Origin of the sequence: Streptomyces sp. NPDC001270, assembly GCF_042896695.1 — a bacterium.
Classification (GTDB): Bacteria; Actinomycetota; Actinomycetes; order Streptomycetales; family Streptomycetaceae; genus Streptomyces.
Window position 1 is genome coordinate 55,685 of the sequence record NZ_JBIAXM010000006.1, and the last position, 56,092, is coordinate 111,776.

The following is a 56,092-nucleotide window of genomic DNA, read 5'->3' on the forward strand; positions in this document are numbered from 1 at the left end:
GTTCCAGCGCATGGTGCGCAGCTCGGCCCACTGCCGGACGATGAGGTCGCGGACGACCGGGTCGGCCGCCGCGCCGTTCTCCACCGCCGCGCGCACGACCTGCTCCAGTTCCTTCGCGAAGCCGATCTGCTGGGCGAGCGTCGACACCCCGCGCTCGAAGCCGAGCAGGCTCATCGCGACCCGCCAGCCCGCGCCCTCGCCGCCGACGACGTGCTCCACGCGCGCGTGCGCCCCGTCGAAGAAGACCTCGTTGAACTCGCTCGTGCCGGTCAGCTGCCGGATCGGGCGGACCTCGATCCGGCCCGGCTGGTCCATGGGGACCAGCAGGAAGCTGAGCCCGTGGTGCCGGCGGGAGTCGGGGTCGGTACGGGCCAGTACGAAGCACCAGTCGGCCTCGTGGGCCAGGGAGGTCCAGATCTTCTGGCCGGTGACGCGGTAGCCGTCCGGGCCGCGTACGGCGGTGGTGCGCAGGCCGGCCAGGTCGGAACCGGCGCCGGGTTCGCTGTAGCCCTGGCACCACAGTTCCTCGCCGGCCGCGACGGGCGGCAGGAAACGGGTCTTCTGCTCGTCACTGCCGTGGGCGATGAGGGTGGGGGCGAACAGGTTCTCGCCGATGTGCCCGGAACGCGGGGGCGCGCCCGAGCGGGCGTACTCCTCGGCCCAGGCGACCTGCTGGGTGAGACCGGCGGTGCGGTTGCCGTAGCCCGGCTCCGGCCAGCCCAGTCCTATCCAGCCCGCCTTGCCGAGCGTGCGTTCCCAGGAGCGGCGGTCCTGGGCGGTGTTGACATGCGCCGTGAGCCAGTCGCGGGCCTCGGCGCGGAATGTCTCGTCTTCGGCCTTGAACCCGAACTCCACGGGGTCCTCCGGAGGTTTGCAGGGGTTTTGGTGGGTGGGGGTTGGGTTACGTGGTCGGGTGCGGCGGAGTTGTGGTTGCTCGCGCCCGCGCGGCGGAGCCGCATGTCGATACCGCCCCGCGCCCCCCAACGGGGGCGCTCGCCCCGCCGTCCGGAAGCTGCGGCGGCGTTGTGGTTGCTCGCGCCCGCGCGGCGGAGCCGCATGTCGATACCGCCCCGCGCCCCCCAACGGGGGCGCTCGCCCCGCCGTCCGGAAGCTGCTGCACCGTCGTGGTTGCTCGCGCCCGCGCGGCGCAGCCGCATGTCGATACCGCCCCGCGCCCCCAAACAGGGGCGCTGTCCCCGTCCTTGAGTCGCTGTGGTCGTGCGGGTCATGTGTTCGGGCGGGTTCCTGCGCGGGCCGCTTGTTCCATTGCTGTGAGTCGTTCCAGCATCGGCATGGGGTCGATGCCCACCGTGCCGGGGAGGAAGTCCGCTATCCGTTCCGGGGTCCAGGAGCCCTCGGCGTAACCGGCGCGCAGTTCGCGCGGCTGGGCCCAGACGGCGATCTTGGGTCCGGCGATCGTGTACACCTGGCCGGTGATGGAGTGCTCGTGGGCCCGGTCGGACAGCAGGTAGACGACGAGCGCGGCGACGTCCTCGGGGTCGCCGATCTCCGTCAGTTCCGTCGGGACGCCGGCCGACATCCGGGTCCGGGCCACCGGGGCCACCGCGTTGGCGGTCACCCCGTACTTGTGCAGGCCGAGCGCCGCGCTGCGCACCAGGGAGATGATCCCGCCCTTCGCGGCGCTGTAGTTGGCCTGGGACACCGAGCCCTGGTGGTTGCCACTGGTGAAGCCGATCAGCGTGCCCGACCGCTGCCCCCGCATGACCGCGGAGGCCGCGCGGAACACCGTGAAGGTGCCCTTGAGGTGGGTCGCGAGGACCGGGTCCCATTCCTCCTCGGACATGTTGAACAGCATCCGCTCGCGCAGGATCCCGGCGACGCAGACCACCCCGTCGAGCCGCCCGAACTCCGACAGGGCCGTCTCGACGACCCGCCGGCCGCCGGCCATCGTGGAGATGTCGTCGGCCACCGCCACCGCCGTGCCGCCCGCCGCCTCGATCTCCTTGACCACGGCGTCGGCGACCGCGCTGGTCGGCTCGGTGCCGTCGGTCGCCACGCCGTAGTCGTTGACGACGACCCGCGCTCCCTGCGCCGCCGCCGCGAGCGCGACCGCGCGGCCGATGCCCCGCCCGGCGCCCGTCACCGCGACGGCCTTGCCTGCCAAGAAGTTCCCCACGCCCGGCCCCTTCCCGTGGTTTCTGACGGACCGTTAGATTTTATGGCGCGGCAGACAGCCTGAGACAACCCCCGGGAGGCCACGATGTCCCTGCCCGACGAGTTCCACGCCCTCGCGAAGCGGGTGAACAACTGGGGCCGCTGGGGGCAGCACGACGAGATCGGCACCCTGAACCTGATCACCGACGAGGTGGTCCGGGACGCCGCGGCCACCGTCCGCTCCGGGCGCCGCGTCCCGCTCGCGCTGCCGCTGCGGGCCGACGGGGTGCAGACCGGGATGATCCCCGGGCGGGTCAACCCACTGCACGCGATGGTGCAGATCAACCAGGAGATCTTCGGGCCCGGGACGGTCGCGTGCAGCGACGACGCCGTGACGATGGGCCTCCAGGCCGGCACGCACTGGGACGCGCTGACCCACGTCTCGCACTCCGGGAAGCTCTACAACGGACGGCCCGCCGGCACGGTGACCGCGCACGGCGGCGCGGAGTTCGGCGGGATCGACAAGATCCCGCACCTCGTCTCCCGCGGAGTACTGCTGGACGTGGCCCGCGCGCGTGGCGTGGACCGGCTGGCGGGCGATCACGCGGTGACCCCTGAGGATCTGGACGCGGCCGAGGAGCTGGCCGGCACCCGGGCGCGGGCCGGCGACGTCGTACTGGTGCGGACGGGGCAGATGCAGGCGTACCTCGCGGGCGACAAGCACGGTTACGCCCATCCGTCGCCGGGGCTGTCGGTGCGCACCCCGGAGTGGTTCCACGCGCGCGATGTCGCGGCCGTGGCGAACGACACCCTCACGTTCGAGATCTTCCCGCCCGAGATCGACGGCCTGTGGCTGCCCGTGCACGCCCTGGACCTGGTGGAGATGGGGATGCTCCAGGGCCAGAACTGGAATCTCGAAGAGTTGTCCACAGCCTGTGGAGAAGCGGGCCGGTACGCGTTCCTGCTGTCGGCGATGCCCGAACCGTTCACCGGAGCCACGGGTACGCCGGTCGCCCCGGTGGCCGTCCTCTGAGGCGTCTCCCGGGGCTCCGGCCCGACCCACACTCGACGAGGGCTTCCGTCACCGAGCCCTTGCCGTCCCCTCGCGGCGAATCGCAGACCACAAGCGTGATCAAGCCGTGACGATGCGTCAACACCCGTTCAGGAATTTATTACTTATGCCCTCTTCTCACCGGGTGCGCACGGATGCACGGCCCGGCGCACAGCCGTACGGCCGGACTACACCGCCTCGAAGGCCAGCCCCTCGCAGGCGGACATCCCGCCCCCGTACGCCACCGCCGCGCTCCCCCGGGGCCGGTCGCACCGGTCGAGTTCGCACCAGATGCGCTTGCCCGCGCCCTCCGGGCTCCAGCCCCAGCGGTCGGCGAGGCCGTCGACGAGCGCGAGGCCCCGGCCGCCGGTCGCGTCGCCGTCCGCGCACCGCGGCACCGGGGCGCGGGCGCTGGTGTCGGCCACCTCCAGGCGCACCGGCGCCCATTCCGCCGCCGCACCGGGCAGCGAGAGCCTGACGACGGCCGGGCAGCCGGTGTGCACCACGGCGTTGGTCACCAGCTCGGAGACGAGCAGGATCAGCGTCTCGGCCAGCGGCTCGTCGGCCGCTATCCCGGACCCGGCGAGCCGCGAACGGGCCCACCGCCGGGCCCGCCCCACCTCCGCGGGGTCGGGCCGGATCTCCAGCTGCACTTGAAGCACCTGCACCTGCACCGCTCACACCATCCGAACCGGCGGACACATGACCCGACGCCGGGCGAGCGCCACGGCGAGGGCCGTGACGAGCATCACGACGAAGGCCACGATCGTAGCCATTTTCTGCATGGCCAGGACAACGACCACAGCAAGGGTCACGGAATGTGACTCCCCTGCGAGACAGCATGGTTGACGTACAGTCACCCCTACAAGCGCTTCGGGCATATTCCAGCGCGAAGGAGTACGCGTGCGGCATACTGTGCGACGCTCGCCGCGGGGGGTCGCACCGGCAGGGGAAAAAGCCCTGGTCGCCCCGCGGGCAGCGGCACATACCGCCGCATACGGAGCCGCCCCCTGGGCATCACCGGCATGGCTCGTACTCGGAACCATTCGCATCCCACACAAGGTACCGGAGCGGACGACTGACTCCAGGCCGTGACGAGTCACGCATAGGGAACAACCCGATATCAACGCTCCGTGACACGACATTGCCACGCTCTGCAACATCCGCAGCACGCGTCACGGCAATCCCGCGGTCCAGCGGGGTTCCGGACGGCTCAGGCGGTCAGATCGGCGGCGAGCAGTTCCTCACCCTCCGTGCCGCCGCCGCGACGCCGTGCGCGCAGCCACGCCCGTTTCAGGTGCAGATGTACCTCGGACTCCCAGGTGAAGCCCATGCCGCCGTGCACCTGGAGGCAGTCGCGGGCACCGCGCACGGCCGCCTCGTCGGCGAGCAGCCGGGCCGCCGCGACGTCCACCGGGTCGCCGGTGACGGCCGCCGCGTACACCGCCGCGCGTGCCGTCTCGGCCCGCACCAGCATGTCCGCGCACAGGTGTTTGACCGCCTGGAAGGCCCCGATGGGCTGTCCGAACTGCTCCCGCGTCCGGGCGTGTTGCACGGCGAGTTCGCCCACACGGGACGCCGTACCGAGTTGTTCGGCCGCGGTGAGCAGCACCGCCGTGGGGTCCGGCGGGGCCGGGACCGGCGGGGGCGGGGCCGGCGGGGCCGCCGGTGGCGAGCCCGGCACCCGGTGCAGCGGCGTCAGCGGGTCCACCGACCGGACCGGTACCGCGCCGGACGGGTCCCCGCGTACCACGTCGGCCGCTGCCAGCCACTCCACCAGCGGGCCGTCCACGGCCGTCACCACGGTCTCCCCGGTGGCGGCACCGGGCACGGTGCCGGCCGCGAGGTGCGTGGCGACCAGCGGGCCGGGCAGCAGCGCCCGGCCGGCCTCCTCGAAGGCGAGGACCGCCTCCGCGAGCCCGGCGCCCGCCCCGCCGTCCGCCTCGGGCAGCCGCAGCGCGAAGAAGCCGGCCGCGCCCAGCTCCCGCCACAGCGCCCGGTCCAGCGCGGGCGGGTCGACGGGTGCATCGGAAGCGGCGGGCGGATCGGGGGTGGCCGGCGGATCGAGGGCGGCGGGCGCCCGTCGCGCGTCCCAGCGCCGGGCCAGCAACTGCCGTACCCCGTCCCGCAACGCCCGCTGCTCCTGGGTGAGTTGGAAACGCATCCGGCCGCTCACCGCCCCTTCGGCAGGCCGAGGATCCGCTCGGCCACGATGTTCCGCTGGATCTGCGAGGTGCCCGCGGCGATGGTGTACGACAGCGAGGACAGCCGGTCGAGCACCCACGGCCGGTCGAGGTCGAGGCAGTCCGCGCCGAGCACGTCGGCCGCCGTGTCGTACAGCTCCTGACGGGCGTGCGAGTACCTCAGTTTGAAGACCGAACCACCGGTCCCGGGCACCCCGCCGCCCTGTTCGGCCTCGCTCACGTTCCACTGCGTCAGCCGCCACAGCGCCCGGAACTCCGCGTTGAGCGCGCCGAGCCTGCGGCGCACCCCCGCGTCGTCCCAGCGACCGCTCGCGCGCGCCGCGCGCGCGAGTTCGCCCAGCACCCGGCGGCAGGCGACGACCTCGCCGACGAAGGCGGTGCCGCGCTCGAAGGACAGCGTCACCATGGTCACCCGCCAGCCGTCGTTCTCCGCGCCGACCCGGTTGGCCACCGGCACCCGCACCTCGTCCAGGAAGACCTGCGCGAACTCCGCCGACCCGGCGAGCGTGCGCAACGGCCGTACGGTGATGCCCGGGGCGTCCATGGGCATCGCCAGCCAGGTGATGCCCCGGTGCCGGGGCGCGTCGGGGTCGGTGCGGACCAGCAGTTCGCACCAGTCGGCGACCTCGGCGTGCGAGGTCCAGATCTTGGCTCCGCTCACCACGTAGTCGTCGCCGTCCCGCCACGCGCGCGTGCGCAGCGCGGCGAGGTCGGATCCGGCGTCCGGTTCGCTGAAGCCCTGGCACCACACCTCGTCACCGCGCAGGATCGGCGGCAGCCAGCGCTCCCGCTGCGCCGCGGTGCCCTCGGCGGCGATCGTCGGGCCCGCGTGCAGCAGCCCGACGAAGTTCGCGCCCACGTAGGGTGCGCCCGCCCGCTCCGTTTCCTCCAGGAAGATCATCCGCAGTGTCGGCGGGGCGTCCCAGTGCACGTCCGCGTAGCCGGCGTCGTGGAGCATCCGCTGCCAGCCGAGGTCGTAGGCGCGGCGGGCGGGCCAGTCCGCCGGGGACGGCTTGGCCGGCAGCGTGGGCAGCGCCTCGGCCAGCCACTCCCGCAGCCGCGCCCGGAAGTCCTCCTCCTGCGGTGTGTACGACAGGTCCACTAGCGGTCCCGGCCCTGGTCCCGGCCCTGGCCCTGGTCCCGGCGCCGGTCCCGGTCGAGATCGAGGCCGAGCATGCGGATCGCGTTGCCCCGCATCAGCTTGTAGACGGTCTCGTCGTCGAGGCCCTTGACGTGGTCGAGGGCGACCTCCTTGGTGTGCGGGAAGGTCGAGTCGACGTGCGGGTAGTCGGTCTCGAAGGTGGCGTTGTCGCGGCCCACGGAGTCGATGGACGCGACGCCGTGCTTGTCGCGGAAGAAGCAGCAGAAGATCTGCCGGTAGTAGTACGTCGACGGCGGCTCCGGGACCAGGTCGCGGACTCCGCCCCAGGCGCGGTGCTCCGCCCAGACGTCGTCGGCGCGTTCCAGGGCGTACGGGACCCAGCCCATCTGGCCCTCGGAGTAGGCGAGTTTGAGCCGCGGGAACTTGACCAGGACGCCGCTGAACAGGAAGTCCATCATCGAGGCCATCGCGTTGTTGAAGCTGAGCGACGCCTGGACGGCGGGGGGCGCGTCCGGGGAGGCGGCCGGCATCTGCGAGGACGAGCCGATGTGCATGTTGACGACCGTGCCGGTGTCCTGGCAGGCCGCGAAGAACGGGTCCCAGTGGCCGGAGTGGATGGAGGGCAGTCCGAGGTGGGTGGGGATCTCGGAGAAGGTCACCGCCCGCACCCCGCGCTCGGCGTTGCGCCGGATCTCCGCGACCGCGAGGTCCACGTCCCACAGCGGGATCAGGCAGAGCGGGATGAGCCGGCCGCCGCTGCCGGCGCACCACTCCTCGACCATCCAGTCGTTGTAGGCGCGCACGCAGGCGAGCGCGACCTCCTTGTCGTGGGCCTCGGCGAAGGTCTGTCCGCAGAAGCGCGGGAAGGTCGGGAAGCAGAGGCTGGCCTCGACGTGGTTGAGGTCCATGTCCCGCAGCCGTTCGGCGGGGTCCCAGCAGCCGGGCCGCATCTGCTCCCGGGTGATGCCCTCCAGGGTCATCTCGTCGCGGTCGAAGCCGACGGCGGCGATGTTGCGTTTGTAGGGGAACTTCAGGTCCTCGTAGATCCACCAGTCGGTGGGCGGCCCGTCCGGGTCCATGGTGATCCGGTACTTGCCGCCGATGTAGGCCAGCTCGCCGATCCCGGCGGTCAGCGGCTTGGGACCGCGGTCCCGGTACTTCGCCGGCAGCCAGGTCTCGAAGAGGTGGGCGGGCTCGATCACGTGGTCGTCGACGCTGATGATGCGGGGCAGTTCGGGCATGGTCCCCTCCGCCTGACGTGATGATGACGGCAGTCCCATCCGATGACGCATCTGATGGCCCGTCAGATCTTCTCCGCCCAGCAGGCTAGTCCCGCACCCCTGGACCGACAAGGCGCACGGCTCTACGCTCTCCGCACTATCTGACGCTTCGTCAGCTCAGAGGGGGCCGGGATGCACACCGGAACGGACGCCAAAACCGACACCACCGCACACCGACTGGGCACGTCGCGCACGCTCTGGGACCTGGTCGCGAGCCGTGCCACGCTCACCCCCGACCGCCCGGTGTTCCTCCAGGACGACCGGACGCTGACCTTCGGCGAGCTGCGCGCGGGCGCCGAGCGGGTGGCGGCGGGCCTGTACGCGAGGGGCGTACGGCCCGGCACGGTGGTCGCCTGGCAGTTGCCCACCCGCGTCGAGACCGTCCTGCTCTCCTTCGCGCTGGCCCGGCTCGGCGCGGTGCAGTCGCCGGTCATCCCCTTCTACCGGGACCGGGAGGTCGGCTTCGCACTCCGGGCGGCCGAGGCGGAGTTCTTCGCCGTACCGGGCACCTGGCGCGGGTTCGACCACACGGGGATGGCGCGGCGACTGGGCGCGAAAGGGGTCTTCGAGGCGTACGACGCCCTGCCCGAGGGCGATCCCGCGCGGCTGCCGCCGCCGCCCGCCGAGGGCACCTCGGTGCGCTGGATCTACTGGACCTCGGGCACCACCTCCGCCCCGAAGGGCGTCCTGCACACGGACCGCTCGCTGATCGCGGGCGGCGCCTGTCTCGCCCACGCGCTGCGCCTCGCCCCCGGCGACGTGGGCTCGGTGGCCTTCCCGTACGCGCACATCGGCGGCCCCGACTACACGGTGATGCTGCTCCTGTACGGCATCCCGGCGGTGCTGTTCGAGCACTTCGCGCTGCCGGCGGCGCTGCCGGACTACCGCAGGCACGGGGTGACGGTGGCGGGCGGCTCGACGGCCTTCTACTCGATGTTCCTCGCCGAGCAGCGCAAACAGCCGGGCGAGAAGATCATCCCGACGCTGCGGCTGCTGGCCGGCGGCGGGGCGCCGAAGCCGCCCGAGGTGTACCACGCCGTGGTCCGCGAGATGGGCGTGCAACTCGCCCACGGCTACGGGATGACCGAGGTGCCGATGATCACCATGGGCGACCCGGAGGACACCGCTGAGAACCTGGCGACGACGGAGGGACGGCCGCCCGAGGGGATGGAGGTACGCATCGTCGACGGCGAGGTGCGGCTGCGCGGAGAGGCCGTCTGCCGCGGCTATCTGGATCCGGCGCAGACCGCGGAGACCTTCGACGAGGACGGGTTCCTGCGCACCGGCGACCTCGGGCACCTGACCGGCGGCGGGCATCTGGTGCTCACCGGCCGGCGCAAGGACGTGATCATCCGCAAGGGCGAGAACATCTCCGCGAAGGAGATCGAGGACCTGCTGCACCGGTACCCGGGCGTCGGGGACGTGGCGGTGATCGGGCTGCCGGACGCGGAGCGCGGGGAGCGGGTGTGCGCGGTGGTCGAACCCGCCGTACCGCCTGCGGGGGACGGGGAGTTGACCCTGGAGGCGGTGACGGCGTACCTGCGCGCGGCGGGGCTGTCGGTGCACAAGCTGCCGGAACAACTGGAGGTGGTGGACGCCCTGCCGCGGGGGGCGACGCTGCGGAAGGTGCTCAAGTACCAGTTGCGGGAGCGCTTCTTGGACGGCGGGCGGTGAGCGGCGCTGCCCCTGCCGCTGCGTCGGGGGGCGGCCCTGTTCCGTGACACTCCTCGTGACAGACGTGACATACCCGGGACGGCCCCGTGACAGCGGTCCACGAACTTCGCCGCACCGGGCCCCCTCACATGGAGTGTCCGACAGAGAGCCGGACGCAGGAGACCGGAACACAACCCCTGGGGGAACCCCATGTCGAACCGCCGCGCGAACCGCCGCCCCCGCAAGAGCGTCGTCGCCCTGACGGGTGCCGCCGCCCTGATGGCCCTGCTCACCGCCTGCAACGGCACCGCCAACGGCGCCGCGAGCGTCTCCGGCAACGGCACGGCCAGCGGCTCCGCGGCCGTCTCCGGCACCGCCGACGGCAAGGCCGGCGGCTCCGCATCGGTCTCCGGCACCGCCGCCGGTGACACCTCGGACGGCAACTCCTCCTCGGACAACACCTCGGGCGGCGGCACCGGTACCGAGGCGCCGTCGACCTCCACCGGTGCGGACGGCGACGGGGCTCCCTCCGCCTGCCGTCCGGCGAACTACACCACCACGATCGCCCCGGGACCCGCCTCCGCGGGGCACAGCCACTTCCAGGTCACCCTGACCGCGGCGCCCGGGTACGCCCCCTGCCGGCTGGCCGGGTCGCCGACCGATGTGAAGTTCTCCAGCCAGGGTGCCCAGAACGGGATCACCGCCGGCACGTACGGCCCGCAGGACGCCGTGGTGACGTTCGGCCCGGGGAACCCGGTTCACTTCGACATCCAGGTCCCCAACGACGCCGACGGCACTCCGGCCGACGAGGTGGCCTTCACGCTCCGGACTCCGGACGGCGTGATCCCGGGCGAAGGCAGCGTCGACGGCTCACTCACCGTCGCGGACGGCACCGTCATCGGTCCGGTCCAGGCGGGCGCCTGACCCTCCCTCCGGACACCCCGCACGCCCGCGGCCGATTCCCCGGCCTTCCCCGGCCTCCCCGACTGGTGCCGACGCGACCGGCGGGCCGCACCGCCGGGGTCCGGGCTCCGGCCCGCCGCGTCGCGCAGGGGCCTTGCCGCTCCGGCGTTCCACCGCCGCGGACGTCACTCCGGCACGGTGAAGTACCGGGCGAACGCCGGGACGATCTCCGTCTCTCCCACCTTGCCGTCGCCGTCGGTGTCGAGCGCCGCCGCCACCTGTCCGGCGATGTCCTCCCGGACGCCGAGGGCCAGCAGGACGCGCACGATGTCGGCGACCGCGGCCGATCCGTCGCCGTCGGGGGCCGCGAGGGCGAGGGCGGCGTGCAGGAAGGGGCGGGCGATCTCGGCGAACCGGTCCGGGTTGTCGCGCAGGCGCTTGACCGCGCCGGAGACGAACTCCTGGCGGGTGATGCGCTGGTCGCCGTCCCGGTCCGCTATCCCGGCCATGCCCTGCCAGAACGCCTCGGCGCCCGCGTACAGCGCCTGGCCCTTGGCGGAGCGGGCCGGCGTGGCGAACTCCGCCAGCAGCGCCTTGGCCGCGACGTTGAAGTCCGCCCGGTCGATCCAGCCGTTGCCGTCCTGGTCGAAGGTGGCGAACCGGGCGGCGATCCTGCGCTCGTACTCGGTACTGACCATGTCTGTTCGGGCCGCCTCACATCACGTCGGGTAGCTCTCGCACGGAGCGTACGACGCCAGGGCCGGTCACGGAGCGGGAAAGCGACTTTTGTGCCAAGACCGGGGGAATTCCGCAACAACAGTGTCACGCCGAGAGGGGACCGGCCTCGTCCTCGGTCGCCGAGGCGACGTCGGGATGGATGTCGAAGAGCCGGCGCACGCCGAGCGCGCCGAGGACCCGGTTGACGTGCGAGCCGTCGTCGGCCCCGCGGGCGGGCAGGATCAGCCGGAGCCGGCCGCGGCAGGAACGCAGCAGGCGCCGGGTGCCTATCAGCACGCCGACACCGCTGGAGTCGCAGAAGAAGACCTCGGAGAGGTCCACCACGAGTTGCCGCCGGCCTTCGGCCACCGCGTCGTGCACCCGCTGGCGCAGCACCGGCGAGGTCACCAGATCCAGTTCGCCCGACACCTGGAGCACGGCCCAGCCGCCGCGCTCGTCCGCGGTCACTTTGAACGCCACCACCACGCCTTTCGCTCGCCGGATCGTCCCGGAACCGTCGAGAAACGGAGGGTTTTACGCCGCTTCCTTGCAGCGCGGCTGCCCAGCGGCCGTTCCCTGAAACACCGCACCAGAAACAGAAAACGGACAGAACAGGCTTGTTTTAGTCGCCTTCGATCCTGTTCGATCGATTGTGGACCGGGTACGCGACGGTCCATTACCACCTGCGGTCCGCCTGGGGCGAGCAATACACAAAGGAGCGTGCCCGGTCGGAGCCGCCGACTACATTCGAGGAGACGGTGGACGCACTCGGGGCAGGGGGAGGGGGCCGCATGGCGACGAAGGGCGTACCGCCCCGCTGGGACCGCAAGATGCAGCAGCGGCTCGCGCGCGGCGAAGCGGCGGCCCTCGGCGAGCTGTACGACCGGTTCGCCTCCCTCGTGCACGCCCTCGCCCACCGCGTGCTCGCCGACGACGCGGCGGCCGACGGCGTCACCCGCGAGGTCTTCGTCCACGTCTGGGAACACCCCGACGCCTACGATCCCCGGCAGGGCCCGCTGCGTTCCTGGATGGCCGCGCTGACCCACCGGCTCGCCGTGCAGCGGCTGCGCGCCACCGAGACCGCCGCGCTCGCCGGCGACGGGGCCGGCGGGGCCGAGAAGGAGAAGGCCGGGGAAGCCTCGGAATCCAGGGAAACCAGGGAAACCAGGGAAACCAGGGAAACCGGAGAAACCGAAGAAGCCGCGGAACTGGAACGCAAGGTGCGGCACGCGTCGGTCGCCGCCCGTGCCGACTACATCGTCCAGTCGATGCCCGCGCCGCTGCGCGCCGCCCTGGACCTGGCCTACTTCCAGCGCCGCGACTACCGGCAGACCGCCGCCGACCTGGGCGTCACCGAGGACGAGGCCCGCCGCCGGCTCCGCCTGGGCCTGCAACTGCTGTCCACCGCGCACGACGCCGGGACGCCCTCGGGATACGGGGGTTCGGTGTGAGCGGAGCGGAGCGGTTCGATGCACAGGGCGGGTACGAGAGACCGGGCCGCACGGGCACCGGCGACGGGGCCGGTGACCTGCCGCCGGGGCCGAGCGGCCGGGACGACCCGCCGCGCGGCGCGGGAACCGGACCGGAACCACCGGACGGCCCGCCGCCGCGCATCCCGCTGCCCCGTGCCTCCGTCGAGGACACCGGACGGCCGCTGCCCGACCTGGACGACGTGGCACCCGTCCCGCCGGAGCTGCCGCACGGCGTGCTGAGGTCACTGCTCGGGGCCTGGGCGCTGGCCGCTTGTTCGGCCGCAGAGACGGCCGCGGTGGAACTGCACCTCGGCGAGTGCGGCTCCTGCGCGGACGAGGCGCGGCGGCTGCGCGAGGCGGTCGGCCTGCTGCACCAGCCCGAGAACCTCGACCTGGACCCGGCGCTGCGCACCCGTGTCCTCGCGCACTGCCTCGACCGGCGCCCGCCACGCGTCCCGCTGCCCGAGTGGGCGACGCCGTACGACGCGGAGACGGCCCGGCTCGACGCGCTGCTCCAGGACATCGGGGACGCCGAGTGGCACGCACCGGTGCGGCTGCGCTGGTTCGAGGGCGACGCGGCGGCGAGCCGCCGTACCACCGTCGCCGGGGCGATCGCGCATCTGCTGTCGGTGGACGGCCTGGTCGCGGTGGCGCTCGGCCTGGCGGACCCGCTCGCCGAGGAGGGCGTGACGGGCCCGGCCCCGCGCACCGAGGCGTACTGGCGGGCCTCGCACGTCCCGCTGGCCCGGTCGGTGCGGGCACCGTGGCGTGAGCAGAGTCACAACCTGGTGCGGACGGTGTCCTTCACCGGCGGCAGCGCCGGCCGGCTGCCCGTCCCGTACGGCGACTTCACCCTGCCGCTGCACGACGCGATGCTGGACCGGGCGTTCGAGTGCTGGGTGCACGCGGAGGACATCGCGGAAGCGGTGGACTATCCGTACGACCCGCCCGCGCCGCGCCATCTGCACCGCATGATCGACCTGGCCGCCCGGATGCTGCCGGAGGCGCTGGCTGCCCGCCGCCAGGCGGGACTGGCCGCGAAGGGCGACACCCCGCACCTGGTCGCGGCCGGCGAGCCCGGCCGCACCCTCCGGCTGGAGATCGAGGGCGACGGCGGCGGCGAGTGGCTGATCCCTCTCGACTCCCCCGGCGCGGTGGGCTCCGCCGAACTGGAGGTGGCCCGGCTCGCCCTGGACGGCGTGGAGTTCTGCCGCCTGGCCGCGGGCCACGTCCCGCCGCAGGAGGCCGCGGCGGGACAACTCGGGGACCGGGAGGCGATCAGGGACGTCCTGTTCGCCGCGGCGGGGTTGAGCCGGATGTAGCCCACGGTGGGGGCGGGTTGGGGCCATGGTGGGGCCCCGTCGAGTTCATTGCGGGAGCCGGGACGGGTTCACGGTGGGAGCCGGGTGGGGCTCACGGCGGGGCGGGCCGGGGTCACAGTGGGAGCCGGGACGGGTTCACGGTGGGAGCCGGGTGGGGCTCACGGCGAGGCGGGCCGGGGTCACAGTGGGAGCCGGGTGGGGCTCACGGCGAGGCGGGCCGGGAGTTCACGATGGGCGCTCGCCGGGGTCCGAGGTCGACCGCGGGTCCGTAGGGGTTGCCCGCGTGGTTCCCCGCGCTCCCGCCCCCTGCGCACGGGGCCCGCCCGACCGGTTCGTGGACAGCAGTCCCAGCAGGGCCGCGAGGGCGAGGACGAGGACGAAGAACTCGTAGTCGCGGGCCGTGCCGATGAGTCCGCCGCCGTGCACGACCAGGAACCCGGCGGCGACGGAGGGCGCGCCCATGCCCAGGTAGCAGACGACGTAGACGACCGACAGCACGCCGGCCCGTTCGTGCGGGGCGGCGAGCGGAACCACGGTGCGCATACCGCCCTGGAACCCGGCCCCGAAGCCGATGCCCGCGACGACGGTGCAGCCGAAGAAGCCGACGGCCGAGGACTGGCCGACCGCGACCACCGTGCCTCCCGCGGCCAGCACGAGCATGACGATGCCGACCAGCATCACGGTGCGGGGTGCCACCCGGCCGAGCGCGCCGGTCGTCAGCGATCCGACCACGGCGAGCAGGAAGAATCCGAAGCCTCCCAGCACCACCGAGGAGGAGCCGGACAGCTGCTTCACCAGCGCCGGGCCGAGCGACCCGTAGAAACCCGCGAGCGCCCACACGGCGAACAGGATCGGTGCCGCCGCGACCACCGGGCCGCGCAGCCCGGCGGGCACCGTGAACTCGGGTACGAGCGCGGCGCGCGCACCGGGCTTGCGGGTCACCGTCTCCGGCATCAGGAACACGCCGAACGCCTGCACGACGAAGACGCCGACGAGCACGAGATAGACCAGGCGGGTGGGCGCCGGCGCGTACTGGACCAGCAGCCCGGACAGCAGCGCTCCGGTGCCGGTGCCGAATCCCGGCGCGGCCGCGTTGGCCGTCGTGCCGCGTCTGCGGTCGATGTCGACCATCACCGCGCCGAGCGCGCCGAGCGCCCCACCGGTGGAGACACCCTGCAACACCCGGCCGGCCACCAGGGCGCCGACCCCGTCCGCGGTGATGAGCACGGCCAGCGCGACCATCTGCACCGCGAGCGCGGCCAGCAGCACCGGCCGGCGGCCGACGTGGTCGGACAGCCGCCCGAGCACGAGCAGGGCGAGCAGTACGGCGATCGCGTACACGCCGAAGACGACGGTGGTGGTGATCGGCGAGAAGCCCCACCGGCCGGCGTAGGTCGCGTAGAGGGGGGTCGGCGCGCTGGAGGCGGCCAGGAACGAGACGACGATCGAGGCCGGCAGCATCAGGCTCGCGGTTCTCGGGCTGTTGCCGGTCCCGGCCGTGCCGCGCTTCCGCAGCGCCGGAGGGCCGGGGTTCGGGGGTGCGGGGTTCGCGGGGGCGGTCGCCGCGCCGGGCGCGCCGGGCACCGGATCGGCCGCCGCATCGGGCAGGGGCCGCTGCACGGATCGAGTCATGCCTTGAGCCTCGCGCCGTCACGCCGCACCGACGAGTGGCAAAAATGCTGCGTTTCGTTAGGATGCTGCCATGGCTGTTCATCGTGTGGCCGTGGTGGTGCTCGACGGGGTGACCCCGCTCGACCTGGCCATCCCGACCCAGGTTTTCTCCCCGCGTCCGGAGACCCCCTACGAGCTGACCATGTGCGCCCTGTCCGGTCAGGTCGCGACCACCGGCGGTTTCAAGCTGCTCGTCGATGCCGGGCTGGACCAGGTGCGCGCCGCCGACACCGTGATCGTGCCCGGCTTCGACCCGCCCCTGCGCCCGCCGCCCCCGGCGCTGCTCGACACCCTGCAAGAGGCCCGCGGCCGGGGGCGGCGCGTGGTGTCGATCTGCACCGGCGCGTTCGCGCTGGCCGCCGCCGGCATACTGGACGGCCTGCACGCCACCACCCACTGGCAGCACATCGACGACCTGGAGCAGCGTTTCCCGGCCGTGGCGGTGGACCGCGACGTGCTCTACGTCGACGAGGGCGAGGTGCTCACCTCGGCCGGGGTCTGCTGCGGCATCGACCTGTGCCTGCACATCGTGCGCCGCGACCTGGGCGCCGTCGCCGCCAACCGGATCGCCCGCGGCCTGGTCGCCGCCCCCCACCGGGACGGCGGGCAGGCCCAGTACGTACCGGCGCCCGTGGCGGTCGCCGGTGACACCTCGCTGGCCGGGACGCGGGCCTGGGCCCTGGAGCGCCTCGCGGACCCGCTCTCCATCGGCGAACTCGCCCGGCACGCCCGTATGTCACAGCGCTCGTTCATGCGCCACTTCACCGAGGAGACCGGCACGACACCGCTGCAATGGCTGGTCAACGCCCGGGTGAACGCCGCCCGCGAACTGCTGGAGACCACCGACCAGTCGATCGACCAGGTGGCACAGGACTGCGGACTGGGCTCGGCGGCCAACCTCCGGCTGCACTTCCGGCGCGTCCTGCACACCACGCCGACCGCCTACCGGCGCACCTTCACCCGCCGCCCCCCGGCGGACACCGCCCTCGTCCCCGCCGCGCACACGGTCGCCGGGCCGACGGCGTGACGGCGCGGGGTGTTCCCCGCGGCCGGTGGGCGGGCTAGGCGAACACCACCGTCCGCCGCCCGTTGAGCAGAATCCGGCGCTCCGCGTGCCACTGCACGGCCCGCGCCAGCGCCTGGCACTCCACGTCCCGGCCGATCGCGACCAGTTGGTCCGGCGTGACGTCGTGCCGTACCCGCTCCACCTCCTGCTCGATGATCGGGCCCTCGTCGAGGTCGGCCGTCACGTAGTGCGCCGTGGCGCCGATCAGCTTCACCCCACGGGCGTGCGCCTGGTGGTACGGCTTCGCGCCCTTGAAGCTCGGCAGGAAGGAGTGGTGGATGTTGATGATCCGGCCGCTGAGCTGCTTGCACAGCTCGTCCGAGAGGACCTGCATGTAGCGGGCGAGCACCACCAGCTCGACCTGCTGCTCGCGGATGATCTCCAGCAGCTGTTCCTCGGACTGCGTCTTGGTGTCCTTCGCCACCGGGAGGTGGTGGAAGGGGATGCGGTACGACTCGACCAGCTCGGCGAACTCCCGATGGTTGGAGACGACCGCGGCGATCTCCACCGGCAGCGCACCGGTCCGGGCGCGGAACAGCAGGTCGTTGAGGCAGTGCCCGAACTTGCTGACCATCAGGACGATGCGCATCTTCGCGTCCGCGCGGTTGATCTGCCAGCCCATCTGGAAGGAGTCGCCGACCGCCGCGAAGCTCGCCCGCAGTTTGTCCACGGTGACCGGCGCCTGAGCCGAGAAGTGGACGCGCATGAAGAACAGACCCGTGTCGTGGTCGCCGAACTGCTGGCTGTCCTCGATGTTGCACCCGGTCATGAACAGATAGCTCGACACGGCGTGCACGATGCCCTTCTTGTCAGGGCACGAGAGCGTCAGGACGTACTGGTCGGCCAGGGCCGCTGCTCGGGTGGGCTGGTCGTTCATGCGGGACAGGGTCCCACATCCGCCTCGGCGTACCGAGCACGGTCCGCTAGGCGGACCGCGTCATGATCTGGAGCACCTCAAGGCTCCGCGGCGGCGCGTCGGGGTCGTCGCCGTCGCTCACCGACATCCGGACGTGGGCGTCCCGGGCCGCCCGCACCGCCTCCGGCCAGCCCTGGTTCTCCAGGTACGCGGCGACCGGCGCGTCCGGGCCGACCTGGTGCATGATCCGCAGCACCCGCAGGACGGCGGTGTCGACGAGCGCCGCCTCCTGGGAGTCCCGGAAGATCGTGCCGACGTACTTCTCGGCGGACCAGTTGTCCAGCCAGGTGTCCTCCACCAGCCGGTACACGGCGTCGGTCACGTCCCCGTACCCGTCGACGCCGACCAGCCAGACGTCTCGTTGGAACGTCTGGTCGGAGAGCATGTGCAGCGCGGAACGCACATTGCTGCGCCAGCGCCACCACGGCATGTCATTCTGCGGCATGCCGCCCATGGTGGAGGAGCGACGGCCGCGACGGGAAGAGTTCTCCGAACCTTGCACGGTCACCGATCGTACGTTCTTCACAGCGGGCGTCCCACCGGCCCCCGCAATTCACCTCTACGTCACCCCTGGTTGACCGTGGAGCATGCCCGGGTTAGCGGTGTGACGGAATCGTCCGTGAACATGACCGGCAGGCGACGCTTTCGCAGCACCTTCCTCCCCCCACGCACCCGCCCTGCCCGAGCCTCCGTGCTGTCCGCGGGTGCGCTCGTGGCCTGTGCCTCGCTCGCCGCCGGATGCGGGGTCATTCCCGGAACGGGAGATTCCGGGGACGACACGATCAAGGTGATGACCTGGGCACCGCAGGGCACCGACGCCGCCGACATGGACGGCATGCCCGCCATGGCCGAGGCGTACGCCCGCTGGATCAACGCCGAGGGCGGCCTCGCCGGCCGCAAGCTGAAGGTCCTGACCTGCAACGACGGCAATGACGCCGTGGGCGCGGCGAAGTGTGCCCGGCGCGCGGTGGACGAGAACGTGGTGGCGGTCGTCGGCTCCTACAGCGAGTTCGGCGACTCGTACTTCGCGCCGCTGGAGGGCGCCGGCATCCCGTACATAGGCGGCTACGGCGTGACGACCGAGGAGTTCACCAGCGCGCTGTCCTACCCGGTCAACGGCGGCCAGGCCAGCCTGCTGGCCGGCCTCGGGAAGGCCCTCGCCGGCACCTGCGGCCCCGTCGCCCTGGTCCGCCCGGACAGCATCGCGGGCGACGAGCTGCCCCCGCTGCTCAACTCGGGGCTCGGCGCGGGCAAGCACGACAAGGCGAAGGACCAGCTGGCACCCGAGGACGTCGGCGAGTACAGCCAGCAGGCCGACCGGGCGCTCAAGGAAGCGACGTCGGACCCGCTGGCGCAGGGCTGTGTGGTGCCGGCGCTCGGCGGCTCCACCGCGACCTTCATGGACTCCTTCCGGCGGGCCCGCGAGGACTATCCGCGGGTGAGCACCGCGACCGTGCTCGGCAGCGTCGACCAGAGCGTGATCAACGCGTCGGGCGGCGCGAGCGGGCCGTACGAGGGTTCGTACATCACCGGCTGGTACCCGGTGGCCACCGACCAGCGCTGGAAGCCGATGAAGGAAGTGATCGACAAGGAAGCCTTCGGCGACAACCGCATCGACCCCGCGGACGCCGGAGTGCAGACCACGTGGATCGCCTACACCGTGCTGCGGGCCGTCCTGGAGAAGATCGGCGGCAGCGAGGTGAGTGCCGACAGCGTGCGGGCCACCCTGGACTCCGGCATCAAGATCGCCACGGGCGGGCTCACCCCGACCCTGAGCTGGCCCGCCCGTGGCCAGGGCAAGCTCGCCGCCGTCGGTCTGTCCCGGCTGGTCAACGCGGACGTGACGCTTCAGGTCGTACGCGCCGGACAGCTGGTGGCGGCCAGGGGCGGGGGCCTCACGGACGTCACCGCCACGCTCCAGAACGCGAACCTCGGCTGAGTCCGGGCCGGCCGGCCCGAAGGCGTCCGGTCCGGCCGGGTCAGCCCCCGCCGGACCGTGCCCGTCCCGTCAGCCCCTGCCGGACCGGCGGCGCCCGCCAGGTCCGGCCGCGCCGCGCCCGGCGTACCGGCCGGGCGCGGCGCGGTCGGGGTCACAGCTGGGTCGCCTGGCGCTCGGTCAGGCCGTACTTCTTGGCGATCGCGTTCCACAGCCGGGCCGCCTTGCTCTTCTCGGTGCTCGCGGTACCGCTGTCCCGGTTGGCCTCCTGGGCCTGGCCAGTGGTGCGGGCCTGGCCCTTCTTGCAGCCGTTCTTCTTGGCGGCCTGGTCGGCCCAGGCCGCGTAGTGGTTGTCGGCCGACGCCGACGCCTGCCACGCCTTGGTGAGGGCGGTGGTCAGCTCGGCGTGGTCGGGCAACTGGTCCACGGCCAGCTGCGACAGGCGGGAGACCAGATCGGTGCGCTGCTTGGCCGCCGCCCGCAGGGCCGCGGCGGCCTCGCCCTGGTTGCGGCACGCCTTCACGTCGGCCACCGCCTTGATCACCGAGGCGCGGCTGCCGCCGCTGTCGGCGAGCAGCTTGTCCAGGCCCGCGGCCTGCGGCTGGGCCGGATCGTCGGCCGCGGACGGCGATCCGCTGTCCGCGGGGGCCGAGGCGGCGACGGTCTTCTTGTTGTCGCCCTTGTCATCGCCGCCCCCGCTGCTGAGCAGCGCGCCCGCGCCGACCCCGAGGACGATGATGCCGACGCCCGCGGCCGCGATGAGCGGCACCCGCGAGCCGCCGCGGCGCCCACCGCGCCCGCCGCCGTCCTGCGCGCCGCGCCGCCCGCCGCCCCCGCCCGGTCCCTGCGGGGTGTACGCGGGCTGCGGCGGCCCGGCGTAGGTGCTCTGCGGCTGCTGGAAGGGCGGCATCTGCTGGGTGGGCGGGGCCGCCGCGGGACCGCCCGCGGCACTGCGGAAGAGGTTGTCGAACTCGGCGGGCGGCTGCCGGTCCCCGCCCTGCTCGCCGCCGTACGGCGCGGCCACCGGGGGGATGTACTGCGTGGCCTCGGCGTCCGAGCCGGGCGCGGCGGGCTGCGGCTGCTCCGCCCGCCCCAGGAAGCGGGTGTCCTGCCCCGACGCCTCGGGCGGCAACGGGCCCGGAGCCACCGGTGGGATGTACTGCGTGGCGCCCTCGCCCGCGGGAGCGGGCACGGGACCCGGGCCGCCCGCGGCGACCGGCGGTATGTACTGCGTGGCGGCCTGGTCCGCGGGCGCGACCGGCGGTATGTACTGGGTCGCGGCCTGCTCCGCGGGCGCGGACGGCGGTATGTACTGCGTGGCGGCCTGCTCCGCGGGCGCGGCCGGGGGAAGCGGAGCGCCGTACGACTGCTGCTGGGCGCCGCCCCCTCCGTACGACTGCTGCTGGGCGCCGCCGTCTCCGTACGGCAGTTGCGCCGCGTCGCCGCCCGAGCCGTACGGCAGCTGCGCCGCGCCGGTCGCGCCGGAGCCGTAGGCCCCGGCCGCCGGGTCCTGCGGGGCCGCGCCGCCGTGCGGCGGTGTCGGGGAGCCCTCCGGGGGCAGCGGGCCCGCGCCGGGGCCGTGCTGCACCTGAGGAGTCCACGGAGTGGGCTGGTTCGTGGTCCCCCACTCCAGCGCCGGGGCCGGCGGCCAGCCCTGGTCGGGCTGGGGGGCGGCGGCCGACTGCTGCTCCGGGCCCCAGGGCTGCCCCCACGCCTGACCGCCGGGCGGGGCGGCCGACTGGGGACCGCTCGGCTGCGGTCCGGACGGCTGCCCCGGTCCTGACGGCTGCGGGCGGGTCGGCTGAGGTGCGGATCCGCCCGTCATACCCGGCAGCAGCGGCTCGCCACCGTCGGAGGGCAGCACGATGCCTTCGCGCGCGGGCTCGCCCTGTCCACTCTGCGTCACCGGGACTCCTACGATTGGGGGACCTTCGGAATCGTCGGCTCACGCTACCGGGTCCCCCGAGCCGGGTGCCACGCAGCTCAGGGCCCGATCATCTTCCCTGCACCGGCTGTAACGGAACCGCCCCGTGAGGCGCTGTTAATGGCCCCGTCCCCGCGTCAACACGTCGATTTCCCGTCCGTTCACGCTCCGTCCCATTCCGTGTTCACCCGCGTCGCGGGCGGCCGTCTCACGCGGCCTGTTGCAGGTCGAGCCGCGCCCCGAACTCCCGCACCACCGGCTCGTCCCGGTACGGCTCCAGCCGCTGCTGGAAGTCGTCCAGGTACTCGGCGCCGCGATTGGAACGGAGCGTTTCCAGCAGTTCCACCGCTTTCAGACCGGTGTGGCAGCCCTGTTCGACCTCGCGCTGCTGCACCTGCGCTGTGGCGAGAAGCACATAACCGATGGCCCGCCTGCGCACCCGTCCCTCGGGATGCCCGGCCAGCGACTGCTGCGCGTACCGCGCCGCCGCCTCGGACTGCCCGAGGTCGCGGTGGCAGTGCGCCAACTCGTCCGCCAGATACGCCTCGTCGAAGTGCGCGATCCACGCCGGGTCGTCCCCGGAGTCCGCGTCCGCCGACTCCATCGCCGTGACCGCCCGCTCGGACGCCGACTGCGCCGCCCGCACATCGCCCAGCAGGGCGTGCCCGCGCGCCTCGGCCGCGTGGAACATCGCCTCCGCGCGCGGGGTGACCCGGCCCCGCGCCCCTTCCTGCGCCGCGCGCGCCAACTGCGCGATCTCGCGCGGGTTTCCGAGCTGGGCGGCCAGGTGGCTCATGGACGAGGCGAGCACATAGCCGCCGTACCCGCGGTCGCCCGCCGCCTGGGCCAGCCTGAGCGACTGGATGTAGTAGCGCTGGGCGAGGCCCGGTTGGCCGGTGTCGACGGCCATGTACCCGGCCAGCTCGGTCAGTCGGGCCACCGCGGCGAACAGATCGCGGCCCACGGCCTCCCGGTAGGAACCGGCCAGCAGCCCGGAGACGACGCTGTTGAGGTAGTGCACGACCACCGGGCGGACATGCCCGCTGCCGTACTGGTGGTCGAGGTCCACCAGCGCCTGGGTCATCGCGAGCACGGCCGCCACGTCCGACTGCCCCACCCGCGGGCCCGCCTGACGCGCCACCTGGGCGTCCGGCGCCGAGATCAGCCAGTCGCGGCTCGGCTCCACCAGCGCGGACGCGGCGACCGACGAACCGGACAGGAAGTCCCTGCGGCCCACGTCACTGCGCCACAGCTCGCAGACCTGCTCGATGGCGCCCAGTACCGTCGGCGAGAACTGGAGACCGACGCCCGAGGCGAGGTTCTTGCCGTTGGCCATCCCGATCTCGTCGATGGTGACCGTACGGCCCAGTTTGCGGCCCAGCGCCTCGGCGATGATGGCGGGCGCCCGGCCCCGCGGCTGCTGACCGCGCAGCCAACGGGCCACGGACGTCTTGTCGTAGCGCAGGTCGAGGCCGTGCTCGGCGCCGCACATGTTGACCCGGCGGGCGAGCCCGGCGTTCGAGCACCCCGCCTCCTGAATGAGCGCCTGCAACCGTTCGTTCGGCTGCCGCGCGACGAGTGGCCTTGCGGCCATGGCGTACCCCCTGCCAACCCCTGAAGCGAAAAGATCCGGCCCTGAAAATCAATGCCCCGCTACGTACCGAAAATGCGAGACATGCGAGGATTGCCGGAGTAAAAGCTGATCCCGACCCCCAACGGTGGCTACCCCGGCCACGACGGGCTTCCTCCTGCGCGCCCCCGGACATGCATCCATGCGCCCCAATTACGGAACCGATGCTCCTCCCCCGCGCGCGGTCCTGTCATCGCACTGGCCGTAACCCGAGGTGGGCGCGGGAGTTGAGTGGGACGTGGAAGAGACGATCACTGGACCCGAAGCCGCCCAGATTCCGAAGCAGCGCGGGGAATCGCTGCTGGAGAACGCCGTTCGCTACGCCGAGGAGCGCCACTGGGACGTGGTACCCGGCACCTGGCTGGAAGCCGCCGACGGGGAGCAGCACTGCTCCTGCGGCGACGCCGTGTGCGCCGCCCCCGGCGCACACCCGGGGCGCGCGGACTGGGCGACCCTGGCGACCGGGAGCGCGACCGTCGCCCGGCGGATGTGGCAGAAGCAGCCGACGGCGTCCATCCTGCTGCCGACGGGCCGTACCTTCGACGCGTTGTCCGTCCCGGAGTCGGCCGGGTTCCTGGCGCTGGCCCGGATGGAGCGGATGGAGCTGACGCTCGGGCCGGTGACGCGCACCCCCGACCGGCGGATGAACTTCTTCGTTCTGCCGGGTGCCTCGCTGAAGCTCGCGGAACTGCTGCGCAAGCTGAGCTGGTCGCTGGGGTCGCTCGATCTGGTCGCGCTCGGCGAGGGGGCGTACGTGGCTGCGCCGCCTACGCGGTTCGGGTCGCAGGGGGCCGTGCAGTGGGCCTGCCGGCCGACGGCTGCGAATCGGTGGTTGCCGGATGTGGAGGAGTTGATCTCGCCGTTGGCGTATGCGTGCGGGAGGGATCGGTAGGGGTGGTTGTTGGGTGGTTGGGGTTGGGGGGCGGGTGCGGGTGAGTGGGCGGTCTTCGCGCAGTTCCCCGCGCCCCTGGGCGCGAAGGGTGCTGCATCGTTGAGGTTGGGGGGCGAGTGCGGGGCCGTGGGCTTGCTCGCGCAGTTCCCCGCGCCCCTGGGCGCTTGGGGTGCTGCATCGTTGAGGTTGGGGGGCGAGTGCGGGGCCGTGGGGGGTGTTCGCGCAGTTCCCCGCGCCCCTTTGGGGGTGGGGTTTGCACCGTAGGGTGCTCGTATGACGGAGCAAACGGGAGTGGGCGGCGCGGCCGTGTCTGTGCGCGGGCTCTGGAAGCGGTTCGGGCAGCAGGTCGCTGTCGCCGGGATCGATCTGGAGTTGCCGGCGGGAAAGTTCATCGGGCTGGTGGGGCCCAACGGAGCCGGTAAGACCACCACCCTCTCGATGGTGACCGGGCTGCTCCGGCCCGACCAGGGGTCCGTCGAGGTGGTCGGCCACGACGTGTGGCGGGACCCGGTGGCCGTCAAGGCACGGATCGGCGTGCTGCCGGAGGGGCTGCGGCTGTTCGAGCGGCTGTCGGGGCGCGAACTGCTCGGTTACACCGGGCGGTTGCGGGGGCTGCCCGGGGCCGAGGTCGACAAGCGGGCCACCCAACTGCTGGACGTGCTCGATCTCGCCGGTGCCCAGCACAAGCTCGTCGTCGACTACTCCACCGGCATGCGCAAGAAGATCGGGCTGGCCGCGGCCCTCCTGCACAATCCCGAAGTCCTCTTCCTCGACGAGCCGTTCGAGGGCGTCGACCCGGTGTCCGCGCAGACCATCCGGGGCGTCCTGGAGCGGTACACGGGCTCCGGCGCCACCGTCGTCTTCTCCTCCCACGTCATGGAACTCGTCGAGTCACTGTGCGACTGGGTGGCCGTGCTGGCGGCGGGCCGCATCCGCGCGACCGGGCCGCTGTCCGAAGTGCGCGGCGCGCACACCACCCTCCAGGGGGCGTTCCTGGAACTGGTCGGCGCGCAGGGCCGCGACGCCGGCTCCGACCTGGACTGGCTGGGCGGCGGGGCCCGATGACGGACGTCACCGCCACCGTCGTACGGCTGAAGCTGTCCCTGCTGCGCAACGGGCTCAGGCAGTCCGGCGGACGGCGGGCCGCGTTCGTCGCCTCGGCCGTCGTCGCGCTGCTGTTCGCCGCGCTGCAACTGCTCGGCCTGATCGCGCTGCGCGGGAACGCCCACGCCGACGCCGTCGCCCTCCTGGCGACGGCCGTGCTGGCACTGGGCTGGGCCGTGATGCCGCTGTTCTTCCCGAGCGGCGACGAGACGCTGGACCCGACCCGGCTGGTGATGCTGCCGCTGCGCCCGCGCCCGCTGGTACGGGCCCTGCTGGCGGCCTCGCTGGTCGGCATCGGGCCGGCGTTCACGCTGCTCCTGCTGGCCGGCTGTGCCCTGTCGGTCGCCCACGGCGGCGCGGCCTACGTCACCGCGGTCCTCGCGACCGTCCTCGGGGTGCTGGTCTGCGTGGCCCTCGCGCGGGCCGTGGCCGCGGCCAACGTACGGCTGCTGACCAGCCGCAAGGGCCGCGATCTCGCGGTGCTCAGCGGGCTGGTCATCGCGGTCGGCGCGCAACTGGTCAACTTCGGTGCGCAGCGGCTCGGCTCGGCCGGGCTCGGCCAGCTCGCCCCGGCCGCCGACGTGCTGCGCTGGGTGCCGCCCGCCTCGGCGGTGGGCGCGGTGCACGCGGTGAGCGAGGGCGCGTACGGCCGGGCCGCCGCCCAGTTGCTGCTGACCGTGGCGGCGCTGGCGCTGCTGCTCGCCCTGTGGGCGCGCAGCCTGACCCGGCTGATGACCGCGCCCGACGGCTCCACCTTGCAGGCCGCCGACAGCGGCGCCCGCGCGCGCACCTCGACCGGGCTCGGCCGGCTGCTGCCGACGGGCCGCACCGGTACGGTCATGGAGCGCTCCCTGCGCTACGTCTGGCGCGACCCCAAGACCAAGGCGGCGTGGGTGACCTCGCTGGCCATCGGGCTGATCGTGCCGGTGTTCAACGCGTTGCAGGGCACCGGGACGGTCTACTTCGCGTGCTTCGCCGCCGGGATGCTCGGCATCCAGATGTACAACCAGTTCGGGCAGGACACGTCCGCGTTCTGGATGGTGGCCATGACCATCTCGTCCGCCCGGGACGCGTACGTCGAGCTGCGCGGACGGGCGCTGGCACTGCTGGTGATCACCCTGCCGTACGCGGTACTGGTGACCGTCCTGACGACAGCCCCTGCTGGGCGACTGGCACCGGCTGCCCGAGACGCTCGGCCTGTCCTTCGCGCTGCTCGGCGCGATGCTGGCGACCGGGGCGTGGACCTCGGCCCGCTTCCCGTACTCCATCCCGCAGGAGGGCTACAAGAACGTGGCACCCGGGCAGGGCAGCCTGGCCTGGATCGCGATCTTCGGCGGCATGGTCGCGGCGGCCCTGCTGTGCACGCCCGTCATCACCCTCGCCATCGCACTGAACGTGAGCGCGGGCGGCGACGCCTGGACCTGGCTGCTGCTGCCGGTCGGCGCCGCCTACGGCGCGGGAATCACCGTGCTGGGCCTGCGGCTGGCGGCACCGCGGACGGCGGCGTACCTGCCGGAGATACTGGCCGCGGTCAGCAAGGGGTGATGAAGGAGGCAAAGGGGGTGGAGGGGATGGAGGAGGGGGCGAAGGACCGGTGCGGGCTGACGGAGGTCGGTGACCGGCCGACGTACGAAGGCGGCCGGGGCGGCGGGGCCTGCGGAGGTGGCTGAGGCGGCCGGGCGGTCAGACCCCCGGCCCACCCTCCCCGGACCCGTCAGCCGCCCCACTCGGGCCCGTCAGTCGCCGCCTTGCCCGGACCGGCCGGCCACCTTTCCCGGACCCGCCGGCCGCCGGACCCGGACCGGCCGGTCGCCGGGTCCGACGGTGCTCCCCCCCGCGTTCGGATGCGACCCGTCCTCAGCCCGCTCCCGCCCTCACTGGGTGAGGACCGTGTCCAGGAACGGTTCGATCGCCGTGCGCCAGGCGGCCGGCTGGTCGTAGTGGACGAGGTGGCCGGCGTCGGCGACCTCCGCGTACTGGCCGCGGGGCAGGACCCGGACCATCTCCTGGGCCTCGGCGCGGCCCAGCTCGCCGTCGAGGCCGCGGACGACCAGGGCGGGGCAGCCGACGTGGGTCAGCTCCTCCCAGTGGGCGTCATGCACCCAGGTCTCGCGGGACCTCAGCATCCGGTCGGGGTCGAAGACGGGCCGCCAGCCGTCCGCGGACTCGTGCATGATCTCGGCGTAGAACTCGCCGCGGGCCGGATTCGGACGGTCCACCCAGGGGTCGTCCTCGCCGAACCACTTGCGGACGTCGGCGAGCGTGGCGAACGGTACGGGCCAGGACTTGAACCAGTTGGCCCACTCGCGCTGCGAGGCCCCGCCGAGGGCGGAGGCCCGCATGTCGCAGATGACCAGGGCACGCACCAGGTCGGGGCGCTTGACGGCGAGCTGCCAGGCGGTCAGCGCGCCCATGGCGTGTCCGATGACCACGGCCGGGGCGAGGCCGAGCTGTTCGACGGCCGCCTCGGCGTCCTCGATGTAGGCGTCACGGGTGTACGCGGCCGGCGGGGGCTTGTCGCTCTGGCCGTGGCCGCGCTGGTCCAGCGCCACGGCGCGGTGGCGCTCGGAGAGCCAGCGGGCGGTGGCCGCCCAGTGCGAGGCCCGGCCCATCAGGCCGTGCAGTAACAACACCCCGGGCCCGGGTTCCGGATCCGTCTTGGGAGGGTCGGCGAACTCCCAGGCGGCCAGCCCCACGCCGCCCGCTCCCCTCACGTCGATACGCCGTGCCATGCGCTGGCACCCCCCTAGCTCCGCTCGGACCGTACCGCTGTGTCCTGCCGTCGTACCGCTGCGTTGCGCAGATGCTGCCGTAGTTTGCCGTATTTTCCCCGTAGATTGCCCTAGATTATCGAATAGCTTTTCGAAACTGGTGCCTCTGCGGACAACACCCCTCATTCGAGTGACCCCCGACGAGGAATGATCGCCGCCACCGAGGGGAGTTGTTACGCGGGAGGCGGACCGCTCGGGGAAACCGGTCCGCGGGGGATGACCTTGAGAGCTCGGGGCTCCAGGTCAGCACAGGGGAGGACAGGCCCCGGCGCCGCAGGGTGCCGGGGCCCTCTCCCTGTCTGCGGCACATCCTCCCCGCCCCCCCTCCGGTCATATGCCTCTCGCGACAGCCTTGCACGAGATACGGCCGAGCGCTGCCGTTCGGAGCACCGAATCCGGGATTTCGGCGCCACCCGGTCCGGCCCCCAACCGGCGCTCCAGCCACGGGAGTTGACGCCGGACAGGGGGCTGCCCAGACGCCGCGCGCGGCCGGCGTCCGACGCGCCGCCTCTGCGTTCGACGAGCCACCCGCCGTGCCCGGCGGCGCGCCTCAGCGCTTGGCCACGAACACGTGGGAGGCGGTGTCCGCCTCCAGCTCGGCCGCCTCACCGCTGCTGCCCACCAGCACACCGCCCGCCGACTCGGTCACGCTCACCACCGAACCGGGCTGCACACCCGCCCGACGCAGCGTGTACATCAGCTGGGCGTCGGTCTGGATCGGCTCGCCGATACGGCGCACCACGACCGTCTTGCCGTCCGCGCCCGGGTCGAGGTCCGCCAGCGACACCATGCCCTCGTCGAGGAACGGGTCGGCCCCGTCCTGCTCGCCCAGCTCCTCCAGGCCCGGGATGGGGTTGCCGTACGGCGACTCGGTCGGATGGCGCAGCAGCTCCAGGACGCGGCGCTCCACCGCCTCGCTCATCACGTGCTCCCAGCGACACGCCTCGGCGTGCACCTGCTCCCACTCCAGGCCGATCACGTCGACCAGCAGGCACTCCGCGAGCCGGTGCTTGCGCATCACGCGCGTGGCCAGCCGGCGGCCCTCGTCGGTCAGCTCCAGATGCCGGTCGGTCGCCACCGAGACCAGGCCGTCGCGCTCCATCCGCGCGACCGTCTGGCTCACCGTCGGACCGCTCTGGTCCAGCCGCTCGGCGATGCGGGCGCGCATCGGGACCACGCCTTCCTCCTCCAGTTCGAGGATGGTGCGGAGGTACATCTCCGTGGTGTCGATCAGTCCGGACATACGTGCCCCTCGATTACCTCTGCCGGAAGCTGACCGCTCCCGGCATGCGCTGGCCCTGGCCTCAATTCTGACGCATACCACCGACAACCGTCCCGCACCGCCGAAACAGCGGAGTTACCAGCGCGTGTGCGCGGCGCGTCGGGAGCCGCCCTCCTCCGTACGGGACGGCGCTACTGGCCGTATTGACAGCGCGCTGGTCCAGACCGCACGGTGATCCGCGACACAGACGCTGCGACGACGCTGCGAAAGGGCACCGCATGAGCGACGGCACACCGGCCGACCAGTTCTTCGACGCCGCCATCGGCCTGCTGCGACAGGTCCGTGAGGAGGAGTCCGCGGCCATCGCGGCGGCCGGTACGCTCCTCGCCGACACCGTCGAGGCCGGCGGCAGACTGTTCGCCTTCGGCGCCGGACACTCCTCCCTCGCCGCCCAGGACGTCGTCTACCGGGCCGGCGGTCTCGCCCTGATGAACCTGCTCCCGGTGCCCGGTGCCGTCGGCGTCGACGTCGTCCCCGCCACCCTCGGCTCCGCCCTGGAACGCGTCGACGGGCTGGCCAGTGCCGTCCTGGACACCTCACCCGTCCGGTCCGGCGACGTCCTCGTGATCATCTCCCTGTCGGGCCGCAACGCCCTCCCCGTGGAGATGGCGATGGCCGCGCGCGGCCGGGGGGTCAGGGTCATCGGCGTGACGTCGGTGGCGTACGCCACGCAGACCTCGTCCCGGCACGGCTCCGGCACGTACCTGAAGGACCACTGCGACATCGTCCTCGACTCGAAGATCGCGGTCGGCGACGCGGAACTCACCCTCGACACCATCCCGGCCCCCTTCGCCCCCGCCTCCACGGTGGTCACCACCGCGCTCCTCCAGGCGGTCATGGCCACGACAGCGCAGACCCTCGCCGCCCGTGGCGTCGAGCCGCCGCTGCTGCGCTCCGGGAACGTCGACGGCGGACACGACTGGAACACCCGGATCATGGACGAGTACCGGGACCGGATCTTCTACCGGCGCTGAAATCTCCGCGGCAGGCGTGGCTCCTCCGCGCCCCTTCCGGCGCGGCGCCGGCCCGCTCAGCGGTCCTGCGCCGTCGCCGCCGCCAGGTCCAGGGCCGCCGCGATGCGGGCCGCCACGTCTTCCGCGTACGTCGCGTCGAAGCGCTCGAAGGCGCTGCGCGCGGCCCCGCGCAGGAACGTGACGACGCCCAGCGTGCGCCCCCGGCTGCGCAGCACCGCGCACAGCGCGTGCACGCTGTCCCCGGGCCACTGCCGCTCCAGCGCCCATTCCCGGGCCCGCTCGGCGGACATGCCGCCGGCGTCGGCCCGCACCGTCCCGGACCGCTCGACGCACTGCACCGCGGGATGGCCGATCTCGTACCGCAGGGGCAGTCCGGCCGCGCCCGTGAGCAGGCTCGGTCCCGGCGCCCCGGCCGGGGTCGCGGCGATCCGCACCAGCCGCACCGCCGGCCGCACACCGCCGTCGGCCGGCGGCGGGCCCGCCACCCGGTCGATCAGCGCGTGGTCGGCGAACCCGGCGAGCGCGAAGTCGAGGTGGACGGTGGCCGCCTCCGCCGGGCCCTCGCACTCGGCCGCGGCGCGGGCCGCCCGGTGCAGCTGGTTGGTGCGGAAGCGCAGCAGCGACGCCTCCTGCTCACCCTGTTTGGCCTCCGTCACGTCCTGGAACAGCCAGCCGACGCCGAGCGGCACCGGCTCCTCGGCGAGCGGGGAGGCGAGCCGCAGGAAGCCGCTGCGCCAGCACCGCCGCTTCTCGCCCTCCGGGGTCCGCACGGCCACCCACATCTCGGCCGGTGCGGGCGGCGCGCCTTCGGCCAGCACGTGGGTGAGCGCGCCCTCCAGGTCCTCCACGCCCTGGGTGAGCAGCTCACCGAGGGGCCGGCCGAGCACGGACGTGCGGCCTGTGCCCAGGGCGCGCGCCGCGTACGCGTTCACCACCGCGGGCCGCAGGTCGGCGTCGATGAGCACGACGCCCCACGCCGCGTCCTCGAACAGCGCCTCGCTCAGGGCGATGGACCGTTCCAGGTCCATCTGCGCGTGCACCTCGCTGAAGGCGCAGTACACCCCGGCGGGCTTGCCGTCCGGACCGCGCACCGCCGCGGACTGGGTCCGCACCAGGACCCGCCCGCCGTCCTTCGTGACCAGCGCGAACTCGTGCACCTGCCGCCCGGGGGCGTGCATCGCGGACAGCAGCCGGCCCTCGACCTCCTCGGCGTCGGCGCTGCGCACCGCCCAGCCCGCGAACCCGTGCCGCCCCACGGCCTCCGCGGCGGTCCAGCCGAGGATCCGCTCCGCCTCCCGGTTCCAGTGGGTGACGACACCGTCCGCGTCGAAGGCGCACAGGGCCGCGTCCATCCCGTCCAGCAGCGCGGCGAGGAGATCGGAGCCGCCCGCGTCCTCCGGGCCGCACGTGCCCGCGCCACCGGCCCGCTCGGGCTCGTCCGGCCCCAGCTCGTCGGTGGTCCCACTACGCCGGGAAGCACTCACCTGGACCCCCTGCAGGCTGCGTCCGCGGATACGGCGCGAAAGTTCGCTCTCTCTCCTCCATTCAACTCGAACGTGACGCAGCACACACTTGGTTCCCACAATCTTGCGGGAATCGTTGTACGCGCGGCCACCGACACGAACGGCCGCCCCCGCCAGGCGCACGGAACCGGGGGTGACGCGGCGCCGTGAAAAAAGAGCTTGATCGGTGGCCGACCGCTTCCTAGTGTGTGGAGCACACGAGAAGGGAGGTGGTTCGGCAGATGTATGAAAACCGGACGCGTGAGGTGACTGCGGGCTAGCGGCTCGCCACCACACCCAGTGCGGTGCCGGACCAGCACGTGAAAGCCGCGTGCAGCCGGCCCAATCCCAAGCAGTCACCCGACCCGCGGGCTCGCCGGTACGTCCGGCCGGCTTCTTCGTCGTACGGCGAAGGACCCGAGCCCGCGGGTCGTCTGCGTGTGCGGGCGTTCCCGCCGCGGTCAGGGGCTGAGTCGTTCCAGGCGCCAGCCGCCGTCCTCCGCGGCGACGTAGCGCAGCCGGTCGTGCAGGCGGTTCTCCCGGCCCTGCCAGAACTCGACCGTGCGCGGGGTGACGCGGAAGCCGCCCCAGTGCGGCGGCACCGGTACCTGCTCGCCCTCCGGATAGCGAGCCGCGAGGTCGGCGTAGGACTCCTCCAGGGCGGCCCGGGAGGGGATCACCGTGGACTGGGCGCTGGCCCAGGCGCCGAGCTGGGAGCCGTGCGGGCGGGTGCGGAAGTAGCCGGCGGTCTCGTCGCGGCCGGTGCGGTGGGCGGTGCCCGTCACGATGACCTGGCGGGCCAGGGGGTGCCAGGGGAAGAGCAGGGACACCTGGGGGTTCCCGGCCAGTTCGCGGCCCTTGCGGGAGTCGTAGTTGGTGTAGAAGACGAAGCCCCGGTCGTCGTACTGCTTCAGCAGGACCGTGCGGGAGCTGGGGCGGCCCTCGGCGTCCGCCGTGGAGACGACCATCGCGTTGGGTTCGTAGACCGTCCCGTGCGCGGCGGCCAGCGCGGCGTGCTCGAACCAGCGGGCGAACTGCTCCATCGGGTGTGCGGCCAGGTCGGTCTCGTCGATGCCCTCCACGCGGTAGTGCTTGCGCATGGCGGCGGGGTCGAGGATGGGGTCGCGGTCGGTCACGCGGTCATCTTGCCGTATGCGTGTACGGACGTGCGGGGCGTGGAGTCACGGCACGGACCGTGGCACGCAGTGCCGTACAGCCTCCCCCGCGGTGGCACCCGGCGCTATGGTGCTGATGCCCCGCCGGTTGGGTGAGCGTAGGCCGATCGGGGCATCACCGGGGTGACCGCCCGGACCGCGAGTCCTGAGAGCGACCGTGGAACCGTGGTAGTACCCGCGTCCGCCATGCGCCCGCACACACCACGAGGAGCCGCCCCATGTCCGATTTCGTACCCGGGCTCGAAGGAGTCGTCGCGTTCGAGACGGAGATCGCCGAACCGGACAAGGAAGGCGGTGCCCTGCGGTACCGGGGTGTCGACATCGAGGAGTTGGTCGGGCACGTCTCCTTCGGGAACGTGTGGGGGCTGCTCGTCGACGGCGCCTTCAACCCCGGTCTGCCGCCCGCCGAGCCGTTCCCGATCCCGGTGCACTCCGGTGACGTCCGGGTCGACGTGCAGTCGGCGCTCGCCATGCTGGCCCCGGTGTGGGGGCTGAAACCGCTGCTCGACATCGACGAGGAGCAGGCCCGCGACGACCTGGCCCGGGCGGCGGTGATGGCGCTGTCCTACGTCGCCCAGTCGGCGCGCGGGCAGGGGCTGCCGATGGTGCCGCAGCAGGAGATCGACAAGGCGTCCACGATCGTCGAACGGTTCATGATCCGCTGGCGGGGCGAGCCGGACCCGAAGCACGTCGCGGCCGTCGACGCGTACTGGACCTCGGCCGCCGAACACGGCATGAACGCCTCCACCTTCACCGCCCGGGTCATCGCCTCCACCGGTGCGGACGTGGCCGCCGCGCTGTCCGGCGCGGTGGGCGCCATGTCGGGTCCGCTGCACGGCGGCGCGCCCTCCCGGGTCCTCGGGATGATCGAGGAGATCGAGCGCACCGGGGACGCGGAGGCGTACGTCAAGCAGGCCCTGGACCGGGGTGAGCGGCTGATGGGCTTCGGGCACCGGGTGTACCGGGCCGAGGACCCCCGCGCGCGCGTGCTGCGGCGCACGGCCCGCGAGCTGGGCGCGCCGCGCTACGAGATCGCGGAGGCGCTGGAGAAGGCGGCCCTGGAGGAGTTGCACAACCGGCGTCCGGACCGGGTCCTCGCCACGAACGTCGAGTTCTGGGCGGCGATCATGCTGGACTTCGCCGAGGTTCCCGCGTCCATGTTCACGTCGATGTTCACCTGCGCGCGGACCGCGGGCTGGTCGGCGCACGTCCTGGAGCAGAAGCGGACGGGACGGCTGGTGCGCCCGTCCGCCCGCTATGTGGGTCCGGGGTCGCGCAGCGTGCGGGACATCGAGGGGTACGCGGACATCTCGCACTGAGGGCGGGGCCCGGCGACCCCGTACGGAAGGCGGGGCCCGGCCTTCTCGTGCTGGGGGCGGGGCCCGGCCCGGTGGGGGGTGGCCGGTCAGGCCGGGAGGAGCAGGTCCCGGTGGTGCCGTCGCGCCACCAGGGGGTGGGCGCGCAGCTCGCCCTTCAGCTCGTGGTGGCCGTACTCGGCGGACGGCGGTGCGGCCGGGTCCCCGGTGCTGCCGGGGGCCTCGGCCGCGTACGGCGCGTACGGGAAGGGGAGCGGCGGCACACGGGCGTCGAGCCGCGGGTTGGCGAAGAACGGGACGGAGTACCGCTCGGCGGCGCCGGGCGGGGCGGCGGCCCGGTGGTCGGCGGCGAGCAGGTAGCCGCCGGTCGCCGCCTCAAGGCGTTCACCGAGGTTGACCAGGAAGGCGTCGTCCGGCGGTGGTGCGGCGTGACGGCGGCCGTCCGTCCCGTGCGCGTGGAGTTGCAGGGTCAGAAAGCCGCGGTCCTTGGACGCGCCGGCGGTGCCGCCGTGGCCGGTGCCGTCCCCGCCGGTGCCGCCGGAACCCGTGGCGCCGGTGTGGCGTACGAGGCTGAGGCGCGGGTGGGCATGGTCGCCGAAGAGGGGGTCGTAGAAGTCGGCGGGGGCGCCTACGGCGGTGAGCAGTTCGTGCAGCAGCCGCCGGGCCACCCCGCTGAGCCGGTCGAGCCAGGCGAGGGCGGCGGTCCGCAGTTCGGGGAGGGCGGCGGGCCACTGGTTGGGGCCTTCGAGCCACCGGTACGCGGGCTCGCCCGGACCGGGGGCGCGGGCGGGGCGTTCGGCGCCCAGGTCCAGCTGGTCGCGTCGGCCGCGGGCGCCGGGGGTGTGCTCGTCGCCGGTCCGGGAGTAGCCGCGGAAGTGGGGCGAGCCGGCGCTGTCGAGGGCGAGCCGGTCGGCCTCGGGGAGCGCGAAGAAGGTGCGTACGGCGGTGAGCAGCGCGGCCCGCTCGGCCCGTGGCACGCCGTGTCCGACGAGCTGGAAGAAGCCGATGTCGTGGGCGGCGCTGTGCAGTTGCGCGTGCAGCAGGGTACGGGCCTGGCGGCCGCGGTCGGCCGCCGAGAGGTCGATGATCGGCAGCTGGTCGTGCCACGAGGTCGTCGTGGTGCGCCGCTCGGGATGCGTCATGGGGCTGGGTCCGCGGGGTGGTGGGCCGGCCCGGGCAGCCGTCGCGGACGGGCGGCGGGGCCGCGGATGCCTCGGGGGGAAGCGCGAGTGGAGGAACGTGCGGGCGGCGGGGCCAGGTCAGGCGGAGCGCCGACAGCCCGTGCTCGTGACGAGGGCGTGGTCCACGTGACGGCGCCTGACGAGCATCAAGATCATGTGTCCAGGGTATCGCCCGCCGAACGCGTACCCGCGGGGGCGCCCCAGCCCCTCCGCGGTCGGCCCGCGCGCCCGCTCCCGAACCGGCGCCCCTCAGGAGTCGAACCGGCCGCGGGCGTCCTCGATGTGGCCCAGGTACTGGCTGGTCCAGCCGCATATGGCGTCGACCGTGGTGCGCAGCGCCCGTCCCGGCTCGGTGAGGGTGTACTCGACCCGCGGCGGCACGGTGGGGTGCACCTTGCGGTCGACCAGGCCGTTGCGCTCCAGCATGCGCAGGTTCTGGGTGAGCATCTTGTGGCTGACGCCCTCGACCTCGTCGCGCAGTTCGCTGAAGCGCAAGGTGCGCTCGCCGAGCGCCTCGATGATCAGGAACGCCCACTTGTTGGCGACGTCCGAGAAGATCTCGCGCGCCAGGGAGTCCGCGCGCCTCAGGTCCGCGTCCTCGGGCAGAGACGTGAGCTGCTGCTTTGTCACCATGAGGTTCCTCAGTCACCAAAAAGTGCGTTCTTCCACGTCGGCCCTCACTTTCCTACAGTTCCTGAGTAACCACAAGAGAGCACGAGAGAAGGGCCACTCCCATGTCCGCCATCGACGCCTTCCGCTTCGGCATATCGGCCGAGACCGACTTCGGCTACTCCCAGGCGATCAGGTCCGGCGATCTGATCCACGCCTCCGGGCAGCTCTCGTTCGACGAGGCGGGCGAGTTCCGTCACGCGGACGACTTCGCCGCGCAGCTCAAGCTGACCTACGCCGCCATGGACCGGATCCTCGACCACTACGGCGTCACCCGGAAGCAGATCGTCTCGCAGACCGTGTACCTGGTGGACCTGCGGCAGCACGCCACGGCGATCGCGGAGGGCAACATGGCGTACTTCGGCGACCACTGGCCGGCCAGCACGGTCCTCGGCATCAGCGAACTGACCCTCCCCGGCCAGCTCGTGGAGATCGCCTTCGTCGTCGACACGAAGCTGCCCGCCTGACCCGGTGCCGTGCCCCGGCCGGTGTCCGGCCGGAGCCTCAGTCCGCACCGTCCAGGGTCTCCTCCAGCAGCGCCGCCCACTGGGCGACCACGCGCCGGCGGCGGGCCGTGTCATCGGTGAGGAGGTTGGCCAGGCCCAGGCCGCGGGCCATGTCCAGCAGGCCCTGTACGGTCTCCCGGACGCCGGGGCGGGATTCGTCGGCACCGAGCAGTTCGACCGCTATCCGGTGGGTCTCCCGGCCGACGCGGGCCTCCAGTTCGGTCACCCGGGGCCGCAGCGGCTCCTCGTCGCAGGCGGCCACCCACAGGTGGAGGGCGGCGCGGAAGAGGGGTCCCGTGTACAGGTCGACGAGGGCGGCGACGACGGCGGGGCGGGCCGCGGCGCCCTCCGGGAACAGGGTGCGCAGGGCGGCGGAGCGCTGTTCGGCGACGTATTCGACGGCCGCCGTGAACAGGTCCTCGCGGGTGCGGAAGTGGTGCTGGGCCGCGCCGCGGGAGACGCCCGCGCGCTCGGCGACGACGGTGACCGTGGAGCCCGCCCAGCCGTGCTCCGCGAGGCAGGCCACGGCGGCCTCCAGGAGCCGCTGCCGGGTGGCCCGGCTGCGGTCCTGCTTGGGCAGGCGGTCCTCTGCGGTCACAGCACCCATGCGGCATCCCGTCGGTCGAGGAAGGCCGTCATCCCCTCCCGGGCCTGGGCGGAGGCGAACAGCCGGGCCGAGAGCGCGGTCAGGTCGGCTGCTTCCCGGTCGAATGTCTCCAGCACCTTAGCCGTGAGCAGGCGTTTCGTCTCGGCCAGGCCCTGCGGCGAGGACCGGCGCAGGCCGTCGAGGACGGGGGCGAGCGCCGCGTCGACGTCGTCACCGGCGAGGGTCAGCAGGCCGATGCGGGCCGCTTCGGCGGCGTCGAACCGTTCGCCGGTGAGGTAGTAGCGGGCGAGGGCGCGCGGGTCGGCGCGCGGGACGAGCGGCAGGGAGATGACGGCGGGTGCCACGCCGATCCGTACCTCGGTGAAGGCGAACGTGGCCCCGGTGCCGGCGGCCGCGATGTCGCAGGCGGCGAGCAGGCCGAGGCCGCCCGCGCGGACGTGCCCGGTGACCCGGGCGACCACGGGCCGCTCCAGTTCGACGATCTGTCTGAGCAGTGCGACGACGGCGTCCGGGTGCGGGGGTTCGCGCAGGTCGGCGCCGGCGCAGAAGGTGCCGCCGGTGTGGGTGAGGACGACGGCCCGTACGCCGTCGTCCGCGCCGCACTCGGCCAGCGCGTCCGCGAGGTCGCCGACGAGTGCGGCGGACAGGGCGTTGCGGGTGTCGACCGAGTCCAGGCTGAGGGTTTCCACGCCACGCGCGCGCGTACGTCCGATCAGTGTCACGACCGCTCCCCCGGTTCGCGCAGTGCGCGGCGGAGGATCTTCCCGGCGGCGGACCGGGGCACTTCCGCGACGAAGGTGACCCGCCGTATCCGTTTGCCGGGGGCGACGCGTGCGGCGACGTACCTCATGACCTCTCCTTCGGTCGGTCCGGCGGTGGTGGGCTGGTGGACCACGAAGGCGTGCGGGACCTCGTTGTCGTCCTGGTCGTGGACGCCGAGCATCGGGCCCCCTCTCCCCTGACCTGAGGTGTGGGTTTTCAGAGAGTGGCAGCAGGCGCGGAAACAATCAAGCGCGCCTGCATGGTTCGTGCTCCACTGGTCGGCCCAGGGGTCGGGCTCCCCCACGGGATGGAACTCGTAGGTGCGCACCCGAGCAGTGCGGCAAAGGTGCCAAGAACGGCGATGATGGCCGACGGGTTGTAGAGGCGTCGGGCGAGCGGGGGCACGGTGCGGGTGTCCTCCGCACCGCAGCATGTGCCCGATCCCGCGGACCGTCGTCCGGCCCGAGCACGGGCCGCAGCGATGATCCCAGCCGTCCTCGCCGTCGTCCGGGCCGCCGTCGAGAATGCCCAGCGCGACCAGGTCGAGCACCCGGCAGCCGTCACTGCCCGCATCGCCGCCGAACTACGCACGGAGGGGTGGACGTTCGCCCCCCCCTCGAACGCAGCGAGACCGGTACGGCGGGAGGCGAAGCATCGGAGGTGGATACCCACTCACCGATGCTTCCGTTCGACGGGCCGTCAGGACGGCTGCCGGGAAATTCCCACCCAACGCGACCCACGCCGGGAAATTTCAGCGAGAGACGCCTGAACAGAAATGCAGAACTACCGTCCACGTGTGCTCGGGCGAGCGGCGGGAGCCATGTGCGCGAGAGGCAGGGCCCGCGGCAGGTTGAAGCTGGAAGCGTCAGACAGACGGGGCCCGCGCTCAATATCGGCCGCAGGGTGTGTCTCCATCTGCGATCGGGCTGCGCGAGCGGCGAGAATACCAGAAGTAACGCCTGCGACACCTGACGCCGCGGCCAACGGAATCGCACCGGGAAGAGTGCCCCGCGCAAGTATGGCAGCACCGCCAGTGATGAAAGAGGTCACCCCGGCCATCGCAGCAGCCGAATAATCACGTGGCCTGGCGTTCGGAGCCTGTTCCGGCATTTCATCTCTTTTCATCGGTATCGGGTGGACGGGCTTCCGCTTTGACGCGGTGATTTCTGGAGTACCTGTTCGTGCTCTAGAACGCTTGAGACAGGCGTTTGGTTCAGTCGATCTCCCACCTTGCGAGCAGCAGACCGAGTGGCCGCCACGCATCCTGGGAGGTACGTACCTGATGGCTCGCAGCACTCCAGCCGAACGGTTCGCCGCCAAGACGACCCCCGGGCCCATACCCGCCGGCCTGCCAACTCCCTGCCCACCCGCGGGTGGGCAGGGAACCCAAGCGTGACACCGGCCCGGACGTGCCGCGCGTGCCGCCGCCCACTGACCGCACCCTCGCCCGACGGATAGGGGCCCAAGTGCCGGCGCAAGCAGCCGCCGCCCGCCGTCCGGGTCCACGGGGGCGACCTGTTCGCCCCCGCCCAGCAGTCGCGCCCTGTCCCGCCGCCCCTGCCACCGCCCCACGCAGGGACGCGACGGCGACCGCAGCGACCGGCGGGCCGTCGTCGACGTCCGGCTCGCACGCCTCGACCGACGGTCCCCGGCCGAGGCCGCCCTGGTGCGCGAGCACGTGCAGGAAGAACAGCGCCTCGCCGACGAGAACCGCCTCGCCATGATCGGCACGACCCGCGCACTTGCCAAGCACCGCAAGGCCACCGACGCCGCGATCGTTGCCCCGACAGCCACTGACCCCACTACAGTCGCCCCGCCCTCACAGCTCCCCCGAGGGCGGGGGCCCCGCATCCCACTGGAGATCGGTTGCGGCACCGGCCGAGCCTTGGCCCATCTCGCCCGATTGGGCGTGTCGGGAACGCGACGGTGTTCGGGCTGTGCGGGGCGAGCACGTCGCCCTTGCGCAGCCCGGCGTCGGCGAACTCGGCGGCGACGCGCCGGTGGAACCGGTCCAGCTGTGCGTACGTGAGGGGGTGCCGTCCACGCCGTCGATCAGCGCGGCCCGGTCGCCGAACTCGGCGGCCCGGTTCAGGACGGCCTCGTGGAGGGGGAGTTCGACGGCCGGGACGTCGGCGTACTCGCTGCGGAACACGGTTCATCCAAGGCGGCCCGGGGTCCTGCTGACAGATCCCCGCGGATGGGCTCTAGTACGACTTGGGCAGACCGAGGGTCTGGTGGGAGACGTAGTTGAGGATCATCTCCCGGCTCACCGGGGCGATACGGGCCACGCGTGCGGCCGTTATCAGCGAGGCGAGCCCGAACTCGCGGGTGAGGCCGTTGCCGCCGAGGGTGTGCACGGCCTGGTCGACGGCCTTCACGCAGGCTTCCCCGGCGGCGTACTTGGCCATGTTGGCGGCCTCGCCGGCGCCGGCGTCGTCCCCGGCGTCGTAGAGGTGGGCGGCCTTCTGCATCATCAGCCGGGCCAGTTCGAGGTCGATGTGGGCCTGCGCGAGGGGGTGTGCGACAGCCTGGTGGGCGCCGATGGGGGTCTGCCAGACGGTGCGGTCCCGGGCGTACTCGACCGCCTTCGCCAGCGCGTAACGGCCCATGCCGATCGCGAACGCGGCCGTCATGATGCGTTCCGGGTTGAGTCCGGCGAAGAGTTGGAGCAGGCCCGCGTCCTCTTCACCGACGAGCGCGTCGGCGGGCAGCCGTACGTCGTCCAGGGTGAGTTCGAACTGCTTCTCGGCGGCGTTGATCTCCATGTCGATGGGCCGCCGCGTGAAGCCCTCCGTGTCGCGCGGGACGATGAACAGGCAGGGCTTCAGCCGCCCGGTGCGGGCGTCCTCGGTGCGGCCGACGATCAGCACCGCGTCGGCGATGTCCACACCGGAGATGAACACCTTGCGGCCGGTCAGCAGCCAGTCGCCGGTGCCGGGGTCGCGGCGGGCGGTGGTGGTGATGCGGTGCGAGTTGGAGCCGGCGTCGGGCTCGGTGATGCCGAAGGCCATGGTGCGGGTGCCGTCGGCCAGGCCGGGCAGCCAGGCGCGTTTCTGCTCCTCGGTGCCGAAGCGGGCGATGACCGTGCCGCAGATCGCGGGCGAGACGACCAGCATCAGCAGTGGGCAGCCTGCGGCGCCCAGCTCCTCAAGGACTATGGAGAGTTCGGTGATGCCACCACCCCCGCCGCCGTACTCCTCGGGGAGGTTGACGCCGAGGTAGCCGAGCTTGCCCGCTTCGGCCCACAGTTCCGCGGGATGGCGGCCCTCGGCGACGGTGCGGGTGAAGTAGTCGCGGCCGTAGCGCTGCCCGAGGGCGGCTGCCGCGGCTCGTAGGGCCTTGTGCTCGTCGGACTCGATGAGGGTGGTCATGCGTTCCTCCGCGTACGGCTCGTGTGTGGCTGCTCGCGCGGTGCCCCGGCTCTCCGGCCCACTCGCGCCGTTCCCCTGTTCCCCGCTCGCGCTAGCCGGGTTCGACCACCGCCAGCACCGTGCCCGGCTCCACCTGCTGTCCCGGTTTGACGTGCAGCGCGGTGAGGGTGCCGGTGACGGGTGCGGAGATCTGGTGCTGCATCTTCATCGCCTCCAGCCAGATCAGGGGCTGCCCGGCCCGGACGGGTGCGCCCTCGGTCAGGTCCTCGGCGACGCGTACGACCGTGCCCGGCATCGGGGCCAGCAGGGAGCCGGGGGCGAGCTGGGCGGTCGGGTCCGGAAAGCGGGGCAGCGCGGTGAGGGCGGTGGCGCCCACGTGGACCCGGTCGCCGTAGCGGGCGATCTCGAAGCGCCGCCGTACGCCGTCGGCTTCGAGTACGACCAGCCGCGCGTCGGCGTGCACGACCCGGACGCCGTCGGCCGCGAGCCCTTCGCGGGTGTGCCGGTAGTGGACCTCGTGCTCCTCGCCCGCCATCAGGTAGCGCTTGGTCTGCGGCTGGGAGGGGACGTTGCGGAAGCCGCCGAACCGGGAGCGGCCGTGCGCGTCGGCGAGCGCGGCGGCCAGCGGGACGTACGGGTCGGGGGCGGGCTCGGTCAGCGCGGTGAGGTGGCGGTCGTAGAAGCCGGTGTCCATCCGGGCCGCGGCGAACTCCGGGTGCCGCAGGGACCGTACGAGCAGGTCGCGGTTGGTGACCGGGCCGTGCACGGCCGCCCGCTCCAGCGCGCCGGACAGTTTGCGGACGGCCTCCGCGCGGGTGGGCGCATGGGCGACGATCTTCGCGAGCATCGGGTCGTAGTGGACGCCGATCCCGTCGCCGTCGGTGTAGCCGGTGTCCAGGCGGACGCCGTCGGGTACGGCGAGGCGGTGCAGGGTGCCGGTCTGCGGGGCCCAGTCGCGGGCCGGGTCCTCGGCGTACAGACGGGCCTCGACCGCATGGCCACGCGCGCGTGGCGGCGCGCCCGCCAGGGCGTGGCCCTCGGCGACGCGGAGCTGCTCGGCCACCAGGTCGATGCCGAACACGGCCTCGGTGACGGGGTGTTCGACCTGGAGGCGGGTGTTCATCTCCAGGAAGTGGGCCCTGCCGTCGGCGACCAGGAACTCCACGGTGCCCGCGCCCACGTACGACACGGAGCGGGCGGCGCGTTCGGCCAGCGCGTACAGCTCGTCGGTGAGCGCGGCGTCCAGGCCGGGCGCGGGGGCCTCCTCGACGACCTTCTGGTGACGGCGCTGAAGGGAGCAGTCGCGGGTGCCGAGCGTCCACACCGTGCCGTGCGTGTCGGCGAGGACCTGCACCTCGACGTGGCGGCCGTGCTCGACGTAGGGCTCGACGAACACCTCGCCGTCCCCGAAGGCGCTCTCCGCCTCGGCCCGCGCGCCCGCCAGCGCGTCGTCGAGCCGGTCCAGGGCGCGGACGATCCGCATGCCGCGTCCGCCGCCGCCCGCCGCCGCCTTGACCAGGACCGGCAGGTCGGCCTCGGTGACCTCGTCGAGCGGCGCGAGCCCCATCAGCCGCTTGGCGCGGGTCTTGGACGCCATCGCCTCGATCGCCTCCGGCGGCGGCCCGATCCAGACCAGGCCCGCGGCCAGGACGGCGCGCGCGAAGCCGGAGTTCTCGGACAGGAAGCCGTAACCGGGGTGCACGGCGTTCGCACCGGCCGCCACGGCGGCCCGCACGATCAGGTCGGCCCGCAGATAGGTCTCGGCGGGCGTCGCGCCCGGCAGCCGTACGGCGGTGTCGGCCACGCGCGCGTGCAGCGCGTTCTCGTCGGCGTCCGAGTGCACGGCGATGGTCCTGATGCCCAGGTCGCGGCAGGTGCGGAAGATCCGGCAGGCGATCTCGCCCCGGTTGGCCACGAGGACAGAAGTGATCATTACTGGTCCCTCACATCCGGAAGACGCCGAAGCCGCCCCGCGCGCCCTCGTAGGGCGCGGTGTGGAGGGCGGACAGGCACAGGCCGAGGACGGTGCGGGTGTCGCGCGGGTCGATGACGCCGTCGTCGTACAGCCGCCCCGACAGGAACATCGGCAGCGACTCGGACTCGATCTGCTGCTCCACCATGGCGCGCAGCCCGGCGTCGGCGTCCTCGTCGTACGGCTGTCCCTTCGCGGCGGCCGACTGCCGGGCCACGATCGACAGCACCCCGGCGAGCTGCTGCGGGCCCATGACGGCCGACTTGGCGCTGGGCCAGGCGAACAGGAACCGCGGGTCGTAGGCGCGTCCGCACATGCCGTAGTGCCCGGCTCCGTAGGAGGCGCCCATGAGGACCGACAGGTGCGGTACGCGGCTGTTGCCGACCGCGTTGATCATCATCGCGCCGTGCTTGATGATGCCGCCCTGCTCGTACTCCCTGCCGACCATGTAGCCGGTGGTGTTGTGCAGGAACAGCAGGGGGATGTCGCGCTGGTTGGCGAGCTGGATGAACTGGGCGGCCTTCTGCGACTCCTGGCTGAACAGCACGCCCTGCGCGTTGGCGAGGATGCCCACCGGGTAGCCGTGCAGTTCGGCCCAGCCGGTCGCCAGGCTCGTCCCGTACAGCGGTTTGAACTCGTCGAAGTCGGAGCCGTCGACGATCCGGGCGATCACCTCGCGCGGGTCGAAGGGGGTCCTCAGGTCGCCCGGGACGATGCCGAGCAGCTCCTCCGGGTCGTACTTGGGCGGCTCGGCCGGGCCCGGATCCTCGTACGCCTTGCGGTGGTTGAGCCGGGCCACCACGCGCCGCGCCTGCCGCAGCGCGTCCCGCTCGTCCACCGCGAAGTGGTCGGCGAGGCCCGACACGCGCGCGTGCATCTCGGCGCCGCCCAGGGACTCGTCGTCGCTCTCCTCCCCGGTGGCCATCTTCACCAGCGGCGGCCCGCCGAGGAACACCTTCGCCCGCTCCTTGACCATGATCACGTGGTCGGACATGCCGGGGATGTAGGCGCCGCCGGCCGTCGAGTTGCCGAAGACGACCGCGACCGTCGGGATCCCGGCCGCCGACAGCCGGGTGAGGTCGCGGAAGATGGCGCCCCCGGGGATGAAGATCTCCTTCTGCGCGGGCAGGTCGGCGCCGCCCGACTCCACCAGGCTGATGCAGGGCAGCCGGTTGGCCAGCGCGATGTCGTTGGCGCGCAGCGCCTTCTTCAGGCTCCAGGGGTTGCTGGCGCCGCCGCGCACGGTCGGGTCGTTGGCGGTGATCAGGCATTCGACGCCCTCGACCACGCCGATCCCGGTGACCAGGGAGGCACCGACGGCGTAGTCGCTGCCCCAGGCGGCCAGCGGGGACAGCTCCAGGAACGGGGTGTCGGGGTCGAGGAGCAGTTCGACGCGCTCGCGGGCGAGCAGCTTGCCGCGCCCGCGGTGCCGTTCGACGTACTTCGGGCCGCCGCCCGCCAGGGCCTTCGCGTGTTCCGCGGCCAGCTCGGCGAGCTTGGCGAGCATGGTCGCGCGGTTGGCCCGGTGGTCGGCGGCGGTCGGGTCGACCGCGGAGGAAAGGACCGTCACAGCAGGGCCTCCGGGATGTCCAGGTGTCGGGACCGCAGCCATTCGCCGAGCGCCTTGGCCTGCGGGTCGAAACGGTGCTGGGCGGCGACGCCCGCGCCGAGGATGCCCTCGACGGCGAAGTTGAGGGCGCGCAGCTGGGGCAGGACGTGCCGGACGACGGTCAGCGGCCGGCTCTCAGGCAGCAGCTCCCGGAACCTGTCGACCGTCAGCTCGTGCACGAGCCACCGCCAGGCGTCGTCCGTGCGGACCCACACGCCCACGTTGGCGTCCCCGCCCTTGTCGCCGCTGCGGGCCCCGGCGACCAGCCCCAGCGGCGCCCGGCGGACCGGCCCGGCGGGCAGCGGGGCCGGCAGCTCCGGTTCCGGTACGGCGGTGAGTACCCGGGTGTCCGCGGCCCCCGGCACCGGGATCCGCCGCCCGTCGTCCAGGACCGCCACCTGCTCGACGGCGCCCTGGGGCACGTACGCGGCCTCGAAGACCCCGTAGGGGGCGCCCTTGCCCGGAGGTGCCGGCACATGGAAACCGGGGTAACTGGCCAGCGCCAGCTCGACGGCGGCACCGGTCAGCGCCCGCCCGACGACGTCCTGGTCGCGGTCCTTGACGACGAGCCGCAGCACGGCGCTCGCGGTCTCCTCCGTGTCCGCGTCCGGCCGGTCGGTGCGCACCAGGTCCCAGCGCACCTCGGCGGGTTCCGACCCGGCGAGCGCGTCGGCCAGTTGCTCGCGCACCAGCGCCGCCTTGGCCTCGATGTCCAGCCCGGTGAGGACGAAGGAGACCTCGTTGCGGAAGCCGCCGAGCCGGTTGAGGCCGACCTTCAGGGTGGGCGGCGGGGCCTCCCCGCGCACGCCCTCGATCCGCACCCGGTCGGGGCCGTCCAGGCCGAGCCGGACCGTGTCGAGCCGGGCGGTGACGTCGGGGCCCGCGTACCGGGCGCCGGCCGTCTCGTACAGCAGCTGTGCCGTGACCGTGCCGACGTTCACGAACCCGCCGGTGCCGGGGTGCTTGGTGACGACGGCCGTGCCGTCCTCGTGGATCTCGGCGAGCGGGAAGCCGGGACGCCGCAGGTCACCCTCGGCCTCGGCGAAGAAGGCGTAGTTCCCGCCGGTGGCCTGCGTCCCGCACTCCAGCACGTGCCCGGCGACGACGGCACCGGCCAGCCGGTCGTACTGCCCCGGCGTCCAGCCGAAGTGCGCGGCGGCCGGACCGGTGACCAGCGCCGCGTCGGTCACCCGCCCGGTGACCACGACGTCGGCACCGGCCCGCAGGCACGCCGCGATGCCGAAGCCGCCCAGGTAGGCATGGGCGGCGAGGGTGCCCGCCGGCCGGACGAAACCGGCGATCCGGGCCCCGGTGAGGTCGTCGCCCTCCACGTGGGCGACCCGCACCGGTATGCCGAGCCGGTCCGCCAGCTTCCGTACGGCCTCGGCGAGACCGGCGGGGTTGAGCCCCCCGGCATTGGTCACGATCTTCACGGACCGCTCGTGCGCGAGCCCGAGGCAGTCCTCCACCTGGCGCAGAAAGGTGCGGGCGTACCCGGCTCCCGGATCCTTCAGCCGGTCCCGGCCCAGGATCAGCATCGTCAGTTCGGCGAGATAGTCCCCGGTCAGGACGTCCAGGTCGCCGCCGGTGAGCATCTCCCGCAGGGCGTCGAACCGGTCGCCGTAGAAGCCGGAGGCGTTGCCTATGCGCAGCACGCGCCCGGTCACGACCGGGCTCCCCGGCCACCGTCCCCCGGCTCGTCTCCCGGGCCGTTCCCCTGGCCGCCCTTCCGGCCCTCCCCCCGACCGCTCCCGGGCTCCCGCCCGGCCCCCGGCGGGCCCGCGAACGCCTGCGCGATGTCCAGCCAGCGATCGGCGTCCGGCCCCTCGGCGCGCACCGCGAGGTCCGCCCGGTGGGCCCGCTGGGTCACCAGCAGACAGAAGTCGACGGCGGGGCCGGTGACGCGCTGGGCGGCGTCCTCCGGGCCGTACGCCCACACCTCGCCGGACGGTCCGACGACCTCCACCCGGAACTCCTCGGCGGGCGCGGGCAGTCCGTGCGCGCCGAACGCGAAGCCGCGGGCCCGCACACCGATGCGGACCACGTGCTTCAGCCGGTCCGTGGGGGTACGGACCACTCCCAGGGCGTCGGCCACGTCCTGGCCGTGCGCCCAGGTCTCCATGATCCGGCCGGTGGCCACCCCGGCCGCCGACATGGGCGGCCCGAACCAGGGGAAGCGCGCACCGGCGGGCGCGGCCCGCAGCGCCCGGTCGAGCGCGGCCCGCACCTGGCGCCACCCCGACAGCAGTTCCCCGGGGGCCAGCCGGGCCCCTTCCCGCGCTGCCTCGTCGACAAAGGTCTCCGCCGCGGCGAGCGCCTTCTCGGCCACCGACCGGAACGCGTCCGCGTCGGTGACCGCGAGCAGCGCCGAACGGTCGGTCCAGGCGAGGTGGGCGATCTGGTGCGCGACGGTCCAGCCGGGCGCGGGCGTCGCGAGCGCCCAGCCGTCCGGCTCCAACTCCGCCACGAGCCGGTCCAGTTCGGCACTCTCGGCGCGCAGGTCGTCGAAGACGGGGGTGGGGTCGGCCATGGGGAGGAGCATGGCAGCGACCCCAGAAACAATCAAGCACGCTTGCATGAATAGTTTTCCACAGGAACCGTGCCTGTGGGCATCCGTCCCGCTACTCTCGGTGAGAGAGGTGGTTGGTGTGCGAAGCCGAGAACTGGACCCCAGTGCATCGCCGTTGGACTACTACGGCTACGAGCTGCGCCGGGCACGGGAGGCGGCCGGCCTGACGCTGGCGCAGCTGGGCTCGATCGTGTTCTGCACGGGATCACTGATCGGCCAGGTCGAGACGGCGCTGAAGGTGCCGCAGCGGGAGTTCTCCGAACGGGTGGACGCGGCACTGGGGACGGACGGATTGTTCTCCCGGCTGGTGGGGCTGGTGCTGCGGAGCCAGTTGCCGAGTTGGTTCCAGCCTTATGCGGAGATGGAGGCGAAGGCGGCGTACATCTCTACTTATCAGGCCCAGTTGGTGTACGGGCTTCTTCAGACGGAGGCGTACGCCCGAGCGGTGTTCGGTGCCCGGGACGACGGCAATCTTGACGGCAAGGTGGCTGCCCGACTGGATCGCCAGCGCATCCTGGACCGCGAGCAACCACCAGTGGCATGGGTGGTGCTGAGCGAGGCAGTGCTGCAACAGGAGGTCGGCGGCCGGAAGGTCATGCGGGAGCAGCTCGCGCACCTGCTGGAACTGCGCAAGCGCACCTGGCTGGATATCCAGGTGCTGCCCTTCGATGCGGGGGCGCATACGGGGTTGATGGGGTCGTTCAACCTTTTGCGCTTCGAGAAGGACCCCGACATCGTCTACACCGAAGACTTTGTCCAGGGCCATATGACGGCTAATCCGGCAGCTTTCAAGGAGGGTTCGGTCCGTTACGATCATTTGCAGGCTGCCGCCCTCCCGTTGGAGGACTCGGCGGCGCTGATCGCCCGCGTGATGGAGGAGCGTTATGGAGACGAACCGGAACCTGACGGGCGCGACCTGGCGTAAGTCGTCCTACAGCGGCGACACGGGGGGCGATTGCGTCGAATGCGCCCCCCTCGGCACCGCCACGTGGCGGAAGTCGTCCTACAGCGGCGACACCGGCGGTGAGTGCGTCGAGGTCGCCGACCTCACCCCCCACATAGCCGTCCGCGACTCCAAGCACCCCGGTGGCCCGCACGTGCTCTTCTCCGCCGGGGCCTGGGGGGAATTCCTCGCGCACGCCGCCGAGTGACGCGCGGGGCGGCCCGGCCGGTCAGATCGCCGGCGGTTCCGTCCCCGCGGCCAGTTCCCGCCTCGGCTCCGGCGCCGCCGCCGACCCCGGCTCCGGCCCTGCTTCCGCCTTCGGGCTCGGGTTCGGGTTCGGCTTTCCCCGGCCCACCTGGGTGCGTACCGCGCCCATGCTGGCCGCGATGACCAGGACGATGGCCAGGATCTCGGTGACCGACAGGGCCTGGCCGAGGATCAGGAAGCCCGCGGTGGCGGCGAGGGCCGGTTCCAGGCTCATGAGGATGGCGAAGGTGGGGGCGGGCAGGCGGCGCAGGGCGAGCAGTTCGAGGGTGTAGGGCAGTACGGAGGAGAGCACCGCCACCGCCGAACCCAGCGCCAGGGTGGTCGGGTTCAGCAGTTTTCCGCCCGACTCGGCGATCCCCAGCGGCAGGATCAGCAGCGCCGCCACCGTGATGGCGAGTGCCAGCCCGTCGGCCTGCGGGAAGCGGCGGCCGGTTCGGGCGCTGAAGATGATGTACGTCGCCCAGCACGCCCCCGCGCCGAGCGCGAAGCCGACGCCCGCCACGTCGAGGTCGCCGAAGCCCCCGCCGCCGAGCAGGAAGACACCGGCGAGGGCCAGGCCCGCCCAGACGGCGTTGATCGCCCGGCGGGAGGCCAGCACCGACAGCGCGAGCGGTCCGAGTACTTCGAGGGTGACCGCGGGGCCCAGCGGGATACGGGCCACCGCCTGGTAGAAGAGGCCGTTCATCGTGGCCATCGTGAGGCCGAAGACGAGCACCGTGCCCCAGTCGGTGCGCGAGTGGCCGCGCAGCCGTGGCCGGCACACCACGAGCAGGACGACGGCCGCCACGGCCAGCCGTAGCGAAACCACGCCGAGGGCACCGGTCCGGGGCATCAGGGTCACGGCGAGCGCTCCGCCGAACTGGACCGAGATCCCGCCCGCCAGCACGAGGCCGACCGGCCCCAGCGAGCCGAGCCGTCCCCCCGAGGTGCCCTGCGTGGAGACGGCGGAGGTCTGAGAGGCGGAGTCGGAGGCGGTCACGGGCGGTCCAGGTGCTCGGTCGGAGGGCGCGAAGGTGCTGTTCATCACAATGTACTACCAGGTCCAGGGTAATAGACCTCGACAGGAGTGTGAACCTCGTACGCCACTGTCCTGGACGCCAGGGAACCGTCGGCGACCTCAGCGCCGCCCCTTCACGCCGCTCGTCCCGCCGCTCGTCCCGCCGTTAGTCCCGCCTCTCGCCCCGCCGCTCGTCCGGTGGCCGGTCCCGTCACTCGTCCTGCCGCCCGTCCCGCGGGCCGAACAGCTCCAGCACTTCGACGTCCGTGGCCCGCGCGTACAGGAAGTAGTCGGCCCAGTCGGCGATGTCCGGGTAGGCGCACTCCGCGACGAGGCGGGCGACGGCGGCCGGGACGTCGTACGGCGTGACGCGGAGGTCGGTGCCGGGGCCGAGGAGGCACCAGTGGGCGCCGGGTCGGCCGTACGGCATGCCGACACTGCCGGGGTTGACCACCAGACGGCCGTGGGCCAGGCGGACGTAGGGCATGTGGGTGTGGCCGCAGACGACCGTGCGGACGCCGGGGTCGAGTCCGGTGAACACCTCCGTCCAGCGCTCCGGGCGGGAGTCGACGAGGACGACCTCCTCGTCGTCGCGGGGCGTGGCGTGGCAGAACAGGACCGGGCCGAGGCCGGTGACGTACAGGGTGCGGGACCTGGGCAGGGCGGCCAGGAAGTCGATCTGATCGGTGCGCAGGGCCCGCGCCGCGAACGGGGCGATGGGGTCGGGAACGGCGTCGCGTACGCCCCGGCGGTACTCCACCAGTTCGCGGTCCGCGTTGCCCGCCACCCACAGGACCCGGTCGCCCAGCGACCGCAGCAGGTCGATCACCTCGACCGGTTGCGGTCCGGCCGCGATGTCGCCGGTGAGCACGATGCGGTCGGCGGCGGCCACGTCGGGCTCGGCGAGGACGGCCTCCAGTGCGGGAAGCACCCCGTGGATGTCCGAGAGCACGGCGATCCGGTCGTACGGCATGCGCTCGCCCCGCTCACCCGGCTCATCCTGCTCATACGGCCTGTCCTGCTCGTCCGGCCGCGCCCTCACCACGCCCGACCATCCCCGTGCGCGCCCCCGTCCGCATCCCCGCCACCCGCATCCCCGCCCCCCGCATCCCCGTCTCCGTCCGGTCCCAGTGCCTGCGCCAGCGCCTCCGCCAGGTGCCGCCCCCGCACCCCCGCCACCTGCTCCAGCTGCGTACGGCAGGAGAAACCGTCGGCCAGGACCACCGTCCCCTCGGCGGCCTCCCGTACGGCGGGCAGGAGCTGGTCCTCCGCGCAGGCCACCGACACCTGGTAGTGGCCCTTCTCGAAGCCGAAGTTGCCCGCGAGACCGCAGCAGCCGCCGCTCAGGTCACCGGTCAGGCCCGCGGCCTCGCGCAGTCGCCGGTCGGCCGCGTCACCGAGGACCGCGTGCTGGTGGCAGTGGGTCTGTCCGGCCACGGGCCGGTCCACGGCGGGCGGGGTCCAGTCGGGCGCGTACCGCTCAAGTACCTCGGCGAAGGTGACGACCGCCGCGGCGAGGCGGGCCGCGCGCGGGTCGTCGTGGAGCAGCTCGGGCAGGTCGGAGCGGAGCGCGGCGGCGCAGCTCGGCTCCAGGACGACGACGGGCACCGAGGCCCGCAGCACCGGTTCCATCAGGTCGAGGGTGCGGCGCAGCACCGCGCGGGCGCGGTCGAGCTGGCCGGTGGAGACGTAGGTCAGCCCGCAGCAGACCTTGCCCCGGCCACGGAGGACGGCGAGCGGGTTCAGGGTGGCCGACCTGCCGCCGCCCACCGGGGGCGCCGCCAGGTGCAGGGTCGGCGGGAGGGCCACGCGCAGCCCGGCGGCCTCCAGCACGCGTACGGCCGCCCGGCCCACCGAGGGCGAGAAGTGCTCGGTGAAGGTGTCGGGCCACAGCACGACGAGGTCGCCGCCGCCGGCGGGAGACGGCCTGCGCCGCCGCCACCAGCCGCTGAACGTCCGGCCCGCCAGCCTCGGCACGTCCCGCTCGGGCGCGATCCCGGCCGCCCGTTTCGCGACCCGCGCGAGCGGCCGTACGGCGGCGAGCGCGTTGACCACGGACGCCGTGCGGGTCCTGGCGGCCCAGCGCAGCCACACCGGCAGCAGGCCCAGCGCGTAGTGGGCCGCCGGGCGCCGCCGGCCCGCGTAGTGGTGGTGCAGGAACTCCGCCTTGTACGTGGCCATGTCGACCTCGACCGGGCAGTCGGAGCGGCAGCCCTTGCAGGACAGGCACAGATCCAGCGCGTCCCGGACCTCGGTGGACCGCCAGCCGTCCGTCACCACTCCCCCGGCTTCCCCGGCCAGCATCTCGTGCAGCAGCCGGGCCCGGCCGCGCGTGGAGTGCGCCTCCTCGCCGGTCGCCCGGAAGGAGGGGCACATGACGGAGGCGCCGGCCGCCGTCGTCGTACGGCATTTGGCGACGCCGACGCAGCGGCGGACCGCCGCCGAGAAGTCGCCGCCGTCGTCCGGGTAGCCGAAGGCGACGGGGACGGGTTCGCGGGGCAGGACGGCGAAGCGGAGGTTCGTGTCGAGCGGGGCCGGGCGGACCAGCATGCCGGGGTTGAGCAGGCCGTCCGGGTCCCACACGTCCTTGGCCCGCTCGAACAGGCCGACCAGCCGCGCCCCGTACATCTTCGGCAGCAGTTCGGCCCGTGCCTGTCCGTCGCCGTGCTCCCCGGACAGCGAGCCGCCGTGCGCCACCACCAGCTCGGCGATCTCCTCGGAGAAACGCCGGAAGCGGCCGATGCCGGGCTCGGTGAGCAGGTCGAAGTCGATGCGGACGTGGATGCAGCCGTCGCCGAAATGCCCGTACGGCGTGCCGTGCAGGCCGTGGGCGGCCAGCAGCGCGCGGAAGTCCCGCAGGTACGCGCCGAGCCGGGCGGGCGGCACCGCGCAGTCCTCCCAGCCCGGCCACGCTTCCGAGCCGTCCCGGGTCCGGGTGGCCGTACCGCTCGCGTCCTCCCGCACCCGCCACAGCGCCCGCTGCCCGCCCGGTTCGGTCACCACGAGCGAGTCGACGACATCGGCGGCGCGGACGATCGCCTCCGCACGCGCGCGTGCCTCGGCCGCCGACTCCCCGCCGGTCTCCACGAACAGCCAGGCCCCGCCGCGGGGCAGCCCGGCCGCCACGGGCACCAGGTCGGCCGCCATGCCCTCGACGGTGAGCGGACGGTACGGCAGCAGACCGGCGGCGGCGTCGGCGGCGGCGCTCTCGTCGGGGTAGCCGAGCACGGCCAGGGCACGCGCGGGCGGGTCCTCGACGAGGCGTACGACGGCCTGGGTGAGCAGGCCCAGCGTCCCCTCGGAGCCGCAGAGGAAGCGGGCGACGTCGGCGCCGCGCTCGGGGAGCAGGGCGTCCAGCGCGTACCCGGAGATACGGCGGGGCAGTTCGGGGAAGCCGGTGCGCAGCAGCGCCAGTTCGCCCGCGACCAGGTCGCGCAGCCCCTCGGGGGCGCCCGCCCAGTCCGGTCCCGGCCGCAGCCGCTCACCGCGCGCGGTGACGACGTCCAGTTCCCGGACGTTGTCCGCCGTGGTGCCCCAGGCCACCGAGTGCGCACCGCAGGAGTTGTTGCCGATCATCCCGCCGAGCGTGCACCGGCCGTGGGTGGACGGGTCGGGACCGAACCGCAGCCCGTGCGGGGCGGCGGCCTCCTGGAGCCGGTCCAGGACCAGGCCGGGCTGTACGACGGCGGTACGGGCGCCGGGGTCGATCTCCAGCACCCGGTTCATGTGCCGGGTGAAGTCCAGCACGACGCCCGTACCGGTCGCCTGCCCCGCGATCGACGTACCCCCGCCGCGCGCCACCACCGGCACGCCGCGCGCCCGGCACACGCCGAGGACCGCCGCGACGTCGTCGGCGTCCCGGGGGGCCACCACCCCGAGCGGGACCCGCCGGTAGTTGGACGCGTCCATGGTCGTCAGCGCCCGGGACGTGACGTCGAAGGCCACCTCGCCCCGGACGGCCCCCCGCAGTTCCGCCGCCAGGTCCCTCGCCGGCTCCGCCGCAAGATCCGTCATACGTCCAGCAAAGCAGGCGGGCGGTGGGCGGTACAGCAGCGCTCGCGCCATCGCCGCACGCGCCCCGGCCGCCCCGCCCCGGGCCCCGACACGACCACCCGGCGAGCCTCGACGCCATCGTCCGGGGGCCGCGACGCCACCACCCGGCGGCCCGCGTCACCCCGCCCGGCGAGCCTCAGCCCCCTCACCCGGTGGACGGGAACGTCAGCGCCCGGTGGACGGGAACGTCGGCACCCGCCGGGCGAAGACGTCATCACTTGGTGGACGGAAACGTCAACGCGCGGCGCCCCGTCACCCGAAACGCCGTCTCAGCCGACGGACGAGGTTTCGCCGGGGTTTCCTCCAACCGCTAACCTCGCATCGTGGCTGAGATCCAGATTCCTGCTGACATCAAGCCCGCGGACGGCCGGTTCGGCGCGGGTCCCTCCAAGGTCCGAGTGGAGGCACTGGACGCGCTCGCCGCGACCGGCACGTCCCTGCTGGGCACATCCCACCGCCAGGCCCCGGTGAAGAACCTGGTCGGCAAGGTGCGCGAGGGCATCACCGCCTTGTTCTCCCTCCCGGACGGCTACGAGGTGATCCTCGGCAACGGCGGGTCCACCGCGTTCTGGGACATCGCCACCCACGGCCTGATCGAGAACAAGTCGCAGCACCTCTCGTTCGGCGAGTTCTCGTCCAAGTTCGCCAAGGCGGCCAAGCTGGCGCCGTGGCTGGCCGAGCCCACGGTCATCGCCACCGACCCCGGCACCCACCCGGAGCCGAAGGCCGAGGCGGGCGTGGACGTCTACGCCTTCACGCACAACGAGACCTCGACCGGTGTCGCCATGCCGATCAGGCGGGTGGCGGGCGCCGACGAGGGCGCGCTGGTGCTGGTGGACGCGACGAGCGGGGCCGGCGGCCTGCCCGTCGACATCGCCGAGACCGACGTCTACTACTTCGCCCCGCAGAAGTCCTTCGCCGCCGACGGCGGCCTGTGGATCGGCGTCTTCTCCCCGGCCGCGATCGAGCGCGCCGAACGCGTCCACGCCTCCGGCCGGCACGTCCCGGAGTTCTTCTCGCTGCCCACGGCGATCGACAACTCCCGCAAGAACCAGACGTACAACACCCCGGCGCTGGCCACCCTCTTCCTGCTGAACCAGCAGCTGGAGTGGCTGAACGGCCAGGGCGGTCTCGCCTGGTCCGCGGCCCGCACCAAGGACTCCTCGACCCGCCTGTACTCGTGGGCGGAGGAGGCCAAGTACGCCACTCCGTTCGTCTCCGACCCGGCCAAGCGCTCCCAGGTCGTCGGCACGATCGACTTCGCCGAGGAGATCGACGCGGCGGCCGTCGCCAAGGTGCTGCGCGCCAACGGCATCGTCGACACCGAGCCGTACCGCAAGCTCGGCCGCAACCAGCTGCGCGTCGCGATGTTCCCGGCGGTCGACCCGGCGGACGTCGAGGCGCTCACGAAGTGCGTCGACTACGTGATCGAGAAACTCTGACTCTCGACGTGTACGGCAGTCACGTACGACAGTCGCGTACGACGGTCACGTAAGGCAGTCGCACACGACGGTCGCGTACGACCTTGAAGGGTGCCCGGTGCGTGCCGGGCACCCTTCTTCATCGGGTGGCGTACGTCAACCGCGCTGGATCCCCGTGGTATCGAGCAGCAGCCCGCTGCGCCCGTCCGAGGTCTGGACGAGGATCGAATCACCGCGCTGTTCCACGGCCAGGTACCAGACCCCCGGCATCAGCTCCGCGACGATCCGCCCGCTGCCGTCCTCGCTCCGCACCGGACGCGGCACCGGAACGGCGAACCAGAACGGGTCGTACTGCGGCTCGGGCCGGGTCCCGACGCCCACCGCGCTCAGCGTGCTCCACAGGTTCCGCAACGCGCGCTCCCGACCGGTCTCCACCGGGCCGGGCCCGGTTTCGTCCGGGAGTGCCTTCAGGTCCGGGACGACCGGCTGCGGCGTCGGCTGTCCGGCGTTGGTGCCGATCTGCAGACCGCTTGTGTCGAGCAGCAGCCCCCGGGTGCCGTCGCTGGCGGCCACCGTCCAGGCGTCGCCGCGCCGGCCCAGCGCCAAGTACCAGACTCCCGGCCGCAGTTCGGCGAGCGGCTCCAGTGAGCCGTCCTCGCCGAACAGCGGGCGCGACACCGGAACGGCGAACCACTGCGGCTGGAAGGCGCCGTCGGGGGAGGCGGCGATCGCCTTGGCGAGGCGGCCCACGGTTTGCAGGGTCCGCTCCAGCCGGGTCTCGGCCGCACGGCGCAGTTCCTCCGCCTCCCGGCGCAGTTCCTCCGCCTCCCGGCGCAGCCGCTCCTCCCGTTCCTCCATCTCTGCGAGCCGCTCGGCGGCCTCCCGCCGACGGGCCGCCGCGTCCGACGTCTCCCCGTCCGGCGGCTCCGCGCCCGCCGCCTCCGCGTCCGCCCCGCCGCCCGAGCCCGGGGCAGAACGATTCCGCGCAATCGCGATCAAGCCGCCGGTGTTGCGACTGCGCTGCTGGGGAAGCGGGCGGGAGCGGGCGGCGAGCCGCCGGTGGACATGCCGGTACAACGTATCCATGTCCACCGGATCAGGCCCCTGAGCGATGCCGTCCCGCAGCACTCCGATCAGCTCGCCCGTGAACGCGGTGTACGTCTCTCCCGGCGGCGAGAGCGCGGGCC

At 73.1% G+C, this 56,092-nt stretch carries 47 protein-coding genes and 2 pseudogenes (2 of these 49 cut by a window edge); 16 read left to right on the plus strand and 33 right to left on the minus strand.

All coding sequences use genetic code 11. The annotated features are described in order from the left end of the window. Both ACFY2B_RS12030 and ACFY2B_RS12035 read right to left on the minus strand, forming a co-directional pair. A protein-coding gene (locus tag ACFY2B_RS12030; protein ID WP_390763025.1) for an acyl-CoA dehydrogenase family protein crosses the window boundary here: on the minus strand, positions 1 to 855 show its 5' portion. It extends 294 nt beyond the left edge of the window; 855 of the gene's 1,149 nt are visible here — the first part of the coding sequence; its start codon is at positions 853 to 855; its stop codon lies beyond the left edge, outside the window. A 370-nt stretch (positions 856 to 1,225) separates the two neighbouring features. Beyond that, positions 1,226 to 2,137: an SDR family oxidoreductase gene (locus ACFY2B_RS12035; RefSeq protein WP_390763026.1), complete on the minus strand. Its 912-nt coding sequence runs from the start codon at positions 2,135 to 2,137 to the stop codon at positions 1,226 to 1,228. An 84-nt stretch (positions 2,138 to 2,221) separates the two neighbouring features. Here ACFY2B_RS12035 and ACFY2B_RS12040 point away from each other — a divergent pair, with 84 nt between their 5' ends. Beyond that, the gene (locus ACFY2B_RS12040; RefSeq protein ID WP_390763027.1) at positions 2,222 to 3,148 is read left to right on the plus strand and encodes a cyclase family protein; all 927 of its coding nucleotides are present in this window, start codon (positions 2,222 to 2,224) and stop codon (positions 3,146 to 3,148) included. A gap of 206 nt (positions 3,149 to 3,354) precedes the next feature. Here the strand turns inward: ACFY2B_RS12040 and ACFY2B_RS12045 are convergent, their stop codons facing one another. The 5 genes from ACFY2B_RS12045 to ACFY2B_RS12065 all read right to left on the minus strand — a co-directional run bounded on the left by ACFY2B_RS12045 (position 3,355) and on the right by ACFY2B_RS12065 (position 7,713). Beyond that, positions 3,355 to 3,819, minus strand: coding sequence for an ATP-binding protein (locus tag ACFY2B_RS12045; protein WP_390763028.1), 465 nt, complete (start codon positions 3,817 to 3,819; stop codon positions 3,355 to 3,357). 24 nt (positions 3,820 to 3,843) lie between these two features. Next, positions 3,844 to 3,981: a hypothetical protein gene (locus tag ACFY2B_RS12050; protein WP_390763029.1), complete on the minus strand. Its 138-nt coding sequence runs from the start codon at positions 3,979 to 3,981 to the stop codon at positions 3,844 to 3,846. A 398-nt stretch (positions 3,982 to 4,379) separates the two neighbouring features. After that, positions 4,380 to 5,330, minus strand: a complete 951-nt coding sequence (locus ACFY2B_RS12055; protein ID WP_390763030.1) for an acyl-CoA dehydrogenase family protein — start codon at positions 5,328 to 5,330, stop codon at positions 4,380 to 4,382. An 8-nt stretch (positions 5,331 to 5,338) separates the two neighbouring features. Further along, the gene (locus ACFY2B_RS12060) at positions 5,339 to 6,472 is read right to left on the minus strand and encodes an acyl-CoA dehydrogenase family protein (RefSeq protein WP_390763031.1); all 1,134 of its coding nucleotides are present in this window, start codon (positions 6,470 to 6,472) and stop codon (positions 5,339 to 5,341) included. Next, a complete protein-coding gene (locus ACFY2B_RS12065) occupies positions 6,472 to 7,713 on the minus strand; it encodes an amidohydrolase family protein (RefSeq protein ID WP_390763032.1) in 1,242 nt (413 codons plus the stop codon). The genes ACFY2B_RS12060 and ACFY2B_RS12065 overlap by 1 nt, the downstream gene beginning before the upstream one ends. Positions 7,714 to 7,884: 171 nt before the next feature. Here ACFY2B_RS12065 and ACFY2B_RS12070 point away from each other — a divergent pair, with 171 nt between their 5' ends. Next, positions 7,885 to 9,426, plus strand: a complete 1,542-nt coding sequence (locus tag ACFY2B_RS12070; RefSeq protein WP_390763033.1) for a class I adenylate-forming enzyme family protein — start codon at positions 7,885 to 7,887, stop codon at positions 9,424 to 9,426. Between the two features lie 189 nt (positions 9,427 to 9,615). Next, positions 9,616 to 10,329 carry a DUF4232 domain-containing protein gene (locus tag ACFY2B_RS12075; protein WP_390763034.1) on the plus strand — a complete coding sequence of 238 codons (714 nt, stop codon included), beginning with the start codon at positions 9,616 to 9,618 and terminating at the stop codon, positions 10,327 to 10,329. A 164-nt stretch (positions 10,330 to 10,493) separates the two neighbouring features. Here the strand turns inward: ACFY2B_RS12075 and ACFY2B_RS12080 are convergent, their stop codons facing one another. Together ACFY2B_RS12080 and ACFY2B_RS12085 are read right to left on the minus strand one after the other, a co-directional pair. Further along, positions 10,494 to 11,006, minus strand: a complete 513-nt coding sequence (locus ACFY2B_RS12080; RefSeq protein WP_390763035.1) for an EF-hand domain-containing protein — start codon at positions 11,004 to 11,006, stop codon at positions 10,494 to 10,496. A 124-nt stretch (positions 11,007 to 11,130) separates the two neighbouring features. Then, a complete protein-coding gene (locus tag ACFY2B_RS12085) occupies positions 11,131 to 11,511 on the minus strand; it encodes an STAS domain-containing protein (RefSeq protein WP_390763036.1) in 381 nt (126 codons plus the stop codon). A 305-nt stretch (positions 11,512 to 11,816) separates the two neighbouring features. Here ACFY2B_RS12085 and ACFY2B_RS12090 point away from each other — a divergent pair, with 305 nt between their 5' ends. Together ACFY2B_RS12090 and ACFY2B_RS12095 are read left to right on the plus strand one after the other, a co-directional pair. Next, complete coding sequence (locus tag ACFY2B_RS12090) at positions 11,817 to 12,476, plus strand: sigma-70 family RNA polymerase sigma factor (protein WP_390763037.1); 660 nt, start codon at positions 11,817 to 11,819, stop codon at positions 12,474 to 12,476. Further along, entirely contained in the window at positions 12,473 to 13,819 is a 1,347-nt protein-coding gene (locus ACFY2B_RS12095; protein WP_390763038.1) for a zf-HC2 domain-containing protein, read from the plus strand. Before ACFY2B_RS12090 ends, ACFY2B_RS12095 begins: the two co-directional genes overlap by 4 nt. Positions 13,820 to 14,044: 225 nt before the next feature. On the opposite strand, the gene ACFY2B_RS12100 is transcribed toward ACFY2B_RS12095, so the two are convergent. Then, on the minus strand, positions 14,045 to 15,451 hold the full coding sequence (locus ACFY2B_RS12100; protein WP_390763039.1) for an MFS transporter: 1,407 nt from the start codon (positions 15,449 to 15,451) through the stop codon (positions 14,045 to 14,047). A 70-nt stretch (positions 15,452 to 15,521) separates the two neighbouring features. Here ACFY2B_RS12100 and ACFY2B_RS12105 point away from each other — a divergent pair, with 70 nt between their 5' ends. Further along, positions 15,522 to 16,517: a GlxA family transcriptional regulator gene (locus ACFY2B_RS12105; RefSeq protein WP_390763040.1), complete on the plus strand. Its 996-nt coding sequence runs from the start codon at positions 15,522 to 15,524 to the stop codon at positions 16,515 to 16,517. Positions 16,518 to 16,551: 34 nt separating this feature from the next. Here ACFY2B_RS12105 and purU read toward each other — a convergent pair whose 3' ends face one another. Together purU and ACFY2B_RS12115 are read right to left on the minus strand one after the other, a co-directional pair. Continuing rightward, positions 16,552 to 17,433, minus strand: a complete 882-nt coding sequence (gene purU / locus ACFY2B_RS12110) for a formyltetrahydrofolate deformylase (RefSeq protein ID WP_390763041.1) — start codon at positions 17,431 to 17,433, stop codon at positions 16,552 to 16,554. A gap of 46 nt (positions 17,434 to 17,479) precedes the next feature. Beyond that, positions 17,480 to 17,980, minus strand: a complete 501-nt coding sequence (locus ACFY2B_RS12115; RefSeq protein WP_390763042.1) for a hypothetical protein — start codon at positions 17,978 to 17,980, stop codon at positions 17,480 to 17,482. A gap of 117 nt (positions 17,981 to 18,097) precedes the next feature. Between ACFY2B_RS12115 and ACFY2B_RS12120 the strand changes: the two genes are divergently transcribed. Continuing rightward, positions 18,098 to 19,411 (plus strand): ABC transporter substrate-binding protein, encoded by a 1,314-nt coding sequence (locus tag ACFY2B_RS12120; RefSeq protein ID WP_390763043.1) that lies wholly within the window; start codon positions 18,098 to 18,100, stop codon positions 19,409 to 19,411. A gap of 151 nt (positions 19,412 to 19,562) precedes the next feature. Here ACFY2B_RS12120 and ACFY2B_RS12125 read toward each other — a convergent pair whose 3' ends face one another. Both ACFY2B_RS12125 and ACFY2B_RS12130 read right to left on the minus strand, forming a co-directional pair. Further along, positions 19,563 to 21,314 carry a hypothetical protein gene (locus tag ACFY2B_RS12125; protein WP_390763044.1) on the minus strand — a complete coding sequence of 584 codons (1,752 nt, stop codon included), beginning with the start codon at positions 21,312 to 21,314 and terminating at the stop codon, positions 19,563 to 19,565. Positions 21,315 to 21,540: 226 nt separating this feature from the next. Then, positions 21,541 to 22,926: a transcriptional regulator gene (locus tag ACFY2B_RS12130; RefSeq protein WP_390763045.1), complete on the minus strand. Its 1,386-nt coding sequence runs from the start codon at positions 22,924 to 22,926 to the stop codon at positions 21,541 to 21,543. A 274-nt stretch (positions 22,927 to 23,200) separates the two neighbouring features. Between ACFY2B_RS12130 and ACFY2B_RS12135 the strand changes: the two genes are divergently transcribed. The 3 genes and pseudogenes from ACFY2B_RS12135 (at position 23,201) to ACFY2B_RS12145 (ending at position 26,503) form a co-directional block, all read left to right on the plus strand. Continuing rightward, positions 23,201 to 23,854: a bifunctional DNA primase/polymerase gene (locus tag ACFY2B_RS12135; protein WP_390763046.1), complete on the plus strand. Its 654-nt coding sequence runs from the start codon at positions 23,201 to 23,203 to the stop codon at positions 23,852 to 23,854. Between the two features lie 273 nt (positions 23,855 to 24,127). Then, positions 24,128 to 24,919, plus strand: coding sequence for an ABC transporter ATP-binding protein (locus tag ACFY2B_RS12140; RefSeq protein WP_390763047.1), 792 nt, complete (start codon positions 24,128 to 24,130; stop codon positions 24,917 to 24,919). Beyond that, positions 24,916 to 26,503 (plus strand): annotated as a pseudogene (locus tag ACFY2B_RS12145) (transporter). Before ACFY2B_RS12140 ends, ACFY2B_RS12145 begins: the two are co-directional and overlap by 4 nt. A gap of 329 nt (positions 26,504 to 26,832) precedes the next feature. Here the strand turns inward: ACFY2B_RS12145 and ACFY2B_RS12150 are convergent. Beyond that, the gene (locus ACFY2B_RS12150) at positions 26,833 to 27,690 is read right to left on the minus strand and encodes an alpha/beta fold hydrolase (protein WP_390763048.1); all 858 of its coding nucleotides are present in this window, start codon (positions 27,688 to 27,690) and stop codon (positions 26,833 to 26,835) included. A gap of 589 nt (positions 27,691 to 28,279) precedes the next feature. Then, complete coding sequence (locus ACFY2B_RS12155) at positions 28,280 to 28,972, minus strand: metal-dependent transcriptional regulator (protein WP_390763049.1); 693 nt, start codon at positions 28,970 to 28,972, stop codon at positions 28,280 to 28,282. A gap of 257 nt (positions 28,973 to 29,229) precedes the next feature. Between ACFY2B_RS12155 and ACFY2B_RS12160 the strand changes: the two genes are divergently transcribed. Next, on the plus strand, positions 29,230 to 29,985 hold the full coding sequence (locus ACFY2B_RS12160) for an SIS domain-containing protein (RefSeq protein ID WP_390763050.1): 756 nt from the start codon (positions 29,230 to 29,232) through the stop codon (positions 29,983 to 29,985). Positions 29,986 to 30,041: 56 nt separating this feature from the next. Here the strand turns inward: ACFY2B_RS12160 and ACFY2B_RS12165 are convergent, their stop codons facing one another. Both ACFY2B_RS12165 and pdxH read right to left on the minus strand, forming a co-directional pair. Next, complete coding sequence (locus ACFY2B_RS12165; RefSeq protein ID WP_390763051.1) at positions 30,042 to 31,469, minus strand: PAS domain-containing protein; 1,428 nt, start codon at positions 31,467 to 31,469, stop codon at positions 30,042 to 30,044. A 479-nt stretch (positions 31,470 to 31,948) separates the two neighbouring features. Further along, on the minus strand, positions 31,949 to 32,623 hold the full coding sequence (pdxH, locus tag ACFY2B_RS12170) for a pyridoxamine 5'-phosphate oxidase (RefSeq protein ID WP_390763052.1): 675 nt from the start codon (positions 32,621 to 32,623) through the stop codon (positions 31,949 to 31,951). Positions 32,624 to 32,880: 257 nt separating this feature from the next. Between pdxH and ACFY2B_RS12175 the strand changes: the two genes are divergently transcribed. Then, complete coding sequence (locus tag ACFY2B_RS12175) at positions 32,881 to 33,981, plus strand: citrate synthase 2 (RefSeq protein WP_376534699.1); 1,101 nt, start codon at positions 32,881 to 32,883, stop codon at positions 33,979 to 33,981. A gap of 86 nt (positions 33,982 to 34,067) precedes the next feature. Here ACFY2B_RS12175 and ACFY2B_RS12180 read toward each other — a convergent pair whose 3' ends face one another. Together ACFY2B_RS12180 and ACFY2B_RS12185 are read right to left on the minus strand one after the other, a co-directional pair. After that, on the minus strand, positions 34,068 to 35,120 hold the full coding sequence (locus ACFY2B_RS12180; RefSeq protein WP_390763053.1) for an isopenicillin N synthase family dioxygenase: 1,053 nt from the start codon (positions 35,118 to 35,120) through the stop codon (positions 34,068 to 34,070). Between the two features lie 288 nt (positions 35,121 to 35,408). Then, positions 35,409 to 35,792: a winged helix-turn-helix transcriptional regulator gene (locus ACFY2B_RS12185; RefSeq protein WP_390763054.1), complete on the minus strand. Its 384-nt coding sequence runs from the start codon at positions 35,790 to 35,792 to the stop codon at positions 35,409 to 35,411. A gap of 101 nt (positions 35,793 to 35,893) precedes the next feature. Here ACFY2B_RS12185 and ACFY2B_RS12190 point away from each other — a divergent pair, with 101 nt between their 5' ends. Then, complete coding sequence (locus ACFY2B_RS12190) at positions 35,894 to 36,295, plus strand: RidA family protein (protein WP_390763055.1); 402 nt, start codon at positions 35,894 to 35,896, stop codon at positions 36,293 to 36,295. Positions 36,296 to 36,332: 37 nt separating this feature from the next. Here the strand turns inward: ACFY2B_RS12190 and ACFY2B_RS12195 are convergent, their stop codons facing one another. From ACFY2B_RS12195 to ACFY2B_RS12235, 9 genes and pseudogenes are all read right to left on the minus strand, one after another. Continuing rightward, positions 36,333 to 36,941, minus strand: a complete 609-nt coding sequence (locus ACFY2B_RS12195; RefSeq protein ID WP_390763056.1) for a TetR/AcrR family transcriptional regulator — start codon at positions 36,939 to 36,941, stop codon at positions 36,333 to 36,335. Next, positions 36,929 to 37,663, minus strand: coding sequence for an enoyl-CoA hydratase family protein (locus tag ACFY2B_RS12200; protein WP_390763057.1), 735 nt, complete (start codon positions 37,661 to 37,663; stop codon positions 36,929 to 36,931). The genes ACFY2B_RS12195 and ACFY2B_RS12200 overlap by 13 nt, the downstream gene beginning before the upstream one ends. Continuing rightward, positions 37,660 to 37,884 (minus strand): hypothetical protein, encoded by a 225-nt coding sequence (locus tag ACFY2B_RS12205; RefSeq protein ID WP_390763058.1) that lies wholly within the window; start codon positions 37,882 to 37,884, stop codon positions 37,660 to 37,662. The genes ACFY2B_RS12200 and ACFY2B_RS12205 overlap by 4 nt, the downstream gene beginning before the upstream one ends. A gap of 1,729 nt (positions 37,885 to 39,613) precedes the next feature. Then, a pseudogene (locus ACFY2B_RS12210) lies at positions 39,614 to 39,855 on the minus strand (AMP-binding protein); the annotation flags it as partial. Positions 39,856 to 39,907: 52 nt separating this feature from the next. Continuing rightward, positions 39,908 to 41,074: an acyl-CoA dehydrogenase family protein gene (locus tag ACFY2B_RS12215; protein ID WP_390763059.1), complete on the minus strand. Its 1,167-nt coding sequence runs from the start codon at positions 41,072 to 41,074 to the stop codon at positions 39,908 to 39,910. A gap of 91 nt (positions 41,075 to 41,165) precedes the next feature. Then, entirely contained in the window at positions 41,166 to 43,007 is a 1,842-nt protein-coding gene (locus ACFY2B_RS12220; RefSeq protein WP_390763060.1) for an acetyl/propionyl/methylcrotonyl-CoA carboxylase subunit alpha, read from the minus strand. 10 nt (positions 43,008 to 43,017) lie between these two features. Further along, positions 43,018 to 44,658 (minus strand): acyl-CoA carboxylase subunit beta, encoded by a 1,641-nt coding sequence (locus ACFY2B_RS12225; RefSeq protein WP_390763061.1) that lies wholly within the window; start codon positions 44,656 to 44,658, stop codon positions 43,018 to 43,020. Then, positions 44,613 to 46,322 (minus strand): acyclic terpene utilization AtuA family protein, encoded by a 1,710-nt coding sequence (locus ACFY2B_RS12230; protein WP_390763062.1) that lies wholly within the window; start codon positions 46,320 to 46,322, stop codon positions 44,613 to 44,615. The genes ACFY2B_RS12225 and ACFY2B_RS12230 overlap by 46 nt, the downstream gene beginning before the upstream one ends. After that, positions 46,319 to 47,185 (minus strand): TIGR03084 family metal-binding protein, encoded by an 867-nt coding sequence (locus ACFY2B_RS12235; protein WP_390763063.1) that lies wholly within the window; start codon positions 47,183 to 47,185, stop codon positions 46,319 to 46,321. Before ACFY2B_RS12235 ends, ACFY2B_RS12230 begins: the two co-directional genes overlap by 4 nt. A 118-nt stretch (positions 47,186 to 47,303) precedes the next feature. Between ACFY2B_RS12235 and ACFY2B_RS12240 the strand changes: the two genes are divergently transcribed. Both ACFY2B_RS12240 and ACFY2B_RS12245 read left to right on the plus strand, forming a co-directional pair. Next, positions 47,304 to 48,149 (plus strand): helix-turn-helix domain-containing protein, encoded by an 846-nt coding sequence (locus ACFY2B_RS12240; protein ID WP_390763064.1) that lies wholly within the window; start codon positions 47,304 to 47,306, stop codon positions 48,147 to 48,149. Further along, positions 48,109 to 48,375 (plus strand): DUF397 domain-containing protein, encoded by a 267-nt coding sequence (locus ACFY2B_RS12245; RefSeq protein WP_390763065.1) that lies wholly within the window; start codon positions 48,109 to 48,111, stop codon positions 48,373 to 48,375. Before ACFY2B_RS12240 ends, ACFY2B_RS12245 begins: the two co-directional genes overlap by 41 nt. Before the next feature lie 21 nt (positions 48,376 to 48,396). Here ACFY2B_RS12245 and ACFY2B_RS12250 read toward each other — a convergent pair whose 3' ends face one another. The 3 genes from ACFY2B_RS12250 to ACFY2B_RS12260 all read right to left on the minus strand — a co-directional run bounded on the left by ACFY2B_RS12250 (position 48,397) and on the right by ACFY2B_RS12260 (position 53,445). Continuing rightward, a complete protein-coding gene (locus tag ACFY2B_RS12250; RefSeq protein WP_390763066.1) occupies positions 48,397 to 49,458 on the minus strand; it encodes a DMT family transporter in 1,062 nt (353 codons plus the stop codon). Positions 49,459 to 49,642: 184 nt separating this feature from the next. Then, positions 49,643 to 50,404: a metallophosphoesterase family protein gene (locus ACFY2B_RS12255; protein WP_390763280.1), complete on the minus strand. Its 762-nt coding sequence runs from the start codon at positions 50,402 to 50,404 to the stop codon at positions 49,643 to 49,645. A 65-nt stretch (positions 50,405 to 50,469) separates the two neighbouring features. Beyond that, complete coding sequence (locus ACFY2B_RS12260) at positions 50,470 to 53,445, minus strand: FAD-binding and (Fe-S)-binding domain-containing protein (RefSeq protein WP_390763067.1); 2,976 nt, start codon at positions 53,443 to 53,445, stop codon at positions 50,470 to 50,472. A 362-nt stretch (positions 53,446 to 53,807) separates the two neighbouring features. On the opposite strand from ACFY2B_RS12260, the gene serC reads away from it, so the two are divergent. Next, entirely contained in the window at positions 53,808 to 54,926 is a 1,119-nt protein-coding gene (gene serC, locus ACFY2B_RS12265) for a phosphoserine transaminase (protein ID WP_390763068.1), read from the plus strand. A 135-nt stretch (positions 54,927 to 55,061) separates the two neighbouring features. On the opposite strand, the gene ACFY2B_RS12270 is transcribed toward serC, so the two are convergent. Further along, a protein-coding gene (locus ACFY2B_RS12270) for a caspase domain-containing protein (RefSeq protein WP_390763069.1) crosses the window boundary here: on the minus strand, positions 55,062 to 56,092 show its 3' portion. The gene runs 520 nt beyond the window's last position; only the last 1,031 of its 1,551 coding nucleotides appear in the window; its start codon lies beyond the right edge, outside the window; its stop codon occupies positions 55,062 to 55,064.

Excerpts from the sequence above, each read along its gene's own strand:
- ACFY2B_RS12190 (WP_390763055.1), top strand. The coding sequence starts at position 35,894 with ATGTCCGCCATCGACGCCTTCCGCTTCGGCATATCGGCCGAGACCGAC.
- ACFY2B_RS12150 (WP_390763048.1), bottom strand. The coding sequence starts at position 27,690 with ATGGCACGGCGTATCGACGTGAGGGGAGCGGGCGGCGTGGGGCTGGCC.
- ACFY2B_RS12220 (WP_390763060.1), bottom strand. The coding sequence starts at position 43,007 with ATGATCACTTCTGTCCTCGTGGCCAACCGGGGCGAGATCGCCTGCCGG.
- ACFY2B_RS12040 (WP_390763027.1), top strand. The coding sequence starts at position 2,222 with ATGTCCCTGCCCGACGAGTTCCACGCCCTCGCGAAGCGGGTGAACAAC.
- ACFY2B_RS12140 (WP_390763047.1), top strand. The coding sequence starts at position 24,128 with ATGACGGAGCAAACGGGAGTGGGCGGCGCGGCCGTGTCTGTGCGCGGG.
- ACFY2B_RS12260 (WP_390763067.1), bottom strand. The coding sequence starts at position 53,445 with ATGACGGATCTTGCGGCGGAGCCGGCGAGGGACCTGGCGGCGGAACTG.
- ACFY2B_RS12205 (WP_390763058.1), bottom strand. The coding sequence starts at position 37,884 with ATGCTCGGCGTCCACGACCAGGACGACAACGAGGTCCCGCACGCCTTC.
- ACFY2B_RS12070 (WP_390763033.1), top strand. The coding sequence starts at position 7,885 with ATGCACACCGGAACGGACGCCAAAACCGACACCACCGCACACCGACTG.
- ACFY2B_RS12180 (WP_390763053.1), bottom strand. The coding sequence starts at position 35,120 with ATGACGCATCCCGAGCGGCGCACCACGACGACCTCGTGGCACGACCAG.
- ACFY2B_RS12245 (WP_390763065.1), top strand. The coding sequence starts at position 48,109 with ATGGAGACGAACCGGAACCTGACGGGCGCGACCTGGCGTAAGTCGTCC.
- ACFY2B_RS12055 (WP_390763030.1), bottom strand. The coding sequence starts at position 5,330 with ATGCGTTTCCAACTCACCCAGGAGCAGCGGGCGTTGCGGGACGGGGTA.
- ACFY2B_RS12160 (WP_390763050.1), top strand. The coding sequence starts at position 29,230 with ATGAGCGACGGCACACCGGCCGACCAGTTCTTCGACGCCGCCATCGGC.
- ACFY2B_RS12155 (WP_390763049.1), bottom strand. The coding sequence starts at position 28,972 with ATGTCCGGACTGATCGACACCACGGAGATGTACCTCCGCACCATCCTC.
- ACFY2B_RS12185 (WP_390763054.1), bottom strand. The coding sequence starts at position 35,792 with ATGGTGACAAAGCAGCAGCTCACGTCTCTGCCCGAGGACGCGGACCTG.
- ACFY2B_RS12080 (WP_390763035.1), bottom strand. The coding sequence starts at position 11,006 with ATGGTCAGTACCGAGTACGAGCGCAGGATCGCCGCCCGGTTCGCCACC.
- ACFY2B_RS12175 (WP_376534699.1), top strand. The coding sequence starts at position 32,881 with ATGTCCGATTTCGTACCCGGGCTCGAAGGAGTCGTCGCGTTCGAGACG.
- ACFY2B_RS12130 (WP_390763045.1), bottom strand. The coding sequence starts at position 22,926 with ATGGCCGCAAGGCCACTCGTCGCGCGGCAGCCGAACGAACGGTTGCAG.
- ACFY2B_RS12235 (WP_390763063.1), bottom strand. The coding sequence starts at position 47,185 with ATGGCCGACCCCACCCCCGTCTTCGACGACCTGCGCGCCGAGAGTGCC.
- ACFY2B_RS12075 (WP_390763034.1), top strand. The coding sequence starts at position 9,616 with ATGTCGAACCGCCGCGCGAACCGCCGCCCCCGCAAGAGCGTCGTCGCC.
- ACFY2B_RS12105 (WP_390763040.1), top strand. The coding sequence starts at position 15,522 with ATGGCTGTTCATCGTGTGGCCGTGGTGGTGCTCGACGGGGTGACCCCG.
- ACFY2B_RS12090 (WP_390763037.1), top strand. The coding sequence starts at position 11,817 with ATGGCGACGAAGGGCGTACCGCCCCGCTGGGACCGCAAGATGCAGCAG.
- ACFY2B_RS12195 (WP_390763056.1), bottom strand. The coding sequence starts at position 36,941 with ATGGGTGCTGTGACCGCAGAGGACCGCCTGCCCAAGCAGGACCGCAGC.
- ACFY2B_RS12120 (WP_390763043.1), top strand. The coding sequence starts at position 18,098 with ATGACCGGCAGGCGACGCTTTCGCAGCACCTTCCTCCCCCCACGCACC.
- ACFY2B_RS12215 (WP_390763059.1), bottom strand. The coding sequence starts at position 41,074 with ATGACCACCCTCATCGAGTCCGACGAGCACAAGGCCCTACGAGCCGCG.
- purU (WP_390763041.1), bottom strand. The coding sequence starts at position 17,433 with ATGAACGACCAGCCCACCCGAGCAGCGGCCCTGGCCGACCAGTACGTC.
- ACFY2B_RS12225 (WP_390763061.1), bottom strand. The coding sequence starts at position 44,658 with ATGGCTGCGGTCCCGACACCTGGACATCCCGGAGGCCCTGCTGTGACG.
- ACFY2B_RS12255 (WP_390763280.1), bottom strand. The coding sequence starts at position 50,404 with ATGCCGTACGACCGGATCGCCGTGCTCTCGGACATCCACGGGGTGCTT.
- ACFY2B_RS12065 (WP_390763032.1), bottom strand. The coding sequence starts at position 7,713 with ATGCCCGAACTGCCCCGCATCATCAGCGTCGACGACCACGTGATCGAG.
- ACFY2B_RS12250 (WP_390763066.1), bottom strand. The coding sequence starts at position 49,458 with ATGAACAGCACCTTCGCGCCCTCCGACCGAGCACCTGGACCGCCCGTG.
- ACFY2B_RS12100 (WP_390763039.1), bottom strand. The coding sequence starts at position 15,451 with ATGACTCGATCCGTGCAGCGGCCCCTGCCCGATGCGGCGGCCGATCCG.